Consider the following 56,005-nt stretch of genomic DNA (forward strand, 5'->3'; position numbering starts at 1 on the left):
CTCGGCCTCGGCGCGGATGCGGTCGAGGTTGGCGCGCAGGGCGTCGCCGGCGCGGGCTTCGGCCGCCGGCAGCGGCATGGTGCAGTCGATGACCGCGACGTTCTTCTCACCCAGCAGCTCGCGGATGCGGATGTACATGCCGGTGGTCAGCACGGGGCTTTCCAGCACGTAGACGTCGGCCTGAGCGGCGTCCTGGGCCAGGATGTTGCCCAGGTTCTTGAAGCGGGTCTTCAGGCTCATGACGCCGGTCTCCCGCAGGGGGTCGATCGGCGGGTTGGTCACCTGGCTGAAGTTCTGGCGGAAGTAGTGGCTCAGGGGGCGATACTTCTCCGACAGCACCGCCAGCGGCGTGTCGTCGCCCATCGAGCCGACGGCTTCCTTGCCGTCCTCGACCATCGGGGCGAGGATCATTTCCAGGTCTTCGAGGCTGTAGCCGGCGGCGGCCTGGCGACGGGTCAGCTCCTCGCGGCCGTAGCTGCGCGGCTCCGGACCGGGCGCGATCTCCTTTTCGAGATCGACCATGTTGCCCAGCCACTCGGTGTAGGGGTGGCGGCCGGCCAGCTCGTCGACGATCTCGTCTTCGCCGTAGAGCTTGCCCTCGCCCAGGTCGATGGCGATCATCCGGCCCGGCGCGATGGCCAGCTTGCGGGTGATGCGGCTTTCCTCGACGCCGCACATGCCCGCTTCCGAGCCCATGATGACCAGGCCGTCGTCGGTATAGGCCACGCGCAGCGGGCGCAGGCCCGAACGGTCCTTGCCGGCCACGACCCAGCGGCCGTCGGTGGCGCACAGGGCGGCCGGACCGTCCCACGGCTCCATCACGGCGTTGCAGTAGGAATAGAGCGCCTTGTGCTCGTCGCTCATGTTGGGGTTGGAGGCTTCGGGCACCAGCAGGGCCTTGGCCATCGGCGCGTCGCGGCCGGCGCGGACCAGCACCTCGAAGGTGTTGTCCAGGCTGGCGCTGTCCGAACCGCCCGGCTGGATCACCGGCTTCACGTCGTCCCCGAACTCACCGAAGGCGTCGGCCGCCATCTTGATCTCGTGGGACTTCATCCAGTTGATGTTGCCCTTGATCGTGTTGATCTCGCCGTTGTGGGCGAGCATCCGGAAGGGCTGGGCCAGGCGCCACTGCGGGAAGGTGTTGGTCGAGTAGCGCTGGTGGAAGATCGCCACGGCGGCGGCGAAGCGCTCGTCCTTCAGGTCCGGATAGAACTCGTCGATCGACTCGGCCAGGAACATGCCCTTGTAGATCAGCGAGCGGGCCGAGAACGAGCAGATGTAGAAGTCGCTGATGTTCTGGGCGTGCACGCGCTTTTCGATGCGCTTGCGGCACAGGAACAGGGCGCGTTCCAGCGCCTCGCCCTCCAGGCCGGCCGGCGGGGCCAGCATGATCTGCTCGATTTCCGGACGCGTGGCGTTGGCCTTCTCGCCGATCACCGAGGTGTCGACGGGCACCTGGCGCCAGCCGTAGATGTAGAAGCCAAAGCGCAGGGCCTCGGCCTCGACGATCGTGCGGCAGGCTTCCTGGGCGCCCAGGTCGGTGCGCGGCAGGAACACCTGGCCGACGGCGATGGGGCCGGGACGCAGGGCGTGGCCGGTGCGGCGCACCTGGTCGATGAAGAAGTCCTGCGGGACCGAGACCAGCACGCCGGCGCCGTCGCCGGTCTTGCCGTCGGCGTCCACCGCGCCGCGGTGCCACAGGGCCTTCAGAGCCTTGATCGCCAGTTCGACGACTTCGCGGCGCGGCTGGCCGTCGATGGCGCAGACCAGGCCCACGCCACAGGCGTCGCGCTCGGTGGTCGGGTCGTAGGCGTGGCCGTCGATGAGGGCCTGGCGGTTCTTCAGATAGAGGTCGATCTGGCTCATGGTCTGATCTCTCTTTCCTTATTCCGCCGCGATCAGCGCGGGAGCGCCGGCCTTGGCCTTCAGGTAGCGGTGGATGGCGTCGGCGGCGTCGCGGCCGTCCTTGATCGCCCAAACCACCAGCGAGGCGCCGCGGACGATGTCGCCGGCGGCGAAGACGCCGTCGAGATTGGTCATCTGGTTGCGGACGTCGGCCTTCACCGTGCCCCAGCGCGTGGTCTTCAGGTCGGGCGCCGACCAGGCCTGCGGCAGGTTCTCGGGCTCGAAGCCCAGCGCCTTGACCACCAGCTGGGCCGGACGGTCGAAGTCGCCGCCGGGGATCTCTTCGGGGCTGCGGCGGCCCGAGGCGTCCGGAGCGCCCAGGCGCATGCGGATGGCCTTCACGCCGGTGACGGCCTCGGCGTCGCCCGACAGGGCGCGCGGGGCGGCCAGCCATTCGAAGGTGACGCCTTCTTCCTCGGCGTTGGCCACTTCGCGCAGCGAGCCGGGCATGTTGGCCTTGTCGCGGCGATAGAGGCAGGTGACCGAGGTCGCGCCCTGGCGGATGGCCGTGCGCACGCAGTCCATGGCGGTGTCGCCGCCGCCGACCACGACAACGTCCTTGCCCTCGGCATTGAGTTCGCCGCTGTCGTAGGCCGGGACGTCGTCGCCGAGGGTCTTCTTGTTGGAGGCGATCAGGTAGTCGAGCGCGGGCACCACGCCCTTGTCGCCGCCGCCGGGCACGGCCAGGTCGCGGGCGGCGTAGACGCCGACGGCGATCAGCACCGCGTCGTGCTTGGCGCGCAGGTCTTCCAGGGTGGCGTCCTTGCCGACCTCGAAGCCGAGCTTGAACTCGACGCCGCCGTCGGCCAGGCGCTGGGTGCGGCGCTCGACGACGTCCTTCTCCAGCTTGAAGCCGKGGATGCCGTAGATCAGCAGGCCGCCGGCGCGGTCGTGGCGGTCATAGACGGTGACGGCGTAGCCCTGCTCGCGCAGCTTCTCGGCGGCGGCCAGGCCCGCGGGGCCCGCGCCGACGACGCCGATCGACTGGCCGCGGTCGGCGGCGGCGACGAGCGGCTTCACCCAGCCCATCTCCCAGGCCTTGTCGGTCAGGTAGCGTTCGACCGAGCCGATCGTCACGGTGCCGTGACCCGACTGCTCTATGACGCAGTTGCCTTCGCAGAGACGGTCCTGCGGGCAGATGCGGCCGCAGACTTCCGGCATCGAGTTGGTGGCCTGCGACAGGGCGTAGGCTTCCTCCAGCCGGCCTTCGGCGGTCATCCGCAGCCAGTCGGGGATGTTGTTGTGCAGCGGGCAGTGGGTTTGGCAGTAGGGCACGCCGCACTGCGAGCAGCGCGAGGCCTGCTCGTTGGCCTTGGCGTCGATGAAGTCGGCGTAGATCTCGTGAAAGTCGCCGTTACGCTCTTCGGCCGCCCGCTTTTCAGGCGTGCGACGCGCGACGGTCGTGAATTTCAACATGCGCTCGGCCATGCGCCTTCCCTCGCCCCCGTTGCCGGGGAAAAATTTGCTTGCGAGGGCCTCATACGGACTCTTCAGGGCAATAAGAATGCGGTGGTAAAAATATTGGACGAATATATCCGCGATGACGCCAGGGTCATTGCGAGCGACTCGCAGTTATGCCCTAAATTGGTCCACTTTTTGGATAAACCCTTTCTTTACCGTGTCGGGCGCACGCCCGCTTCCACCCTCAAGCGCTTGTTTCACAAGGGGATGACATGCCGGATTGGCTGATCGCGATCGTGTTGGGCCTGATCGAGGGCCTGACCGAGTTCATTCCCGTCTCGTCGACCGGGCACTTGCTGCTGGTCGGCCACTTCCTGGGCTTCCACAGCCCGGGCAACACCTTCCAGGTGCTGATCCAGCTGGGCGCCATCCTGGCGATCACCAGCGTCTACTTCGGGCGTCTGTGGGGGCTTCTGACCACCCTGCCGACCAATCCGGGTTCGCGCCGGTTCGTCATCGGCATCCTGCTGGCCTTCCTGCCGGCGGTGTTCGTCGGCGTCCTGGCCCACGACTTCATCAAGGCCGTGCTCTACGAGAGCCCGGCCCTGGTGTGCACGACCCTGATCATCGGCGGCTTCATCCTGCTGGGCCTGGACCGCATGAAGTTCGAGCCCAAGCACACCGACGTCGCCGACTATCCGCTGAAGACGGCCTTCATCATCGGCCTCTTCCAGTGTCTGGCCCTGGTGCCCGGCGTCTCGCGCTCGGGGGCGACCATCGCCGGCGCCCTGCTGCTGAAGTGCGACAAGCGCTCGGCCGCGGAGTTCAGCTTCTTCCTGGCGATGCCGACCATGGCCGGCGCCTTCGCCTACGACCTCTACAAGAACATCGACCAGCTCAGCACCAAGGACATGGGCATGATCGGCCTGGGCTTCGTCGCCGCGCTGATCTCGGGCGTGTTCGTGGTCAAGACGGTGCTGAACTTCATCACCCGCCACGGCTTTGCGCCGTTCGCCTACTGGCGGATCGCCGTCGGCGTGGTCGGCCTGGCGCTGCTGTACATCCCGCGCTGATGGCCGGCCTTTTCGAAAGCTCCGGCGGCGGCGACTGGGACGAGGAGCTGGCCGGCGACCTGGTCGGCTCGACCCTGCTGGTCGGGCTGACCTATCTCGACGGCGAGCAGAGGCTGCTGGGGCGTCGCCAGGTGTTCGGCCGGGTGGTGTCGTGCGATCCCGAGGACGGCATCGTCATCGACGCGCCGGGCCTGGACGAGGCCTTCGTCATGGCCCCGATGCTGGAGGCCGTCGAGGTCGGCGAGCCTGGCGAGTACCAGCTGGCCGAAGAGGAGGCGGTGGTCGTCGATCCCGACTTCGTGGCGCTGCTGACCGTGACCCGGCCGTCGATGGCCTGAGGCCCGGCCAGAAGCCGGCCCGAGAAAGAAAAACCCCGCGCCGGGCGACCGGCGCGGGGTTTGTCGTTTCGGTCCTGGCTGGACGCCTAGAAGGCGCCGGCCGGGGTCGGGGCGTACTGGCCGCCCTTGCGGTAGCGGTAGAGGTAGGACGGCACGACGGCTTCGACGGCGGTCGGGACGATGCCGAGGTCGGCCAGGCCCTTGGCGCCCGGCGCGACGACGTTGTCGCCGGCCTTCAGCAGGGCGACCTGGTCGGTGGTCAGCGGCGGGGCCAGCGGCAGGATCGAAGCCTGGATGTCGCCCAGCTTGCCCACCAGGCCGGCGATCGGCCAGGGCAGGGGCGCCAGGACGCGGGCGCGGCCGGTCTCGGTCAGGACGAGCTCGAGCAGTTCCTTGAACGTGTAGACGGCCGGGCCGCCCAGTTCGAAGGTCTGGCCCTGCGCGCCCGGCGTGGCGATGATCTTGGCGATCGCGGCGGCGACGTCGCCGACGAACACCGGCTGGAACTTGGTGGCGCCGCCGCCGACCAGCGGCAGGGCCGGGGCGCTGGCGGCCAGCTGGCCGAACTTGTTGAAGAACTTGTCTTCCTGGCCGAACACGACCGACGGGCGCACGATGGTGGCGGTCGGGAAGGCGGCGCGGACGGCCGCTTCGCCCTCGGCCTTGGTGCGGGCGTACTTGGCGGCCGAATCGGCGTCGGCGCCGATGGCCGAGACCTGCACCAGGCGCTTCACGCCGGCGGCGGTCGCCTGTTCGGCCACGGTCTTGGCGCCCATGGCGTGCAGGCTCTGGAACTGCTGGCGGCCGCTTTCCCACAGCACGCCCACCAGGTTGACGGCCGCTTCGGCGCCTTCGAGCGCGCGGGCCACCGAGGCGGCGTTGCGGACGTTGGCCTGGATCACCTCGATCTGGCCGACATCGCCCAGCATGCGCATGCGATAGGCGAGATTGGGCTGACGCACGGCCACGCGCACGCGATAGCCCGACTTGGCGAGGGCGCGCACCACCTGGCTTCCTACGAAGCCCGAGCCGCCGAACACCGTGACCAGACCCTGCATCTTCATTCCTCGTCGCTGCGATGAAGGGGGATTAGACGAGCCTGGGGATGTTCGCAAGAAAAGTGAGAAATGCGATTGACGCCGCCGGAACCATTGCATAAACGTCCGGCCCTCGCAGCGGCCCAACGGGTTGCGCCGCGGGCCCAGGTGGCGGAATTGGTAGACGCGCTGGCTTCAGGTGCCAGTGACCGAAAGGTCGTGGAGGTTCGAGTCCTCTCCTGGGCACCACCCCTCTCGCAAGCATGCGGAGAGCGGGTGGCGCCAAGCTTTCCTTACAATAGATACTCCGTTCATCTGGCGTGCATCGCCGACGCTCCACTATAAGACGTCGGAGCGGCGCCGGTCGCGACGACGCCGACGCGTGGAGACGAGAGACACTTGGCCAGCTTTGTTCATGAAGGCGATCTGCCCGACGGCGTGTTCGCCGGGGCGACCGCGATCGCCATCGATTCGGAAACCATGGGCCTGCGCCTCGGGCGCGATCCGCTGTGCGTCGTGCAGCTGTCGTCCGGCGACGGCGACGCCCACGTGGTTCGCCTGGACCGCTCGACCTATCACGCGCCGAACCTGAAGAAGCTGCTGGCCGATCCGGCCGTGCTGAAGCTTTTCCACTTCGGCCGCTTCGACATCGCCATGTTCCTGCTGCATCTGGGCGTCATGACGGCCCCCGTGTACTGCACGAAGATCGCCTCCAAGCTCGCCCGCACCTATACCGACCGCCACGGCCTCAAGGACGTGACGCGCGAGCTGATGGGCGTGGAGCTGTCCAAGGCCCAGCAGAGCTCGGACTGGGGCGCTGATTCGCTGAGCCCCGAGCAGGTGGCCTACGCCGCCTCGGACGTCCTGCATCTGCATGGCCTGCGCGAGCGTTTGAACGCCATGCTGGTGCGCGAGGGCCGCATGGCCCTGGCCCAGGCCGCCTTCGACTATCTGCCCCACCGCGCCGCGCTCGACCTGGCCGGCTGGGAAGACGTCGATATCTTCGCGCACGCTTAAGGGAGAAGACCGGTGGCGGACGTGGCGATGAGGGGCGGCTTCAAGCGCGATCTGCGGCGCTGGCGCCGTCGTTCGCGCGTGGTCCGCAGCGCGCGCCTGCTGCTGCCGGTGGCCATCGTCGGCCTGCTGGGGGCGGCGACCGGCCAGGTGATCTGGCGCACCGTGACCGCCGCCGAGCGTGGTCCCGAACGGCCCCAGGCCCAGATCCGCATGCTCAATCCGCGCTTCTACGGCCAGTCCAGCGAAGGCCGCGCCTTCCTGATCACCGCCCGTTCGGCGATCCGCGACGACGCCGACCTCAAGCGCGTGCTGCTGGACGACCCGACCTTGACCCTGGGCACCGACGAGCCCAAGCCCACGCGGGTCACCGCCAAGAACGGCGTCTATCGCGAGGACAATCTCAAGCTGGTGCTGCGCGGCGACGTGCGCATGGACGACGGCGGCGGCTATCGCTTCGCGTCGGACGAGGCTTTCGTCGACACCAAGACCGGCGTGATCACCGGTGAAACCCTGCTGCAGGGCGAAGGCCCCACAGGACAGGTGAAATCCAACGCTTATTCCGTATATGACAAGGGCGACCGCATCGTTTTCCGGGGCGGCGTGAAAACGCGCCTGGACCGCGTCGACGGCGACGGGAACTAGAGGACGATGCGACAGATGAGGGCGAGGTCGATGAAACGAGCAATGGCGGTCGCTATCGCCGCGAGCCTCCTGGGCGGCCTGACGGCCGCTCCGGCCCTGGCGCAGAACAGCTCCAGCGCCCCGGTCGACATCTCGGCCGACGAGCAAGAGACCATCTCCAGCCAGTGCAAGACGATCTTCCGCGGCGCCGTCGAGGTGCTGCAGGAGACCTCGCGCCTGCGCGCCGCCAAGATGACCCTCTACAATCAGAAGAAGGCCAAGACCGGCGACGGCAGCGGCTGCGGCAACGTCGACCGGGTCGAGGCCGAGGGCGAGGTGTTCTACGTCACGCCCAAGCAGACCGTGCGCGGCGACCGGGCGACCTACGACTACGCCTCCAACACCATCGTGGTGACCGGCAACGTCATCGCCATCCAAGGCCAGGACGTGGCCCGCGGCGATCGCATGGTGGTCAACACCAAGACCAACGACGTGCGGATGGAATCCACCACCAAGGGCGCGGGCAAGAAGAACCGCGTGCGCGCCGTGGTCTATCCGAGCACCTCGGACGACGCCAACAAGCCCAAGCCCTGAGAGCCCTGATGCAGTTCAACACTCTGGGCGGCGGCGCGACCGAGGACGGTCTCTATGTCGACGGCGTCGGCAAGACCTTCGGCGACCGGCCGGTGGTCAAGAACGTCTCGCTGCGCCTCAAGCGCGGCGAGGTGGTCGGCCTGCTGGGCCCCAACGGCGCGGGCAAGACCACGACCTTCTACATGGTCACCGGCCTGATCGCCGCCGACTACGGCGCGATCTATCTCGACGGCGAGGACATCACGGCCCAGCCGATGTTCCAGCGCGCCCGCCTCGGCGTCGGCTACCTGCCGCAGGAAGCCTCGATCTTCCGCGGCATGACGGTCGAGCAGAACGTCATGGCCGTGGTCGAGATGCGCCAGAAAAACCAGCGCGTGGCCCGCGAGACGGTGACCAACATCCTCGAGGAGCTGCGGATCACCCACATCCGCAAGTCGCCGGCCGTGGCCCTGTCGGGCGGCGAGCGTCGCCGCGTCGAAATCGCCCGCGCCCTGGCCAGTGAGCCGTCGTTCATGCTGCTGGACGAGCCGTTCGCCGGCATCGACCCGCTGGCGATCTCCGACATCCGCGAGGTCGTGAACTACCTCAAGAACCGCGGCATCGGCATCCTGATCACCGACCACAACGTCCGCGAGACGCTGGACATGGTGGACCGGGCCTCGATCATCGCCGCCGGCGAGGTGCTGTTCGAAGGCTCTCCCAAGGAGATCGTCGACAACCCCGAAGTGCGCCGGGTTTACCTGGGCGACAGCTTCGCCGACCGGTCTTAAACGGTTCGGACAGGATTGCGGCGCCGTCCAGGCGCGCGCCGACCTTGAGAAAGGCCTTGCCCAGCAAGGCCTTTTTCTTTTTTCGCGGACGGATGGTCGCACCGGCCCGATATTTGCAGGCGTTCGCGCCCCGTTAACCAGACCGGCCTTTCAATGGCGATCGTAACTTCCGTTCGATTTGCCAGGAGGGCGCGTTGGCGCTCAGCCCCAGACTCGATATCCGGCAGGGCCAGGGCCTTGTCATCACTCCGCAACTGCAGCAGGCGATCAAGCTTCTGCAGCTGTCGAACATCGAGCTGGAAGCCTTCGTCGAGGCCGAGCTCGAACGCAATCCGCTGCTGCAGCGCGACGACAGCGACCGCGAGGTCGAGCGCGACGGCGAGCCCGACCGCGCCGTCGAGAACCTGGGCATGGAGAGCGTCTCGGACGCCTCGGCCAATCGCGAGATGGATGCGCCCGGCGACGACGTCTCGCCCGGCGAGCGCGCCACGGGCGATGGCGAGGGCTTTGGCGCCGAGCACGCCGGCGGCCAGATCGACTGGTCGCGCGCCGGCGGCGGCGGCAGCTTCGAGGGCGACGACAATTTCGAAGGCGCCCTGAACCGTTCCGAGACCCTGGCCGAGCACCTGAACGGCCAACTGCTGCTGGCCGGCCTGTCGCCCGCCGACGAGGCCATCGCCGCCATCCTGATCGACGCCGTCGACGCCGCCGGCTACCTGCGCGCCGATCTGTGGGAGATCGCCGAGCGCCTGGGCTGCGGGTTCGACCGCGTCGAGGCCGTGCTCAAGGTCGTCCAGGGCTTCGAGCCCTGCGGCGTGGCCGCCCGCGACGTGCGCGAGTGCCTGGAGCTGCAGCTGCGCGACGCCAACCGCTACGATCCGGCCATCGCCGCCCTGCTCGACAATCTCGACCTGCTGGCGCGCCGCGACCTTGCCGCCTTGCGCAAGATCTGCGGCGTCGACGACGAGGACCTGCGCGAGATGATCGCCGAGGTCCGCGGCCTGACGCCCCGTCCGGGCGCGGCCTTCCACAGCGATCCGCCCCAGACCCTGGTGCCCGACGTCCATGTGCGCGAGGGCCTGGGCGGCATGTGGCATGTCGAGCTGAACACCGACACCCTGCCGCGCGTGCTGGTCGACCAGCGCTATCACGCCCGCGTCTCCAAGGGCGCGCGCAGCGACCAGGAAAAGACCTTCGTTTCCGACAGCTTCGCCAGCGCCAACTGGCTGGTCAAAAGCCTCGACCAGCGGGCCAAGACCATCCTCAAGGTGGCCAGCGAGATCGTGCGCCAGCAGGACGGCTTCCTGGCCTATGGCGTCGAGCACCTGCGGCCGCTGAACCTGAAGACCGTCGCCGACGCCATCGGCATGCACGAGAGCACGGTCAGCCGGGTCACCTCCAACAAGTACGTGTCCACCCCGCGCGGGGTGTTCGAGCTGAAGTTCTTCTTCACCTCGGCCATCCAGTCGTCGGAGGGCGGCGAGGCTCACTCGGCCGCCAGCGTGCGCCACAAGATTAAGGGCCTGGTCGACGCCGAGAAGACCGAAGGCGACGTCCATTCCGACGACCGCATCGTCGAGATCCTCAAGGCCGCGGGCGTCGACATCGCCCGCCGCACGGTCGCCAAGTACCGCGAGGCCATGCGCATCCCCTCGTCGGTCGAGCGCCGCCGCCTGATCAAGGAAACCGCCTAGCCGGCGCGCGCCCCGTCGAACAGCGACGTTTTCGCGCAAGCGGATTCGTCTCGTCCTGCGTTATACCTCCCTGTCGAAACAGGGCCGGGAATGAGCGACGAGAAGCTGTCAGACGTGATCGAGGGGTTCGGCGAGGACCCGCGCCCGGTGCTGACCGTCCGCCAGATGCTGGACGCCTTCGACAGCCGCGCCTTCGGGGCCACGCTGCTGGTGTTCGGCCTGCTCAACTGCCTGCCGCTGCCGCCGGGCTCGTCGACGCTCCTGTCGCTGCCGATTCTGCTGCTGGCCCCGCAGATCGCCTGGGGCGCCAATGCGCCGTGGCTGCCGCGCGGCGTGCTGGAAAAACCCCTTAAGCGCGACGACCTAAGGGGGCTTTTCAGGCGCATCACGCCGGTTCTGCGCCGCCTGGAGGTGGTGACGCGGCCAAGGCTGGGCTTTCTGTTCGCGGCGGGCGGCGAGCGCTTCATCGGCGTGGTCTGCACCCTGCTGGCGCTGGTGCTGGTGCTGCCGATTCCCCTTGGAAATCTGGCCCCTGGCGCGACCGTGGCGGTTCTGGCCCTGGCCCTGCTGCAGCGCGACGGCCTGCTGGCCCTGCTCGGCTACCTGATGGCGACCGCCAGCGCCGCGCTGCTGTTCCTCAGCGCCGGTGTCGTGACCGCCGCCGTCAAGAGGCTGATCGGGGTCTTTTCGGGACTCTTCTGAGGCCCTTTTGCTCCCGCTTGACACCGCCCCCAGACCGGCGCGTTGATAGGGCATGCAAGTCCAAATCTCCGGCAAGCATGTCGACGTTGGTGAGGCTCTGCGAGCGCGAGTCGCCGACGAAATCGCCCTGAGCATCGGCAAGTATTTCGACCGAGGCGGTGACGCCGACGTCGTGATCAGCAAGGAGGGCTACGCCTTCCGTGTCGATTGTTCGGTAAAGCTGGCTTCGGGCCAGCAGCTTCTGAGCCACGGCTCCGGCGGCGACGCCCACATGGCGTTCGACCAGGCCCTGGCCAAGATCGAGACGCGCATAAGGCGCTACAAGCGACGCCTGAAGAGCCATACCGAGGCGGCGACCGCCAAGCAGGCCGAGAACGCCGCCTTCTACGTGCTGCGCGCGCCCGAGGACGACCACGAGGACGAGGACTGGTCGATCGAGGAGAACCACCCCGCCGGCGCCCCGTCGGCCATGGTGATCGCCGAAACCCAGGCCTCGCTGAAGACGATGACCGTTTCCATGGCTGTCATGGAACTGGACTTGACCGAGTCCCAGGCAATCGTGTTTAGGAACGCCGCCCACGGCGGATTGTCGGTGGTCTACCGCCGGCCGGACGGAAATATCGGCTGGATCGACCCCGAGCGCACCAAGTCGCTGAACGGAAACGGCTCGACCTTGAGCTAGCTGGAGCCTAAGCGGTCCCGGCGCGTTTCGGGACCGCGGCGGCCGAGCTTTCGGCGGCCGGTATAGAGCGAGCTAGTTGAAGTCCATGACTATCGGCGATCTTCTGGACCACGGGGCGGTGACGCTGCGCGTCAGCGCCAAGGACAAGCGCCAGGTTCTCGGCGTCATCGCCGACTTCGCCGGCCGTGTGCTCGGCATCGATTCCGACATCGCCCTCGACGGGCTGATCGAGCGTGAGGCGGCCGGTTCGACCGGCGTCGGCCAGGGCGTGGCCCTGCCGCATGCCCGCGTGCCGGGCCTGGACCGGGTGCGCGCCGTTTTCGTGCGCCTGGAGACCCCCGTGGCCTTCGACGCGCTGGACGACAAGCCGGTCGACCTGTTCCTGGCCCTGTTCGCCCCGCCCGAGGCCAACACCCAGCACCTGCGGGCGCTGGCCCGCGTCTCGCGCATGCTGCGCCAGCCCGAACTGCGCGAGCAGCTGCGCCAGGCCCGCTCGGCCGACGCCGTGCACGTGCTGCTGGCCCGCGAGACCGCGACCCCGACGGCGGCTTAAGGCCCCCTCCGGCCCTTCGGTCTACCTCCCCCAGAGGGGGAGGATCCATGCGCCCAGATGCTCCCCCTCTGGGGGAGCTGTCGGCGAAGCCGACTGAGGGGGTCTCGTCAGCGCGCGAAGATGCTCCGCGTCAGGCAGGAGAAGACCAGGCGCCCAGCCTCGTCGAGCAGGTCCTGCTGGGCGATGACGATGCCCTTGCCCTCGCCGACCGGATCCTTGCCCATCACCGTCATGCGTCCGCGCAGCAGTTCGCCGGCCGGCGGGTTGCGCAGCCAGCGCAGGGCGTCGACGCCCACCCGCTTGGTCTGCGGCCAGTCGGCGCTGGCCTCGGCGTCCAGGCGGGTCCAGATCGCGAAGACCATGGCGTCCGGCGCGCCCAGCGACGGGTCCCAGCCGGGCTGGAAGGCGGCGATGAAGACGTCCAGCGCCTTCTCGTCCACCACCGTCGCGCCCAGCGTCACCACCTGGCCGATCTGGATCTCGTCGAACGATGCGGGCACGCGTGCTCTCCTGTCGAAGCAGGTGACGACCTGACCACGGCGCCTTGAAGGTTGTCGAGAGCGCGCGCACGGGCCATGTGTCATCGCGAAGTTTCTTTGCAAGGTCGCCGATGCTGTTGCGCAGGTTGTTCGCCGCCGTCCTGGCCCCGCTGGCCCTTCTCGCCGCCGCCGCCTCGCCCGCAAGCGCCGAGGTGGTCAAGACCGGCCATATCGAGGTCGAGCTGGTTTCGCAGGAGGCCGCCGCCGTGCCCGGCTCGACGGTGTTCGTGGCCCTGCGCCAGAAGATCCAGCCCCACTGGCACACCTACTGGCGCAATCCCGGCGACGCGGGCGACGCCACCAAGATCGTCTGGACCCTGCCCGCGGGCTGGACCGCCGGCGACATCGTCTGGCCGACGCCCGAGCGCGTGCGGGTCGGGCCGCTGCAGGACTACGCCTATAGCGGCGAGGTGCTGCTGCCCGTGCCGATCACCGTGCCGGCCTCGGCCAAGCCGGGCCAGACCGTGACCCTGCAGGCGGCCGCCGCCTTCCTGGTCTGCGAAGAGATCTGCGTGCCCGAGGACGCGGTGGTGACCCTGTCGCTGCCGGTTGTCGCCGGTCCGGCCAAGCCCGATCCCAAGTGGGGCGAGACGGTCGGCAAGGTGCTGGCCGCCGCCCCCAAGCCCGCCGGCCTGAAGGCCACGTGGAAGAAGGACGGCGAGACTCTGAAGCTGTCGGTGACCGGCGCGGCCCTGAAGGGCGCCGATTTCGCCGAGGCCTACTTCTTTCCCTATTCGGGCAAGGCCATCGACCACGCCGCGCCCCAGACGATCGAACGCGGGCCCGAAGGCCTGACCCTGTCGCTGACCGCCGGCTTCGATTTCGGCCCCGAGGCCACCGAGGCGCCGACCGAGCTGTCGGGCGTGCTGGCCCTCAAGGGCGGCTCCTACGAGATCACCGCCACGCCCGGCGAGACGCCAGCAGGCTCTGTAGGGCTAGGCTCGCTTCCCGCGGCCGGCGCCGGTTCGACCGGCGGCTCGCAGGCCTCCAGCGGCGCTGCGGCCGATGCTTCGGGCGTCGGCGGCCTGCCGGTCGCCCTGCTGTTCGCCTTTCTCGGCGGCCTGATCCTCAATCTGATGCCGTGCGTCTTCCCGGTGCTGTCGATGAAGGCCGCCAGCCTGGCCGCCCACGCCCACGACGCCGGCAAGACCCGCGCCCAGGGCCTGGCGTTCCTCTTCGGCGTCGTGGCCACGTTCCTGGCCCTGGCCGGCCTGCTGATCGCGGTGCGCGCCGGCGGCGAGGCCGTGGGCTGGGGCTTCCAGCTGCAGTCGCCGGCGGTGGTCGCCGTGCTGTCGCTGCTGATGCTGCTGGTGGCGCTGAACCTGTCGGGCGTGTTCGAGGTCGGCGCGGCCGTGCAGGGCGCGGCCGGCGGCGTCTCGGCCGGCTCGGGCCTGGCCGGGGCCTTCCTGACCGGCGCCCTGGCGGTGATCGTCGCCGCCCCCTGCACCGCGCCGTTCATGGCCGGCGCCCTCGGCTTCGCCCTGACCCAGCCGCCGGCCTTCGCCCTGCTGGTGTTCCTGGCCCTGGCGATCGGCTTCGCCGCGCCCTTCGTGATCCTGGCCTTCGCGCCGGGCCTCTTGAAGAAGCTGCCCAGGCCCGGCGCCTGGATGGACGTGCTCAAGCACGCCCTGGCCTTTCCGATGTACGGCGCGGCCGCGTGGCTGGTCTGGGTGTTCAGCCAGCAGGCCGGCGGCATCGCCCTGGCCCTGCTGCTGGCGGCCGCCGTGCTGGTCGCCTTCGCCGCCTGGGCCTATGGCCTGGGCGAGGCCCGCAGGTTCGCCGGCAAGGCCCCGCTGGTCGCCTTCGGCTTCGCGCTTGCGGGTCTCGCCGGCGGCGTCGCCCTGACGGTCGGCGCCTTGAAGGCGCCCGTTCCCGCCGCCGGTCCGCAGGCCGCCGAAGTTGCCGGTCCCGGCCTTGCCGCCGAGCCCTGGAGCCCCGAGCGCGTCGCCACGCTGCAGGCCGAAGGCAAGGTGGTGATGGTCGACTTCACCGCCGACTGGTGCGTGACCTGCAAGGTCAACGAGAAGACCGCCCTGGCCGGCCCGCGCCTGGCCGACGCCTTCAAGGCCCAGAACGCCGTGCTGCTGAAGGCCGACTGGACCAAGCGCGACGCGACCATCGCCGCGGCGCTTGCCGAGCATGGCCGCGCGGGCGTGCCGCTGTATCTCGTCTATCCCAAGGGCGCCGGCGCGCCGGTCATCCTGCCCCAACTCCTGACCGAAGGCCTGGTGATCGAAGCGGTGGAAAAGGCGGCCAAGGGCTGAGCGGTCGACGCTCGCCCGGCGGCGCCGTGCGATCTTCGGTTGCAATGCGAGGCGGGTAGGCGATCGTGAGGGCATGAGCCCGCACGCCTACCTGCTGTTCGTGGCCGCCAGCATCGTCCTGGTGCTCGTGCCCGGACCCGACATGGCCTACATGCTGACCCGCACCCTGGCCCAGGGCGGCGTGCGGGCGTCATGGCCGCGCTGGGGATCAACGCCGGCGCCTATGTGCACCTGGCCGCGGCGGTGGCGGGACTGTCGGCGCTGCTGCTGGCCTCGGCCACGGCGTTCCTGGTCGTCAAATGGGCCGGCGCCGCCTATCTCGTCTATCTCGGCGTGCGCGCCCTGTTCAGCCGGACGGCGACGAGCGAGCTGGCCGGCGGCGAGCTGCGCGGGCGCAGCCTGCGGGCCGTTTTCTGGCAAGGGTTCTGGAGCGACGTGCTCAATCCCAAGGTGGCGGTGTTCTACGTCGCCCTGCTGCCGCAGTTCGTCGAGCCGGCCGCCGGCCATCCGACCGCGCAGCTGATCCTGCTGGGCGTGACCAGCAACGTGCTGGCGATCCTCATCAACCTCGTCCTGGTCGTGCTGGCCGCGCGGCTGACGGCGGGCCTGCGCCGCAACGCCAGAGTGGCGCTGTGGCTGCAGCGGGCCATGGGCGCGCTGTTCGTGGGTCTGGGCCTGCGGCTGGCGGCGGCCAAGGCGGTCGGCTGAGCAAGAGCAGCCGGCGCCCTAGCGCCGGCCGACGGCGTCGCGGATCACCCGGCCGGCCCGAACCCAGGCGACCAGATAGTTCACGGCGTAGAACAGCGCAAACAGCCAGGCGCCGTTGTAGGCGACGTCGCCTTGCGCCGATCCGGCGACCAGGGTGAGCGCGGCAAGGCCGACCGCGAACATCACGCAGGCGGCGAAAAGGTGCAGGCAGTTCAGCCTGTAGCGCAGCACGCGCCCGTCTAGGCCGTGCTCGGTCCAGAAGCGGCCGTGGTTGAAGATGAGCAGGGCTTGCCAGCCTTGCTTGCGCTCCCAGAAGGGCATGTCGAAGGTGACGAGGTCGTGGCCGCGTCGCGCGGGCTGCTTTCTCTGCCGCTCGAGCAGGGTGACGACCCGGTCGAGCGTCGCCGCGTAGGAGACGTTCGGGTTCAGCGGGATCGAGCCCCGCACGGTCCACAGGAAGTCGAGCATGACCCAGGCGTACGACCTGTGGTCAAGCTCGGCAATGGCCGCCGACGGCGCTGGGCGTCACTTCTTCTTGCCGCCCCAGGGCAGGCGTTCCTTCACGCCGTCCATCGGCGTGCGGGTGGTGGTCACCGGCGGCGGGGCGGCGACGACCGGCTTGGGCAGGGGATAGGCTCGCCAGCCGGTCTGGATCAGGGCCTCGAAGCCCTGGCAGCGCGGCATGACCTTGACCGCGCCGGTCCTGGGCTTGGCGAAGGGCGGGGGCTGGTTGACGGCCTGGCGGCGCGGATCGATGAACCGCCAGTCGCCCGGCAGGCCGTAGCCCTTCTCGCCGCCGGTCTTCACCGCCTGGTAGGCCAGGTTGGCCTGGAACGGCTTGACCCCGTAGCGCAGCATGGCGCGCAGGAAGATGGCGTCGGCCTCGGCCCGCTTGCCCGGCTCGCCCACCGCATAGAGCCAGTCGTGGACGATGGCGGCGCGCGCCGTCGGGCCCTGCGGGTCGATGAAGCCCTGGCCGTACCACGGCACGCTTGCGAAGTCGGTGACGTACCAGCGCGGCACGACGATCACCTTGCCCGTCTCGACGTCGCAGTAGGGGAACTCGGCCTCCAGGGTGAAGAGCTTGCGGCCCTCCTTGGACTGGTTGAACAGCATCACCGGCTGCGGCGTCAGCGAGCTGGGCGGGGTCGGGGCGACCACCGGTACGAAGACGGTCGTCTCCTTGGTCGTCGTGCACCCGGCCAGGATCATGCCCAGGGCGAGGGCGGCGGCGAGCGAAAGCTTGGAGGCGAGCGTCATGATCGTGCGGGGCGGGAGGAAAGCGGCGAAGCGATGCCGTCTTCTGGCGGCCGAAATGCGGCGGATCAAGCCTTCAAGGCCAAGCTTGCGGTCGTAAGACAAAGGATTGCGCGTCCGCTGCGCTGTTCCACCGCAGGGCGATCCGTGAGAGCATCTCGCAACACCGGCCATCCCGCTTCCGGAGGTTCCCATGATCACCCGTCGCCTGATCGTCGCCAGCGCCCCGCTGGTCGTGCTCGCTCCCAGCCTGGCGTTCGCCGCGCCCGCGCCGGCTTTCACCGCCAGGGACATCGACGGCAAGACCCGGTCGCTGGCCGAGTTCAAGGGCAAGACCGTCGTGCTCGAATGGGTCAACGAGGGCTGCCCCTATGTGAAGAAGCACTACTCGGGCAACATGCAGGGCCTGCAGCAGGCCGCCACAGCCGACGGCGTGGTCTGGCTCAGCGTCGCCTCCTCGGCCCCCGGCAAGCAGGGCTATTTCGCCGACGGCGCCCAGGCCAAGACCTGGATGAGCGCCAAGGGCGCCAAGCCGACCACCCTGCTGCTCGACCCCGAGGGCGTGGTGGCCACCGCCTACAAGGCCAAGACCACCCCGCACATGTACGTCATCGATCCGGCCGGCCAGCTGGTCTACCAGGGCGCCATCGACGACAAGCCGTCCAGCAAGCCCGAGGACATCGCCACGGCCAAGAACTACGTCGCCGCGGCGCTGTCGGACCTCAAGGCCGGCCGCAAGGTCGCCGTGCCGGCCAGCCAGCCCTACGGCTGCGCGGTGAAGTACAAGGACGCCTGAGGCGCCTTGCGTCCTTCGAGGCCCGCTCTCGCGGGCGCCTCAGGATGAGGAATTCATTGCACTGACATCCTCATCCTGAGGTGCGAGCCGCAGGCGAACCTCGAAGGACGCACTACGCCGCCGGCTGCGGCGGGGCCGTGATCACCTCGACGTTGTCGTTCAGCAGGTAGACCATGTCGCGTAGGGCCTGGTCTTGGGTCTTGACGGTCTTGGCGTCGGCCATGGCCGTCAGTTTCTCGGGCAGGTCCTGGCTGATGCCGCGCAGGATGCACTTCAGGTCGTCGACCGCGCCGCGCTCCTTGAGGGTGACGTGGCCCTTCATGTCCAGCGCCGACAGGGCCTCGATCTCGGCCTTGAAGGCGGCAAAGCCCGGCAGGGCCACGGCCGGGGCGGCGGGATCCTTGGGCAGGGCCTCGCGATAGCCCTCGACGCGGGCCTTCAGGGCGCCGGCGCGCTTGACGATGTCGATGAACAGCGGCTCGCCGGCCACCGACGGCGGGGCCTGGCCGGGCTGCACGACCGCCGGGGCCTGGTTCACCGGCGCCGCCGAACCGGTCGAGGCCAGCCACAGCATGGCGGAAAAGGCGACCGCGTCGCAGGACATCGCAAACTCCTCGCGAAAAACGTCATTGGTATTCATGACGCCGAGACTGACCTTTGGTAATCCCGGGGCCGTAAACGCCGTTTTACTACAAGCGCGGCAGCCGAAAGTGGACGCCGGTTTCGGCGGCCGCCACGCGCCACACAAGACATGGAGACGCTAGTGTCCGATCTCGACGCCGCCTGGACCCGCCTGGAAACCGCCGCCAAGGCCGCCGGGGAGAAGCGCATCGTCGAGTTCTTCGACACCGAGCCCCAGCGCCTGGAAACCCTGACGCTCGACGTCGCCGGCCTGCATCTGGACCTTTCCAAGCAGGCCTGGGACGAGGCCGGCCTGGAGGCCGCGCTCGACCTGGCCCACGCCGCCGGCGTCGAGGCCGCCCGCGCCCGCATGCTGGGCGGCGAGGCGATCAACAGCTCCGAAGGCCGCGCCGTGCTGCACGTGGCCCTGCGGGCCAGGAGCAACGCCGACATCAAGGCCCAGGGCGTTCCGGTGATGGCCGATGTCGAGGTCGTCCGCAGCCGGATGAAGGCCTTCGCCGACGCCGTCCGCTCGGGCGAGATCAAGGGCGCCACGGGCAAGCCCTTCAAGGCGATCCTGCACATCGGCATCGGCGGCAGCGACCTTGGCCCGCGCCTGCTGTGGGACGCCCTGCGTCCGGTGAAGCCCGAAATCGACCTGCGCTTCGTGGCCAATGTGGACGGCGCCGAGTTCCTGCTGACCACGGCCGATCTCGATCCGGAAGAGACCCTGGTGGTGGTGGTCTCCAAGACCTTCACCACCCAGGAGACCATGTCCAACGCCGCCGCCGCCCGCGCCTGGCTGGTCGCGGCGCTCGGTGAAGAGGGGGCCAACGCCCACCTGGCCGCCGTGTCGACCGCGCTCGACAAGACCTCGGCTTTCGGGGTGGCCGACGAGCGGGTGTTCGGCTTCTGGGACTGGGTCGGCGGCCGCTATTCGCTGTGGTCGGCGGTCAGCCTGTCGGTGGCCGTCGCCGCCGGCTGGGACGTGTTCCAGGGCTTCCTCGACGGGGCGGCCGAGATGGACGCCCACTTCGCTTCGGCTCCGCTGGAGAAGAACGCCCCGGTGCTGGTGGCCCTGGCCCAGATCTTCAACCGCAACGGGCTGGACCGTCGGGCCCGCTCGGTCGTTCCGTACTCGCACCGCCTGCGCCGCCTGGCCTCGTTCCTCCAGCAGTTGGAGATGGAGAGCAACGGCAAGTCGGTCGGCCCGGACGGCAAACCCGCCCAGCGCGGCACCGCCACGGTCGTGTTCGGCGACGAAGGCACCAACGTCCAGCACGCCTACTTCCAGTGCATGCACCAGGGGACCGACATCACCCCGATGGAGCTGATCGGCCTGGCCAAGTCGGATGAAGGCCCGGCCGGCATGCATGAGAAGCTGCTGTCGAACCTGCTCGCGCAGGCCGAGGCCTTCATGGTGGGCCGCACCACCGAGGACGTCGTGGCCGAGCTGACCGCCAAGGGTGTCTCGCAAGACGAGATCGCCACCCTGGCCCCGCAACGCACCTTCGCCGGCAACCGCCCCTCGACGCTGGTGCTGCTCGACCGCCTGACGCCCCAGACCTTCGGCGCCCTGATCGCCCTCTACGAGCACAAGACCTTCGTCGAAGGCGTGATCTGGGGGATCAACAGCTTCGACCAGTGGGGCGTGGAGCTGGGCAAGGTGATGGCGAACCGCATCCTGCCGGAACTGGAAGCCGGCGCGGTCGGCCAGCATGATCCGTCGACGGCCGCGCTGATCGAGCGGTTGAAGAAGTAGCCGCCAGCCGGCGGCCCCCTCCGGCCCTCCGGGCCACCTCCCCCAGAGGGGAGGATCTATCGCCGCAGATGCTCCCCCTCTGGGGGAGCTGTCGCGGAGCGACTGAGGGGGCGCCGCGCAGCGGCCGTCAGAACGTCTTGCGCACCCGCAGGCTGACGAAGGTCCTGGGATCGATGTCGCGGACTTCCTGGTAGCGCACCGGACGGGTGACGCGGTCGGCATAGACCGTGCGGGTGACGACGAAGTCGTCCCAGACGTTCAGCTGGGCGCGGATGGCCAGGGTGTTGGTCGGCTTGTACTCGGCGAAGGCCTCGTAATAGGCCGCGCCGCGCCACTTGTTGGTCTGGTCGGGGTCGTAGGTGCCCTGGCCCAGCAGCGGCAGCCAGTTGATCCCCCACTGCACCTGGCCGCGCATCAGGTCCTGCTGGAAGCCGATGTTGGCCTGGGTCGGGCGCACCTGCGAGATCGGGCGGTCCTTGTGGTCGGTCGGGTCGGTGACGTGGGTCTCGTTCCAGTCGTTCTTGAAGGTCAGGCGGCCGCCCTTCACGCCCAGCTTGTCGGTGGGCACGACGATGTTGAGCGACAGTTTGTCGAGCGTGCCGTCGCCGATGTTGCCGGTCGCCGACAGGCCGCCGGGCAGGGGCAGGCGGTCGATGACGCCGATGATCTCGTCGTGGCGCCAGCCGATCGACACCACGCCCTCGCCCCAGAAGCGGCGCTCGTAGGTCAGCTCCGAGATCCAGCGCTGCTCGGGCTCCAGGTCGACATTGCCGCCATAGACCGTGCCGTCGCCGAATTCGGCCGAGGCGGCGAAGTCGCCGAAGTCCAGCTGGCCCAGTTCGCGCTCGAGGCGGAAGCGCAGCTGGTGGTCGGCCTTGGGCGTCCAGGTCGCCTGGAAGCGGGGCTTGGCGTAGAAGAAGCTCTTCTCCTGGTCGGCGTCGCCGGCCTGGCTGATCGTCGAGGTCTCCAGCCGCAGGCCGCCCTCCAGGGTCAGCTTGGGGTTCACCCGCCAGGTGGTCTTCAGGAACGCCTCGCCGCGCGTCTCCTCGACCTTGACCGAGGCCGAGGGCAGGGGGACCGCCGCGCCGCCCACCGAATAGGCCTGCTTCACGTCGAGCATGTTGTAGGCGACCTCACCGCCGAACTCGAAGGTCAGGCCGGGCCGGCGCTCGTGGCGGAGGGTGGCGCGCAGGATGGACTCCGAGGAGTCGCCCTCGGCCCCGAACAGCTCCTGCGGGCTGACCGCGCCGCTGAGCGTGGCGTCGCTGGTGGCCTCGCTGTCGAACTTCTCGAACTCGTGCATCACCCGGGTTTCGAGGTTCCAGCGCGGGGCCAGGGGGCGGCTGTAGGTCAGGCCCAGCTCCCCCGAGCGGGTGTCTTCTTCATAGGCGGTGCGGCGCTTGGAGGTCGGCGAGGTCAGTTCCTGCCAGTCTTGCCAGTCGTTGACGCCGTAGCGGGCGGTGGCGTCGATCTTGCCGCCGGCCAGCGGGCCGGCGTAGTTGCCGCGGATCGAGCGGCCGCCGCCGTAGCCGTCGTTCAGGAAGGCCTCGTCGCGCAGCACCGCGCCGCTGCCGTCGCGGCGCACCGAGCGGCCCGCGCCGTTGGAGTCGCTGCTGCTGGTGCCGTCCGACAGGGTGACGCCCCAGCTCTTGTCGCCGTCGCGGGCGGTGAACTGGTAGGAGCCGCCCCACACGTCGTGGCCGCCGTCGAAGATCTGGCTGTTGAGGGTCAGGATCGACTGGCGGACCGCGCCCTTCTTGAGGATCACGTTGGCCACCACGCCATAGCCCTGCATGTCGATGCCGGGCGCGCCGCCGCGGATCAGCTCGATGCGCTCGACCTGGCTGGCGGGCGTGCGTTGCAGGACGTTGGAGCCGGTCTCGGCCTTGGAGGCGGGGCGGTTGTTGTTGACCAGCACGTTGCCGACCGCGCCCTCGAAGCCGCGCGTGCCGGCGCCGTCGTTGAGCACGAAGCCGGGCAGGCGGTTGACCATGTCCAGCGCGGTGTTGGGGCGCAGGCTGGCGAAGAAGTCCGGCACGAAGATCAGCACACCCTTCTGGGTCGCGTCGTCCAGCGGCGCTTCGCTGGTCGGGCCGGTCGGAACCGGCGTCTGGGCGGCTTGCGCGCTGTCGGCGGCCTGGGCCGCGCCGGCGGCGAGCAACATGAAGGCGGCGGTGGCGAACAACACGGACTTGGACATGAACTTTCCCCTCAATCCCGGGGAAGGTCTTGCCGCTGGTCGCTCGCGACCTCAAATTAAACGCCTGAAAGGTGGATTAAATATACGAAATCATTACGGGAAATTTATGTTCCTGGGTGATCTCGCGGGGGCGCTTCGCGGCGATATATTCGATCTTCGCTGACGAGTACTTTGGGGAATGGGTTTGGCGATCTTGCGTAATGTCCTGGCCGTGTTGCTCGCGATCATCGGCGGGTTCTTCGCCTTCCTCGGCTAGGCGATCCGGCCCTCCCCGCTTTCGCGGGGAGGCTCGGTGGATTCCGACAGGCGGCCGCTCCCATCACCGCTTGCGATAGATCTCCGCCTCGATGATCCCCAGCGCGCCGCCGGCCTTGACCTTCTCGGCCCCGGTGTCGAAGCCGGCCTTGGCGCCGGTGATCTCGACGATCTTGCCGAAGCCGTCGCGGTCGGCGGTGGCGCCGGTCAGGGCGATGCGCAGGCGCGAGCCCTTGGCGGCCTTCAGCGGCAGGGTCACGTAGCCCAGGCTCTTGGGCGCCTCGCCCTCGTAGACGACCTTGCCGTCAAGGGTGATGCGCAGCGGATAGGAGCGCAGGCGCCAGCCGATCAGCTTCAGCGTGACCTCGTCGACCGTCTGGGCCTTGGCCAGGCGGTACTCGATCCAGGCGTTCTCCAGCTTGCCGTCGCTGGCCCAGTGGGTGGCCTCGTCGTCGTCGACGGTGGCGCCGGCCTTGTCGGCGTTCGAGCCCGCGGTGATCTCCACGGCCTTCAGCGTATCGCGACGGACCTTGAAGGCCGGGGTCGAGGGCGTGGGGCCGCGCGCCAGGCTAACGGGCAGGAGCGGCGCCTCGCCGGAAGCGGCCACGGCGTCGAGGGTCAGCGTGGCGGGCTTCAGGCCCTCGGCCTTGGCGGTGACGACCACCTGGCCGGCCGCCAGGGTCGAGCGCAGGGCCACGCGATTGATCCCGCCCTCCACCGGCAGGGCCTTGGCCAGGATGTAGTTGTCGTCCTTGCGGTTGGAGCCGGCGTACTGGGTCACCGCATCGACGCCGGCCGGGCCCTTGGTCACCGGCTCGCCCGAGGCCGAGACCGGCGTGTCGGTCGGCTTGGCGCTGCTCCTGGAGTCGCCCTGGGCGATGCCGCCGCGCCATTCGGCCGGCCCGGCCACGTCGAAGCTGACCATGTCCAGCGCCGTCGGCACGCGCCGGCCCTGCGCGTCGACGGCTTCGACGTCCACGAGCGCGATGTCGGCCGCGTCGGCCTTCCAGCCGCCCGGACCGGTGCGCGGGGTCAGGCGCAGGGCGACCGCCGGACCGGTGGTGACCCGCTCGTCGCGGGCCGTTTCCTTGCCCTTGGCGTCGCGGGCGATGGCGACCAGCGTCCCGGGGGCGTAGGCCACGCCCTTGAAGGTGAAGAGGAAGCCGTCCGACTTCTCGCCCTTGCCCAGCGACCTGCCGTTCAGCACCAGCTCGACGCTGTCGGCGCTGGAGACCACCTGCACGTCCTTCACCACGCCCGGCGCATAGTTCCAGTGGCCGACGATGTGGGCGCGCGGCTTCTCGACGTCGACCCAGCCGTCCCACATCACCTGGTGGGCGAAGAAGCCCTCCTTCCTGATGCGCATGGCGTCCACCTCGCCGCTGCGGCGATAGTTGTTGTCGCCGCGGAAGTGGGTGTTGCTGTCGGAGAAGATGATGTTGACCCCGCCGGCGCTGACCCGATCGCCGCCGCCGGGGCGCTCGCGCCAGTAGTCGAACCAGCGGCGCACGGTCTCGGCGACCATGCTGTCCTGGTTGCGGTTGTAGTCGGGGCTGTCGGCGTGGAACGGCGGGGTGAAGGCGTCCTGGAACTTCCGCGCGGACTCGTCGCGCGAATACTCCATGGCCCACATCGGCTTGCCGGCGCTCTTGTTGATGTAGAGCATCTCGCCGCCGTACTCGGCGACCTTGCTGTCGAGCATCTCGCGCGAGCCGATGGCGCGGCCGCCGTGCGGGTCCAGCCGGTCGCGCACGGCCTTCAGCTGGGCCATGTGGTCCTCGCTGATGTTCTCGTTGCCGCCCTCGTAGAAGATGATCGACGGGTTGTTGCGGAAGGCGACGATGGCGTCGGCCATGGCCTCGACCCGCTGGTCCCAGCGGCGCCCGGAAACATCGCTTTCGGCGTCGCCGGCCGGCATGGCCTGCATCAGGCCGACGCGGTCGGCGCTTTCCACGTCCTGGCGGGCCGGGGCGATGTGCATCCAGCGCACCAAGTTGCCGCCGCTTTCCACCATCAGGCCGTTGGAGAAGTCGCTGATCCACGGCGGGATGTTGGTTCCCAGGGCCGGCCACTCGTTGCTGGTGCGTTGGGCGTAGCCGTGCACCTGGATGGCCCGGTCGTTGAGGAAGACGGTTCCGTTCTTGAACTCGGTCTTGCGGAAGCCGGTGCGGGTCAGGGCGCTGTCGACGACCTTGCCGTCCTCCACCAGCTCGGTGGTCACCGCGTAGAGATAGCCGTAGCCCCAGCTCCAGAAATGCAGGTCCGAAAGGCGCTGGCTGGCGGAGACCGTTTTCGTCTCGCCCGGCGCGATGGTCACCGCCGGGGCGGTGAACTGACCGGCCGGCTTGCCGTCGACGTCCTTGAGCGTCACCCGATAGGCGAAGGTGCGGGGGCGGGCGGCGTCGTTGCGCACCTGGCTTTCGGCGTGGATGGTGGCCGCCCGGCCCTTGATGTCGAACTGGTCGGCCCAGACATAGACGCCGGTGGTGCCCAGGCTCGTGTACAGCGGCAGGGTCTGGTGCAGGTCGCCGGTCAGGCGCAGCCGCACCGCGCGGTGGATGCCGCCGTAGTTCACATTGAAGTTGTTGTTGTTCCACTGGAAGCCGCTGCCGGTGGCGCGCTCCTTGTACTTCCAGTCGTTGTCGACCCGCACGGCGATGACGTTCACGAACGGGGCCGGCTTCAGCAGCTTCGTCGCGTCCACCCCGAAGGCGGTGGCGCCGTTCTCGTGGCCGCCGGCCCGCACGCCGTTGACGAAGACCTCGCCGGCCTGGCGCACGCCCTCGAAGTCGAGGATGGCGCGGCCGCCCACCGCCGGGCCCTGGTCGGCCGGCAGCACGAAGCGCTTGCGGTACCAGGTGATCCCGGTCGAGTGCTCGTGGATGTCACGCGAGAACGCCTCGTCCTCGTTGAAGGCGCGGGGCAGGGTGACCGGCTTCCAGGCCGCGTCGTCGAACGCCGCGTCCGATGCGCCCGCAAGGTCGCCCGTGGCCATGCGCCAGCCGTCGTTGAACGGCGTCTCGCCCGCCAGGGACGGGCCGGCGGCCAGGGCCAGCAGGCTGGCGGCCCCCAAAAGCGTCAGCGAACGGGTCAGCGGGCGTCGCATGGACCTCTCCCTATATTGGTCAGGCCAATTTATCGTTGGGTGGAGATGTGGCTTGACCGATGCGTGCTGTCAAGTCGATGCGCGTTGTGGGTGGCGTCACCGCCGCGCCTGCGCTATACGCCGCCGCGATGACCCGCACGCCGCACCACCACGGCCACCACCACCATCCGACCTCGCCTCGCGGGATCGGCCGGGTCCGCACGCTCTAAAGCCGAGCGACCCAGCCAGAGCCCCGCCTAGCGGATGGGGCTTAAGTGCAAGCGCCATCCGTCGAAGCCTAGAGATCTCTAAGGACCGACGATGACCGACGCTTCCGACGACACCAAGAACCAGGACTTCCGCCCCGAGGCCCGCGCCCCGCGCGGCTTCGCCGACAAGCGCGCCCGCGACCTGCGCGCCGAAAAGTCGATCCTCGAGGCCGTCTCGGCCGTCTACGAGCGCTACGGCTTCGAGGCGCTCGACACCGGGGCCTTCGAATATGCCGACGCGCTGGGCAAGTTCCTGCCCGACAGCGATCGCCCGAACGAAGGCGTCTTCGCCCTGCAGGACGACGACGACCAGTGGATGGCGCTGCGCTACGACCTGACCGCGCCGTTGGCCCGGTTCGCCGCCCAGAACTGGGAAACCCTGCCCAAGCCCTTCCGCCGCTACGCCTTCGGTCCGGTGTGGCGCAACGAGAAGCCCGGCCCGGGCCGCTTCCGCCAGTTCATCCAGTGCGACGCCGACACCGTCGGCTCGGCCCGCCCGGAAGCCGACGCCGAGATCATCGCCATGGCCGTCGAGGGCCTGGAGGCCGCCGGCCTGCCGCGCGGCGCGGCGGTGCTGAAGATCAACAACCGCAAGCTCCTCAACGGCCTGCTCACCCAGGCCGGCGCCGCCAGCGAAGGCCAGAAGCTGGCCGTGCTGCGCGCGGTCGACAAGCTCGACCGCCTGGGCGTCGACGGCGTGCGGCTGCTGCTGGGTGAGGGCCGCCTGGACGACAGCGGCGACTTCACCAAGGGCGCGGGCCTGGCCGGCAAGGCCATCGACTCGGTGCTCGACTTCGTCCAGGCGGGTGTGGGCGGTCGTTCGGCCACCCTCAACAACATCGCCAAGGTCGTGGCCGGTTCGGCCGAGGGCGACGAGGGCCTGGAAGAGCTGGCCAAGATCGACGCGGCCCTGACCAGCCTGGGCGTCGCCGACGACCAGGCGATCATCGATCCGTCGATCGTGCGCGGCCTGGAATACTACACCGGCGCGGTGTTCGAGGCCGAACTCCTGCTCAGCACCACCGACGAGAAGGGTAACAAGGTCACCTTCGGCTCGATCGGCGGCGGTGGTCGCTATGACGACCTGGTGGCCCGCTTCACCGGCCAGCCGGTGCCGGCCACGGGCTTCTCGTTCGGCGTCTCGCGCCTGGCGGCGGCCCTGCGGGCGGCCGGCCGCGAGCCGGCTTCGGCCGCGCGCGGTCCTGTCGTGATCATCAATTTCGACCAGGCCCACATGGGCGAGTACTTCGCCGTCGCCGGCCAGCTGCGCGCGGCGGGCATCCCGGCCGAGGTCTATCTGGGAACCTCGGGCATGCGCCCGCAGATGAAGTACGCCGACCGCCGCCTGTCGCCGGCCGCCATCATGCTGGGCGGCGACGAGATCGCCGCCGGCACGGTGACGATCAAGGACCTGGACCTGGGCCGCGAGCTGGCCTCGGGCGTCGCCGACAACGCCGCCTGGAAGGCCGAGCGTCCCGGCCAGCAGACCATCCCGCGCGGCGATCTGGTCGCCGCCGTCAAGAAGATCATCGGGGGCTGATCCGTTGAGGCTAGAGCGTTCCATCCCGGCGGAGGCGCTCGACGCCATCCGCGCTCCGTTCCTTCTCGCGGGGGCCGTCCCGACCGACGCCCCGGTGCTGCAGCCGCTGGGCCTGCTGCTGGACCTGGCCGGCGAGGCCATGCGCTCGCGGCTGTTCGTCGTCTCCGGCGACGGCGGCGACGAGGCCTGCCTGCGTCCCGACTTCACCGTCGCCGTGGCCCGCCAGCACCTGTCCTCGGGCGCGGCGGCCGGTCGCTATCTCTATGAAGGCAAGGCCTTCCGCGTGGCCCCGCGCGGCAGCGACCGGGCCGAGGAATTCCTGCAGATCGGCGTCGAGGCCTTCGAGGCCGCCGATCCGGTGGCCGCCGACGCCGAGATCGCCGCCCTAGCCTGGGCCGGCGCCGCGGCCGGCGGTCGCGACGACCTGACCCTGCTGCTCGGCGACGTTGGTTTGTTCGCCGCCTTCGTCGACAGCCTTGATTTGACCCCGCCATTGGGCGCGCGGCTGAAGCGCACCTTCTCGCGTCCGCGTCAGCTGAAGGCCGAGCTCGAGGGCGAGGCCGCTCCGTTGGTCTCCAGCGAGCGCAGCCGCATCGCCGCCCTGCTGGCCGGCCTGCCCGAAGCCGAGGCCGCCGCGGTGCTGCAGGAGCTGTGGTCCCTGGCCGGCATCGAGCCGGTCGGCGGTCGTCGTCCGGCCGAGATCGCCCATCGCCTGGTCGAGAAGGCCGAGGTGGTGAAGGCCGGCCGCCTGTCGGCGCAGCAGGCCGACAAGGTTCGCGCCTTCCTGGCCGTCGGCGACGCGCCGGACGCCGCGCTTGACGCCATCGCCGCCCTGGCCGGTCCCAATCGCGCCCCGCTTGACGCCGCCATCGAGGGCTGGCGCAAGCGCTTGGCCGGCATGGTCGCGCGCGGCGTGCCGATCGAGCGCATCCGCCTGAACGCCGCCTTCGGGCGCGCCTTCGGCTATTACGACGGCTATCTCTTCGAGGTGCGCAGCGCCGCCCTCGGCGAGGAACGCCCGGTCGCCGCCGGCGGCCGCTACGACGGTTTGCCCGCCCGCCTGGGCAGCGAGACCAAGACCGGGGCCGTGGGCTGCATGGTGCGCCCGGCCCGCGCCTATGCCGGAGGCGGCGAATGACCGCGCAGACCCCCATGATCTTCGCTATCCCCTCCAAGGGCCGCCTGAAGGAACAGGTCGAGGCCTGGCTGGCCGAATGCGGCTTCCGCGTCGAGATGACCGGCGGCGCGCGCGGCTATTCGGCCGAGCTTTCGGGCCTGCCCGGCGTGTCGGTGCGGCTGCTGTCGGCGGGCGACATCGCCGCCGGTCTCGACAGCGGCGACCTGCACCTAGGGGTCACCGGCGAGGACCTGCTGCGCGAGCGCGGCGACGACATGGACAGCCGGGTGATGCTGCTGCGCGCCCTGGGCTTTGGCCGCGCCGACCTGGTGGTGACCGCGCCCAAGAGCTGGCTCGACGTCGACACCATGGCCGACATCGACGAGGTCGGGCACCTGCACCTGGCCAAGACCGGCCGTCGCCTGCGTGTGGCCACCAAGTACGTCACCCAGACGCGGGCCTTCTTCGCCCGTCATGGCGTCGCCGACTATCGCATCGTCGAGAGCAGCGGCGCCACCGAGGGCGCGCCGGCCGCGGGCGCAGCCGAGCTGGTGGTCGACATCACCACCACCGGCGCCACCCTGGCCGCCAACGGCCTGAAGGTGCTGTCCGACGGCGTCATCCTGAAGAGCCAGGCCCAGCTGACCGCGTCGCTGGTCACGCCGTGGACGGAGGGGCAGCTGGATTGCCTGGCCCGCCTGCTGTCGGTGGTCGAGGCCAAGGGCCGGGCGCGGACGCTCGCCACCCTGGTCTGGCCGGCCGAACAGGACGCCGCCGGCCAGGCCGCGGTCGCGCCGTTCGTCGAGGCCGGCGGCTCGCGCCGGGCCAACGGCGCCCTGCTGGCGACCAGCGACCTGTTCGCCGCCGCCGCGGCCCTGGCGCAAGCGGGAGTCGAGCCGGTCACGGTCTCGCGTCCCGACTACGTGTTCGAATCCCGCTCGGCGGTGCTGGAGGCTCTCAAGGGGCGTCTGAAGGGCTGATATTTGACAAGTATGTCAAAAATTACCGAACCAAACGGTGATTAGTTTGACTTAGGCGTCCAAACTACGGGTTTGATGTCAAAAAAACGTCGAACCCCTTATGGAATCTAGATCGTTGCCGTTGACACGATCTCGGTTTTGCCGTTTTCTGACTGGGCAAGAGAGAAACGGGTCCACAGAGAACCCCCTCTCTTCGGCGTTTCGGGGAGGAAACGCCCGCCTAGATCGAATGATCGAGAAATAGCCAGACCCGCTGCGTTTATCCCCCGCAGCGGGTCTTGGTGTATCTGGGCCCTGGTTTTCATTTTCGACAAAAGAGTCAAAAATGACGAACGCGCGTTTGAGCGCGACCGTTGTTGGTTCGCGCGTGCTTGCGTCTCATTCGTCATCCCGGGAGGAGGGCCGCGTAGCGGACCGTAGACGCAGGACCCAGGGGACTGGGCGCGACGCTTGAACCATCCTTCCAAGCCGTGGCCGACGCCCCTGGGTCCCGGCTCTTCGCTGCGCTCCGGTCGGGATGACGCGCGTTGGGGCGACTACGCCGTCAGGTTCAACGACCAGATCTGGTCGACCAGGTCCTGGCCGAACCGCCGGCAGGGCGTCTCCTCGATCACCTGGAAGCCGGCCTGCTGATAGAGCCTGCGGGCCGCGCTCAGGGTCGTGACGGTCCACAGGTCCAGCCGCTGGTAGCCGAGCGTCCGGGCGCGGGCGACGCAGGCCTCTACCAGCATCCGGCCCACGCCCATGCCGCGGGCGTCAGGCTCCACATAGAGCAGCCGCAGCTTGGCGGCGCCGGGCGTCTCGCCGCGCACGAGGAAGATCGAGCCGACCATCGCGCCGTCGGCCTGGGCGATCCAGGCGTCGTCCTTGGCCGGATCGAAGCTCTGGTGGAACCTGGCGACGATCTCGGCGATCAGGGCCTCGTGGTCGCGGCCCCAACCGTATTCACCGGCATAGAGCAGCCCCTGGCGGGCGACGACCATGCCCAGGTCGCCGGGCTCCAGCCCGCGCAGCCTCGCCACCGGCGGGGCGTCGTCCTCGAACACCGCGGTGATGTCGCGCGCCGCCGCCAGCAGGCGGGCGCGGCGCAGCGGATGCAGCCCGTCGATCAGGCCGCCGACGCTGGCCTTGGTGTTGGCCTCCAGGGTCGCGAAGGCCGAGCGGCCCTCGTCGGTCAGCGACAGCAGCTGGTGGCGGCCGTGGGCGGGGTTCTCGCGCGTGGTGACCAGGCCGCGTTCGGCGAAGCGCTTGAGGGTGCGGCTGACCTGGGCGGGATCCAGGCCCAGAGCCCGGACGATCTCGGCCGCCACCGGATCGGTGCGCGCGGCCAGCTCGTACAGCACGCGGGCCTCGCTCAGCGTGAAGGGGCTGCCGTCATAGTTGGCGTCCAGCAGGCCCAGCCGGCGGGTGTAGGTGCGGTTGAAGGCCCGCAGGGCGGCGACGTCCTGGTCGTGCTGGCTGGTCATGGCGACTCCGATGTTGACGGAGTCAATATTCTTTCATGTTGACTGAGTCAATAACACGGGCAGCTACAGCCCCAGACCCTCGACCGACCGTTCCGCCAGCTTCGCGGTCGCCGCCGGGCTGATGGCCACGGCCTTGCGGGCGTCGAGGTCGAAGGTGATGGCGCTGACGGTCGAGGTTCCGAAGGGTTGGCCGGTGTCGGGGTTCAGCAGCCAGTGGGCGCAGCGCATGACCCGGCCTTCGCTGCCGATCAGGCCCGAGCGCACTTCCAGCCGATCGCCCAGTCGCGGCCAGGCCAGATAGACGATGCGGTACTCCAGCACGGCCCCGCCCACCCGACCGGGCGGCGGCTCGGCCGTCTCGGCGACGATGTCGCGCAAGGGGGCGATGAAGGCGCCGATGCCGTCGGACACCCGGCCGATGAACTGTTCGGCCCGCATCCGTCCGAAGGCGTCGCACTCGCCGGTCGACAGCGCGCCCAGGCTGATGCGGGTCAGGCCAAGATCGTCTGCCCGGGCGAGCGAGGCCTGGGGTATGGCGGGCGAAAGGTCGACGCTGCGGGCCTGGGCGCGCTCGGGAACCTCGACCTTCAGCGTCTCGGCGCGTTCACGGACGATCGTCGGCCAGGGGAAGGCCTCGCCCTCGCGCGGGGTCACGTGGGCCACGGTGGTCTGGAAGGTCGCCGCCAGTTCGCCGGTGGCCGAATGGACCAGCAGCTGCAGCAGCCTGGCCTCGGTCTCGCCGATCTCGATCACCCCGCCCAGCATGTGCAGCGGCGCGCCGGCGTGGGCTTCCTTCAGGAACCGGATGTGGTGTTCGCGGACCACCAGGGTGGCGTTGGCGTGCGGGGTGAAGGCGTGGGGCAGGCCCATCTCGGCGGCCAGCCCGACCAGCCCCTCCATCGCCCGGACGACGTAGAAGCGCACGTTCATGTGCCCCATCTCGTCGCAGTCCCAGGTGTTGACCCCGCCGCGCCAGATCTCGACGCCGGGCAGTTCCGGTATGGGGGTCATGTGGGCTTCCTCGTTTCGAGGTCAGCCTAGACGGCTTTTCCGCGCCGCCGCAATCGCGGGGCGCCGGCGCTTATTCCTTGCAGTCGGCGCAGCGGCCGTGGGCCTCGATGGTCACGCCGGTCAGGGCGTAGCCGGCCGCCTGGCCCGCGGCGATGATGTCGGCGGTGGCTTCGGGCTCGAACTCGCGGGTCGCGCCGCAGCAGTCGCAGATCAGGAACGCGGCGGCGTGGCCGTCGGCCTCGCGCCGGCAGGCGACATAGGCGTTGAGGCTTTCGATGCGGTGGGCGAAGCCCTGCTTCTCGAGGAATTCCAGCGCGCGATAGACGGTCGGCGGCTTGGCCGGCGGGCCGTCGACGGCGAAGGTCGAGATCAGGTCGTAGGCCTTCACCGGCTGGCCGGCTTCCAGCAGCAGTTCCAGCACCCGGCGACGCGGGGCGGTCAGGCGCTGGTCGGCGGCCGAGCAGCGGGCCTCGGCCGCCGCCAGTTCGGCGGCGAGCGCGTCCCCGGCGACGCCGTGGTGGTGATGGTCGTGATCGCACGCAATGTGGGCCATGGGCCACAGGTAGAGGTCGGGAGGGCCCCGCGCAAGCTACAGCAGCGGCCGGGCCACCAGGGCGCTCTCGGCGTCGCACCGCAGCTTGTCCGGCGCCGCCGCGGTCCGGCGCACGGCGGTCATCTCGGCGCGCACGGCCGCCAGGTCGGCCTTGAAGGCGCGCGAGGTCTTCAGCGCCTTGTGCAGGTTGCGGGCGTTGCGGCGGCCGGCCTCGACCGAGCTCATGTTGTGCACCCCGCAGACCACCCGGCTCTCGCCGAACCCCTGGGCCCTGGCCAGGATCGCCGGGGCGCGGTCGGGGGCGGCCTCGGCCAGCAGCAGGCCGACGCTCCAGCCCCAGGTCGAGTGGCCCGACGGATAGTCGGGCGACACGGCCAGGCCCACGGTCTTGGGCAGGCAGATCGGGGCGTCCTCGAACAGGTAGGGGCGGGGGCGCAGGTGCTTCCACTTGGGGCCGGCCACGGCGGCGCGCACGTCGCCGCGCATGCGCTCCATCATCGCCGCCAGCTTCGGGTTGGTCTGCGGCGTGATGCTGGCTCCGAGCGCGCAGGCGTAGCCGTCGAGGATGCGGCTCTTGTCGGCGTCGGCCTGGGCCAGCGACCAGCGGGGGCCGTCCTTCAGCGGGCGGGTGGCGCGGAAGATCTCGCGGTCGCGGCGCTCGGCCGGCGTGCCCTCCTTCGGCGGCGGGGGCAGGTGGTCGCGGGCGTCGAAGGCGCGCGGGTGCAGATAGCGGTCGTCGTCGTCGCCGGGCAGGGCGGCGCAGCTGGCCAGGGCGAGCGCGGCGACGGCGACGGTGGGCAGGCGCATAGAAAAAGGGTCCCGGAAACGGCTTTCCGGGACCCTGCAATCTCAGCCTTGGCCGATCAAGCTTACTTGCCGAACAGCTTGTTCCAACGCGGCTTCTCGCGGCCCTTCCAGGCTTCGCGGTGGTAGGCGTCGCTGGCGATCAGCGGCACCACGGTGGTGGCTTCGGCGAAGACCATCTGTTCGTAGGTGGTCGAGACCTTGCCCCACGAGGCGGCTTCCTTGAGGGTCGAGGACGAGCAGGCGCCGTCGCGCACGTCGGCCACCGTGATCTGGATGGCGTACTTGTGCATGTCGGCTTCGACGCCGAGGATCTCGGCGCAGACGACGGTGTCCTGGGCGAAGTTCTTGGGCACGCCGCCGCCGACCATGAACAGACCGGTGGTGCCGGCCGCGATCTTGACGTCCGTCAGTTCACGGAAGTCGGCCACGGCGTCGATCATCAGGTAGGGCGCCTTCTCGGCGATCTTTTCCTTCTGGTGCTTGACCAGGCCGAAGCCGGCCGAGCTGTCGACGAAGGCCGGGCAGAAGATCGGCACGCCTTCTTCGTAGGCGGTCTGGATCAGGCTGCCTTCCTTCTTGGCGTTGCCTTCCGACAGCCACTTGCCCATCTCCCAGATGAACTCGCGCGAGGAATAGCCGCGCGGCTCCAGGCGGTTGCAGATCTCGAGGATCGTGTGGTCGCAGGCCTGCAGTTCTTCTTCGTCGATGTAGGTGTCGTAGATGCGGTCGATGTAGTTGTCGCGCAGGACGTTGTCGTCGACCGGGCCGGCGGCCTGGTAGTGCTTGAAGCCGAGGGCTTCGAAGAAGTCCATGTCGACGATGCTGGCGCCGGTGGCGACGACGGCGTCGATCATGCCGTTCTTCACCATGTCGCGGTACACGTGCATGCAGCCGCCGGCCGAGGTCGAACCGGCCAGGATCAGCCAGGTCGAGCAGCCCTTGTCGGCCAGGGCCATGTTGAAGATGTCGGCGGCGCGGGCGGTGTCGCGCGAGCTGAACGACATCTTGCGCATGGAGTCGATGATCGGACGGGCGTCGTAGCTCGTGATGTCGACGTGCTCGACGACGTTCTGGAGCAGCTCGGCCTTTTGGTTGTTCGGAACGGGAGCGTTCATCGCTTCGGTTTCCCTGACTTTGGACGCCCGTCGTTGAAACAAGAGCCTTCGCCGGGACGGAGCGACCGACGAAAGCAGCAAATGCGGCAACCCCCGACGTCTGTAACGTCGGAGGCGGCGCGCGGTTTAACTCAAAAACTGTCTACTGACGAACCACGTCGGTTTAGCGACGGCGCTTGCGCTTGCCGGCCGCGCCCTTCGGACGCGAGAAGCGCACGACCTTGCGTTCCTCGGCCTCGGTGCGGACCATCGGGATCGAGCGCTTGGCCAGGCCGTACATCGAGGCCATCGGCGCGTCCTGCACCTCGACGGTGTCGGTTTCGCCAAAGCCGTTGAAGCGGGTCGACATCGCAACGCCATAGGCGCCCAGCATGCCGATCTCGATGTAGTCGCCTTCGTCCACGCTTTCCGGCAGCCAGAAGGGGCCGGGCATGTGGTCGACGCTGTCGCAGGTCGGGCCGTAGAAGCGGAAGGGCTTGAGGCCCTCTTCCACCACTTCGCCGTTCTTGCGGTACAGCTTCACCGGGAAGGGCCACTTCATGTGCGCGGCGTCGAACAGCGAGCCGTACGACCCGTCGTTCAGATAGAGCGCGTCGCCCTTCTTCAGCTCGACCTTGACCAGCAGCGACGAGGCCTCGGCGCACAGGGCGCGGCCCGGCTCGCACCACAGCTCGGTGGTCTCGTGGACCATCATCTCGGCGAAGCCGCGGTCGATGGCGGCCAGGTATTCCGACAGATCCGGCGGGACCATGCCCGGATAGATCGACGGGAAGCCGCCGCCCACGTCGACGACGTCGGCCAGCACGCCGGCGCGAACCAGCGCCCGCGAGGCCTGGGCCATCGCCGCCTGGTAGGCGGTGGGGCGCATGCACTGGCTGCCGACGTGGAAGCTCACGCCCATCAGGTCCTGCGTCGAGCGGCGGGCCGCCAGCAGCAGGGCCGGGGCGTTGTGCAGATCGACGCCGAACTTGCCCGACAGCGAGTAGGCCGCGCCTTCGGCCTGCACGCCCATGCGGACGATCAGGTTCAGGTCCTTGGCCTGGCCGGTGCTGTCGATGATCTTGGCCAGCTCCTCGTGCGTGTCGAACGAGAAGGTGCGCACGCCGTGGTCGAAATAGGCGGCCGAGATGGCGCGCCGGCTCTTGACCGGGTGCATGAAGGCCATGCGCGAGCCGGGAGCGTGCTCGGCCACGAGCTCGATCTCGGCCACGGACGCGACGTCGAACGACCGCACGCCGGCGCTGGCCAGCTCGCGGATCACCCACGGGGAAGGATTGGCCTTCACCGCGTAGAAAACGTCGCCTTTGAATTCAGACTGGAACCAGCGCGCCGCTACCGACACCGCGTCCGGTCGCACGAGTGCGACAGGACGTTCCGGTGACCGCTCACGGACCAGGTCCAGGGGCGTGTGGTACGTGGACAATGCACGTAACCCCCTGTTGGAAGTTAAACCCAGGCCGGCGTTAGCAGCGCTTTAGAGGACTTCGGGTCCGCCGGAGCCGTGCGAAATAGGGGCGATTTCCGGGGATGTAAAGTCCCTTTTKAACGAGACCGCCGAGACGAATTGATCCACCGGGCGTCACAAATCCGTTGCGTGCACGCAGCAAAGCAGGGAACGGATTTGCCCGCGCCGGAAACCACGTTAAGGATTCGTCCCGACCATGACGTCGGACCCTGTTCTCTCGATCCGCGCCGTATCCAAGACCTTCGGGTCGCGGAAGGCCCTCAACGCCGTTTCGCTCGACGTGGCGCGGGGCGAGATGATTGCGCTCATCGGTCCTTCGGGCTCGGGCAAGTCGACCCTGCTGCGCTCGATCGACGGCCTGCAGACGATTGATGAGGGCGAGGGGGCGATCAGCGCCTTCGGCGGCCCCGTCCAGGCCAAGGGGCGCGTTTCGGACCAGGTGCGCAAGGCGCGCATCCGCATCGGCTTCATCGCCCAGCAGTTCAATCTCGTCGGCCGCCTGTCGCTGTTCAGCAACGTGGCGCTGGGATCGCTGGGCCGCATCCCGCTGGTCCGCGGCCTGTTCGGCGCCTGGCCGAAGGAGACCCGCGAGGCGGCCATGGCGGCCCTGCACCGCGTGGGCATCTCCGACTATGCGGGCCAGCGCGCCAACACCCTTTCGGGCGGCCAGCAGCAGCGCGGCGCCATCGCCCGCGCCCTCGTCCAGCGGGCCAAGATCATTCTCGCCGACGAACCGGTCGCCTCGCTCGACCCCGTGTCGGCGCGTAAGGTCATGGAGATCCTGCGCGACCTGAACGCCAGCGACGGCCTGACCGTCATCGTCACCCTGCACCAGGTGGACTACGCCCTGCGCTACTGCGACCGGGTCGTGGCCCTGAAGGCGGGACAGAAGGTCTATGACGGCCCGGCCGACGCGCTGGACCGTGACAAGCTCATCGAAATCTACGGCCCGGAATTCGAGGACGTGTTCTGGGAAGGAGCCCCGCAATGATCCGCCGCAGCCTGATCGCCGGCCTGATGCTGTCCGGCCTGGCCCTCGCCGCCTGCTCGGGCCCGTCCGAGGCGCCCGCGGCCAAGGACACGGTCAGCTTCTCGATCCTGTCGACCGAGTCCGCCCAGAACATGGAGAGCTACTGGAAGCCCATCCTGGAGGACATGGAAAAGCAGACCGGCCTCAAGGTGAAGCCGTTCTTCTCGACCAACTATTCCTCGCTGATCGTGGCCATGGGCGCCAAGCAGACCGACCTGGGCTGGTTCTCCAACCAGTCGGGCCTCGAAGCCGTGCGCCGCTCGAACGGCGAGGTCTTCGCCCGCACCTTCGATCCCTCGGGCGTCGACGGCTACAAGTCGGTGATCATCGTCCCCAAGGACAGCAAGCTGACCCTCGAGCAGCTTCTGAAGTGCGACAAGTCGCTGAACTTCGGCATCGGCGACAAGAAGTCGACCTCGGGCACCTTGGCGCCGATGACCTATGTGTTCATCCCGGCCGGCAAGAAGCCCGAGACCTGCTTCAAGCAGGTGCTGACCGGCAACCACCAGAGCAACCTGTTCGCCGTGGCCAACGGCAAGCTGGACGCGGCCACCAACAATTCCACCAGCCTGCGCCTGAACGCCGAGCGCAAGGACGGTCAGTCCGAGAAGGTCAAGGTGATCTGGGAGTCGCCGACCCTGCCGGAAGACCCGATCATCTGGCGCAAGGACCTCGACCCGGTCGTGAAGGAAAAGCTGCGTCAGTTCTTCCTGACCTATGCCCAGGGCGACACGCCCGAGGCCGCCAAGCAGCGTGAGAACCTCAAGCGCCTGTCGATCGGCGGCTTCAAGCCGGCCGACGATTCCCATCTGCTGACCGTGCGCGAGATGGAGGCGCTGGAGAACTTCGGCCTGGCCAAGGAAGGCGGCGACGCGGCCAAGATCGCCGACGCCCAGAAGAAGCTGGACGGCATCCGCGCCGAACGCCTGGCCGCCGAGGCCAAGGCCGGCCTGCCCGCCAACTGACGATGAGCGACGCTCCGATCCCGGCCCCGCCGAAGCGCTCGACCTCGGCGCTCGCCTTCGACGTCCTGTTGTGGGGCGGCGTGGCGCTGCTGCTGATCATCAGCTTCAAGCCGGCCGAGATCGACAAGTTCCCCGAGCTGTTCGCCGGTTCGGAGCGCATGCGCGAGTTCGCGCGCGGCTTCTTCTCGGCCTTCACCGACCTGGACGCCTTCCTGGCGATGGACTGGTCGCTGTTCGTCGCCAAGATGTGGGAGACGATCCAGATGGCGCTGTGGGGCACGGCGCTGGCCGTGCTCGTCGCCGTGCCGCTGGGCATTCTCGGCGCGCGCAACATCACGCCCTGGTGGATCCAGCAGCCGGTGCGCCGCCTGCTCGACCTGATCCGCTCGATCCCCGACCTGGTGGTGGCGCTGATCTTCATCACCGCCGTGGGCCTGGGTCCGTTCGCCGGCGTCATGGCGATCATGTTCAACACCGGCGGCGTGCTGGCCAAGCTGTTCGCCGAGGCCGTGGAGTCGATCGACAAGGGGCCGGTCGAGGGCGTGCGCGCCACCGGCGCGGTCAAGCTGCAGGAGATCGTCTGGGGGGTGATCCCGCAGGTGGCCCCGCTGTGGACCAGCTACGCCCTCTATCGCTTCGAAAGCAGCGCTCGTTCGGCCACCGTGCTGGGCCTGATCGGGGCCGGCGGCATCGGCCAGATCCTCATCGACTCCATCAACGCCTTCCAGTTCGACCAGACCGGCTGCATCGTCCTGGTCATCGTGGTGGCGGTGTCGATGATCGACCTACTCTCGCAGGCGATCCGTTCGCGCCTGCTGTAGGCGTCGCGCCCAGCTTCGCCTTTGAATTTCCAGCGACGGTTTTGTGTCACCCGCCAAGCCCGCGCGCCGTCCGGCGGCTTTGGCGGGGGCGGAGCGCTCGCGCCCGTCTCGCGGCGAAGATCTCGCGAGCATGATCATCCGCGCTCTCAAGTATATCGCCGCGCTATCCGGAGCTTTTAAGTCGGAGAATCCACCAGGGGCTGCGGGTGAAGGTCTCTAGGGCGAACCGGCGGTTTCAAATCTAATATCGCCTGCCAAAAAGCGAACGTTGTTATCTACAATTTATGCATGAGTGCGGTGGCCTGTATCGGCTGTGGCGCAAATTTATCACGTCTTGAAACATACATATTGGTGTCGCCGAAGCGTCATCGCTGGCGTTTTATCCCCCGCCCCACCAAGAAGGGGTACACATTCATGCGTAAGTATTTCGAAGGCGCGGCCATCGCCGTCCTCATGCTCGCCACGGCGCAAGTTGCGTACGCCGCCGATGTCGCGCCCGCCGCGCCCGCCGATGACGCCACCGCGCTGGACAACGTCGTCGTCACCGCCACCAAGCGCGAAACCAATCTCCAGAACACGCCGATCGCCATCTCGGTGCTGAGCGCCACGGCCATGGCCGACCGCCACGCCGAAAGCCTGATCAGCCTGCAGGACGGCGCCATCCCGTCGCTGCGCGTCGCCACCTTCGAGGCCCGCCAGTCGGCCCTGACCATCGGCATCCGCGGCATCGTGCCGTTCGACGCCAACCAGACCGCCCGCGACCAGGGCGTCGGCGTCTATATCGACGGCGTCTATCTGGGCCGCCAGCAGGGCCTGAACGCCGCCCTGCTCGACCTGGAGCGCATCGAGGTGCTGCGCGGCCCGCAAGGCACGCTGTTCGGCCGCAACACCGAGGGCGGCGCCCTCAGCATCGTCACCAAGGCCCCGACGGGCGAGTTCGGCGGCCGCGTCGTCGCCGGCTTCGGCAACTACGGCTCCTACACCGGTGAACTGCACCAGGACTTCCAGGAGTTCGCCAACCTGTCGGTGAAGGTCGACGCGCTGCTCCAGCACCAGGACCCGACCACCAAGAACCCGCTGGAAGGCCAGGCCGGCTGGAACCAATACGACCGCAAGGGCGGCCGCATCAGCGGTCTGTACCGTCCGAACGACAAGTTCAGCGCCCTGGTCGCCTTCGACTACGCCAAGGACGAGAACACGCCGTTCTTCAGCCAGCTGGTCAGCTACAACCCCTACGGCAAGCGCGTCCGCACCCAGGCCGAGATGCTGGCCGCCGCCAGCGCTCCGGCCGGCACGATCAACCCGCTGTCGCCGCTGGTGAAGGTCCACACCGACCGCCAGTCGGTCTCGGACATCGGCACGATCCAGCAGCCCAGCGTCGACGAGACGGGCGGCCTGATGGCCAACCTGAAGTACCGCTTCGCGCCGAACCTCGAACTGCGCTCGATCACCGCCGCCCGCGCCGTCGCCACCAACCAGTGGGACAACTCGGGCATCGAGTCGCGCAACGTCTTCGCGCCGAACGCCAACTTCGGCCGCTACAGCCTGTCGGACCTTTATCAGCGCCAGTTCAGCCAGGAGTTCCAGCTGGTCGGCGACTTCGGTGACAACTTCACCTATGTCGGCGGTCTCTACTACTTCAAGGAACACGTGAAGGAATCGGCCGCCACGCCGTTCACCAACCAGTGGAACGCCGACGGCACCGCCTACACGATCCGCTCGGCCTACGGCACCTCGAAGGCCGCGGCGGGCACCGCCGGCTGGCAGCGCGGCACGCGCTTCATCACGCGCGCTTCGGAAGCCGACGCCGAGAGCTACGCGGTCTACGGCCAGGGCACCTACACCCCGCCGTCGATGGACGCCCTGCACCTGACGCTCGGCGGCCGCTACACCAAGGACACCCGCGACGGCACGCTCTACATCGTCAACGGCAAGGCCACGAACTTCAAGTTCGACTACGACAAGGGTCGCTTCGACCCGATGATCAACGTCGCCTACGACGCCGCCGAGAACATCAACCTCTACGCCAAGTTCTCGACCGGCTACCGCGCCGGCGGCGCCAACGCCCGTTCGTCGAACTTCCAGGCCTTCGATCCGGAAACGGTGAAGTCCTATGAAGTCGGCGCCAAGATGGACCTGCTGGACAACCGTCTGCGCGTGAACCTGGCCGCCTACGCCATGGACCGCAAGGACACCCAGATCGACTTCGACAACGTCGACACCACCCCCGGCAGCCCGACCCAGGGCGCGCACACCGAGGAAACCCGCAATGCGCCGGGCACCTCGAAGATCCGCGGTTTCGAGGCCGACATCACGGCCAAGCTGACCGACGACATCCTGGTCGGCTTCTCGTACGCCTACACCGACGTGAAGGTGCCGGACGCGCCGTTCCCCTTTACCGGCAACTCGGTGGTTCCGCAGGGCACGCCGTTCCCGGTCAACGTGGTCTACACGCCGCCGAACGCCGCCTCGGCCTATATCGACTACAAGAAGCCGGTCGGTTCGATGACCTTCCGCGCCCACCTGGACGCCAACTACGCCGACGCCCAGTACTCGTTCCAGACCGAGTTCGCCGACACCTCGGCGACCGCTTCGCGGACCGAATACGTGGCGGTGAAGACCGACAGCAGCTTCATCGTCAACGGCAACCTGACCCTGGCCGACATCAGCATGGCTGACGGCGCCGCCTCGGCCAGCCTGTCGCTGTGGTCGCGCAACCTGCTCAACGAAGAGCACATCTACCGCATCTCGGCCGCCAACCGCGGCACGATCGGCGACTACGCCAACTTCAACCCGCCCCGCACCTACGGGCTGGAACTGCGCGTGAAGTACTAGGACTGGATGGTCCGCCCCCGGGTCTTCCGGGGGCGGAACTCAAGGTTTCGAGACAAGGCGAGGGCGGCCCGGCGACGGGCCGCCCTTCTGCTTTTCCGGCGCCCGGCCAGCGCCTCCAGGAGAGACCTGTTCGTCTGTGACCGGAGGTTTCACCGGGCCGCCGGCGCCCTGTTCGTGTCGGCGATATCACAGTTCATCGAACCAAAATCAGTTGTCGCCGACTTGTCTTAAATCGGTGTCCGAACCGTCACGAGCCCCCGTTAAAGCCCCAGAACGTCGTTATCCCGCCTGCGATGGGCTCGGGAAAACAGGCGCAAAACCTAGAGGGGGGTGTCTCGTAATGAGTGTCAGTGCCTCTTTGCTTTCCCGCTCGGCGCTGGGCTTTTCGCTCGCCCTGGGCCTCGCCGCCGCCGCCCAGGCCCAGGACCTGGGCGTCAAGTGGAGCGGATCTCCGCAATTTTCCAATGACGACGTGGCCTTCAAGGTCCGTGGTCGGATCCTGCTGGACGCCGTGTTCCAGGACGTCGAGCGCGATGGTCCGGGCGGCGACTTCGACACCCGCAACGTGCGCGGCCGCCAGGTCTTCCTCGGCGTCGAGGGCAAGCTGAACAACTACTTCGCCTACAAGGCCGAGGGCGGCGCCGTGAACGGCGGCGCCTGGGCCTGGGACGACGTCGTCATCGAGTACAAGCCCAGCGAGCCGGTCTCGCTGCTGTTCGGCAACATCAAGGCCGCCGGCCTCGAGAACCTGACCTCGACCCGCTTCATCACCTTCATGGACCGCGGTCCCTACGGCGACTTCGGCGTCGATTCCTACCTGCTGGGCGTGGTGGCCAAGTACCAGGGCCTGAACTACAGCCTGACGGGCGCGGTGCAGGGCGCGCCGATCAACACCGTCGACCTGGCCAACGCCAACGCCGACTCCAAGGAACGCCTGACCCTGACCACCCGCGCCCACTGGGCGCCGGTCAACGGCGACCTCGACAAGCTGCACCTGGCGCTGTCCTACCGCTACCGCAATCGCGGCGACGAAGGGGCCTTCGTCTACAGCGGCCGGACCAACACCGCCTACAGCAACGCCACCTTCTACACCTCGGGCGGCATCGGCAATCGCGACAACACCCTGGCCTTCGAGGGCGCCTATGTGCACGGGCCGTTCTCGGTGCAGGGCGAATACGCCTCGATCGACGTCACCCGCCTGGGCGGCGCGGCCGTCGGCGGCGATCCGAAGATCAAGGTCGGCTACGCCTACGTGACCTTCTGGCCGACCGGCGAGATGCGCAACTACGACGCCATGGCCGGCGAGTTCAAGCGCCCCAAGATCCTCAACCCGGTCACCGCCGGCGGCTGGGGCGGCGTCGAACTGGCTCTGCGCTACGACATCGCCGACACCACCGAGGCTTACGAGACCCTGAAGACCAAGCCCGCCACCTCGCAGGCCGGCGAGTACAAGGGCGTCACCTTCGGCCTGAACTACTATCCGACCTCGTACGTGCGCTTCCAGGCCAACTACACCGACGGCGACGTCGACAACTTCGGCGCCAACCAGGACTACAGCATCAAGCAGTTCCAGCTGCGCGCGCAGCTGGACTTCTAGGACCGCGTCTCGCCGGGCGAGCCAGACGCGCACGCCCGGCTCCATCCTTTCCCTGTCAGGAAATCCAAGATGAAGAAGCTCCTGTCCTGCGCGGCCGCCGCCGTCGCCCTGTCGGGCCTGGCCGCCGTTCCCGCCCACGCCGCCCGCGACTATGTCTGGGCCGCCGGCTCCTCGACCGTGTTCCCGTTCGCCACCCGCACCGCCGAGAACTTCGCCAAGAAGTCCGGCAAGAAGGCCCCCAAGGTCGAGAGCCTGGGCACCGGCGGCGGCATCAAGCTGTTCTGCGGCGGCGCGGGGGAGGGCTTCCCAGACATCGCCAACGCCTCGCGGCCGATGAAGAAGAGCGAGTTCGACGCCTGCGCCGCCAAGGGCGTCAAGGACATCATCCAGATCAAGATCGGCTTCGACGGCATCGTGGTCGCCACCGACAAGGACGGCGCCGACTACAACTTCAAGACCGAGCAGCTGTTCCTGGGTCTGGCGGCCAACGTCTACAAGGGCGGCCAGTGGGTGAAGAACACCACCAACAGCTGGGACGACGTCGGCGGCGGCCTGCCGGGCAACAAGATCCTGGTCTACGGCCCGCCCCCGACCTCGGGCACCCGCGACGCCTTCGTCGAGCTGGCCATCGAGGCCGGCGCCCGCAAGTTCCCGTCGATCGACGCCATCCGCTCGGACAACGAGAAGCTGTTCAAGGCCAAGGTCGACCCGCTGCGGGGCGACGGCTGGATCGACGCCGGCGAGAACGACAACGCCCTGGTCGGCACCCTGACCAAGACCCCCGGCGCGCTGGGCGTCTTCGGCTGGTCCTACCTCGAAGAGAACATGGACAAGATCAAGGGCGCCTCGATCAACGGCGTGCGCCCCTCGGCCCAGACCATCGCCGACGGCTCCTATCCGCTGTCGCGCTCGCTGTTCATCTACGTCAAGAAGTCCAACATCGGCGTCACGCCGGGCCTGGAGGACTTCCTCAAGGAGTTCACCTCCGACGCCGCCACCGGCCGCGGCGGCTATCTGCAGGGCCGCGGCCTGATCCCGCTGCCCCCCGGCCAGCACCAGGCCCAGAAGGACGTGGTGGCCAAGAAGACCGCGATGGCCCGTCCGGCCTCGTGAAATCGGCCTCTTCGCGCGGCGGTTTTCGCCGCGCGACCGAAGATTGCGCCGCGGTCTATGGGCCGCGGCGTTTTCTTTTGTATAGTGTCCACCGGTCCGCCCGCGCCGCGTCATGAAAGTCTGGGCCGTGGCCGCCGTCCGGCGCCGCGTCACTTGCCCCTAGGGACAATGATACTCCTCGCGCTCGCCGTCGTTCTGTTCCTCGTTCTGCTGAACGGGGTCTTCGCCATGTCCGAACTCGCGGTGGTCTCCGCGCGCCGGGCCAGACTACAGAGCCAGGCCGACAGAGGGGACCGCGGGGCCAAAATCGCCCTGTCCCTGGCCGAGCACCCGACCCGCTTCCTCTCGGCCGTTCAGGTGGGCATCACCCTGATCGGCATCCTGGCCGGCGCCTACGGCCAGGCCACCATCGCCGGCGCGCTGGACAAGTGGCTGGAGCCGCAGCCGGTGATCGGCCCGCATTCGGAGATCATCGCCACCACCATCGTCGTCGTGGGCCTGACCTACGTCTCGGTGATCCTGGGCGAGCTGGTGCCCAAGCGCCTGGCCCTGATCTTCCCCGACACCATCGCCCGCGCCATGGCCCCGTTCCTGGCCCTGGTGGCCACCGTGCTGCGCCCGTTCGTGACCCTGCTGACGGTGTCGACCGCCGCCATCCTCAAGCTGATGGGCGTGCGCGACGAGCGCAACAGCGGCATCACCTCCGAAGAGGTCGAGACCGTGCTGGCCGAAGGCGCCGACGCCGGCCTGATCGAGCCGGAAGAGCGCTCGATGATCCAGGAAGTGCTGCGCCTGGGCGACCGGCCGGTGCGCGTGGCCATGACCCCGCGCCGCGACCTCTACTGGATCTCGCTGTCCGACGAGCCCGAGGCCGTCCTGGCCGAGGTGCGCGAGTGCCCCTATTCGCGCATCGTCGTGGCCCTGGAAGGCGACCTCGACGGCGAGATCGGCGTGGTGCTGAAGAAGGACCTGCTGGACGCCTGCCTCGGCGGCGAGCCGCTGGACCTGCGCGCCCACATCCAGCAGCCGATCGCCATCCCCGAGACCATGTCGCTGCTGCGCGCCATGGCCGTCTTCAAGCAGACCTCGCTGCACGTGGCCCTGGTGGTCGACGAGTTCGGCTCGGTGCAGGGCGTCATCACCCCGATCGACCTCCTGGAGATGATCGCCGGCGACTTCCCCGAGGATCACGACGAGGGCGAGCGCCGGATCCTGCGCCGCGAGGACGGCAGCTGGCTGGTCGACGCCCGCCTCGACATCCAGGAGCTCAACGACGCCCTGGGCGAGAACTTCGAGGCCGAGGGCGGCTATCACACGGTGGCCGGCCTGATCCTCGACCGCCTGGGCCGCATCCCGGCCGAGGGCGAGATCCTGCACCTGGGCGCCTTCGACGTGGAGATCGTCGACATGGACGGCTCGCGCATCGACAAGGTCATCCTCAAGGCCGGCAAGGGCCGCGAGGGCGACGACGACTGACGGCGTCGCGAGGGTAGGGCGTTGAGCCATCCGGGGCCCTGGGGCGGCGAGCCGCCGCCCGAACCGCAATCGCCGCCGCCCGCGCGCGCCTCGTGGCGTCGCTGGCTGGTCTGGCTGGTCGTGGTCGGAGCGGGGCTGGCCCTGCTGCTGGTCCTGCTGCGCGCTTCGCCCTGGTCGGTCAGCCGGGGCGACGACCGCTTCTACCTGGTGTGGGGCGTCGTCCTGGCGCTGGCGCTGTCCACCGGCCTGATGAGGGCCACCCGCCGCCAGGCGCTGCATGGCCTGGGCTATGCGGCGCTGTGGGCGGCGATCGTCGTCGTGCTGGCCACGGGCTATCTCTATCGCGCCGAGCTGGCCCAGGCGCCCCAGCGCCTGCGCCTGGCCCTGGCGCCCGGTTCGGCCGTGGCCACGGGCGAGCGCGAGCTGCGCGTGGCCCAGGACGCCAGCGGCGCCTTCGTCGTGGTCGGCCTGGTCAACGGCCAGCGGGTGCTGTTCCTGGTCGACACCGGCGCCACCAACACCGTGCTCAGCCCCGCCGACGCCCAGCGGGTGGGGATCGACATGGCCGGACTGCGCTACGACCAGACCAGCGAAACCGCCAACGGCCTGGGCTACGGCGCGTCCTGGACCGCCGACCGGCTGGAGATCGGCCCGATCCGCCGCGACCGCTTCCCCATGGACGTCAACCAGGCCCYGATGAGCGCCTCGCTGCTGGGCATGAGCTTCCTCAACACCCTGGACTCCTACGAGGTCCGCGGCGGGCAGCTGATCCTGCGGTGGAAGGAGTAGGGACTCTGGACCCTCTCCCCGAAGGGGAAGGTGGCCCGGAGGGCCGGAGGGGGAAGTTCCCGCTGACGACGAGGGGGCGCTGGCTCACAGGCCACATCCCCCTCCGTCGGCTTCGCCGACACCTCCCCCTTCAGGGGGAGGATTGGGGTCAGGCCGCCGTCTTGCGCCGGATCCGCGCCAGGCGGCGCAGGCGCCGCCAGAAGCGGGTCTTTTCCGGTTCGGGGTAGGGCTGCAGGTTCTTGAAGAACTCCTCGGCGCAGGCGCGCCAAGAGAAGCCCTCGGCGAACTTGCGCACCGCGGCGTGGTCGATGTCCAAGCACGCCAGGCACGCCTCGCGCAGGCCGTCGGTCTGGCCGGGGGCCAGCACGCCGGCGCCGGAGCCGGGGATGATGTCGATCGGGCCGGGGGCCGAGAACGCAGCCACCGGCACGCCCGCGGCCATGGCCTCCAGGATCACCAGGCCGAAGGTGTCGGTCAGGGACGGGAAGCAGAAGACGTCGGCGCAGGCGAAGTGGCGGGCCAGCTCGTCGCCGAACTTGGCGCCCAGGAACTTCACCTCGGGATACTTCTCGGCCAGTTCCTCGCGCTGGGGACCATCGCCGATGACGACCTTGGTGCCCGGCAGGTCGAGGCTGGCGAAGGCCTCGATGTTCTTCTCGACGGCCACGCGGCCGACATTGAGGAAGATCGGTCGGGCCAGGCCCTCGAACAGGTCCGGCTCGCCTTCGGCGCGCGGCTTGAAGACGTCGGTGTCGACGCCGCGCGACCAGGGCGAGATGTTGCGGAAGCCGTGGCGCACCAGCTCGTCGCGCATGGTGGGCGTGGCCACCATCAGGCGGCCCGACGGCTTGTGGAACCAGCGCATGTAGGTGTAGCCGGCCGCCAGCGGCAGCGGCAGGCGGGCCGAGACGTACTCGGGAAAGCGCGTGTGGTAGCTGGTCGTGAACGGCAGCTTCCATTCCAGGCAGATGCGGCGCGCGGCCAGGCCGATCGGACCTTCGGTGGCGATGTGGATCGCCTCGGGCTCGAACGACTTGAAGCGCTCCTGCACCGGCTCGTAGGCGCCGATCGCGAGCTTGATCTCGGGATAGGTGGGCAGCGGGAAGGTCGGGAACTGGTCAGGGCTGACCACGTCCACCTCATGGCCCATGGCGCGAAGCTCGGCCATCACCTTGGTGAGGGTCCGAACCACGCCGTTGACCTGCGGTTCCCATGCGTCGGTGGCGAGAAGTATCCGCATCAGGCGGCGGCAGGCTCCGGCAACGGGGGCTCGACGGCGAGCGCCCGGGCCCGGTCGATCACCGACCAGGACCTCATCTTGGACCATTCGAGGATTTCGAGCTGGCCGTCCATATGCTCCACCAGAGCGGTGCAGCTTTCAACCCAGTCACCGTCGTTGACGTAAAGAATACCGTCGATCTCTCGCATCTCGGCCTTGTGGATATGGCCGCAGATGACGCCGTCGACGCCGCGGCGACGGGCTTCGTCGGCGACGGCGGCTTCGAAGTTCTCGATGAACTGCAACGCGTTCTTCACCTTGACCTTCAGGTAGGCCGAGAGGCTCCAGTAGCCGAACCCCATCCTCCGCCGCGCGCGGTTGAGCAAGGTGTTCAGCATGAGGATGGTTCTATAGGACCAATCCCCGAGGAAGGCGAGCCACTTGGCGTGCTGCACGACGCCGTCGAACTCGTCGCCGTGGACCACCAGGTAGCGCTTGCCGTCGGCGGCCTCGTGGATCACGTCGCGGGCCACCACCACGCCGCCGAAATGGGTGCCGCAGAAGTCGCGCACGCGGTCGTCGTGGTTGCCGGGGACGTAGATCACCTCGACGCCCTTGCGGGCCAGGCGCAGGATCTTCTGCACCACGTCGTTGTGGCTCTGGGGCCAGTACCAGCCGCTGCGCAGCTTCCAGCCGTCGACGATGTCGCCGACCAGGTACAGCTTGTCGCATTCCACGTGGCGGATGAAGTCCAGCAGCAGCTCGGCCTGGCAGCCGCGCGTGCCCAGGTGGATGTCGCTGATGAAGATGCTGCGATAGCGGCGGATCTCGGTGTCGGCGGCCATGACGGCTCCCCAGCGCTGTGACGGGCCGCCCCCGCGACGACCGTCTTTCCCCAAGCGAGAACAGCCAGCCGGATAAGCTGATTGCATGTCGCTTTGATGAAACCGTCCGGGTTCGGCGCCGGACGCGGCAGGGTGTCGCGGCCAGTGGCGGGTCGATCGGCGGGTTGGTGGGCGGGGCGCCGTCGGGTAAGCTCGACTTTCGATCACTCGGCGCCGTTGCGGCGGGCGCTCAGGCGACGACTTGAAACCGCCGCGATCCCTTGCATTGATTGGGAAAACGACTGTTGCAGCGCAGCATCGTCCGCACTAGATGACCCCGATGGACGCCGCCCGCCTCGCCAAGGACACACCCAAGTCGCTGAAGACGCGCGCGCGCATCCTCGACTGCGCCATGCGGCTGTTCGCCGAGATCGGCTACCACGCGGCCACCAACCCGGTGATCGCCGACGCCGCGGGCCTGACGCGCGGGGCGATGCTCTATCATTTCCCGACCCGCGAAGCCCTGGTCGAGGCCGGGGTGGCCCACGTCCAGGCCGCCCGCTCGGCCCTGTTCCGCGCCGCCGCCGACAGCATCCCGGCCGGCGCCGACGTCACCGAGCACGCCATCGACAGCTACTGGGACCTCCTGCAGAGCGAGCCGTTCCTGGCCTTCGCCGAGCTGGAGGCCGCCGGCCGCACCGATCCGGCCATCCAGGCCCTGCTGGCGCCGGCCCAGGCCGAGTTCGATCGCGCCCAGGCCGGCGACCACTTCCTGAAGATCCTGCACGCCGGCGCCGGCCCGCGCTTCCAKGCCAGCCGCGACCTCGCCCGCTTCATGCTCGAGGGCCTGGCCCGCACGACGCTCACCTATGACGGCGAGGGCCGCCGCGAGCGCCTGCTGATGCTGATCAAGCGCGCCACCCACATGCTCAACCGCAAGGGCGACATCCAGGACCTCTGGCCGGACTGACCCCCCTCAGTCGGCTGCGCCGACAGCTCCCCCTCTGGGGGAGGTGGCCCGGAGGGCCGGAGGGGGACGTTATCAGCTTCCGAGGGGACGGCCGATTTCGCACTCGCTCCCCCCACCGATCGCTGCGCGATCGCCTCCCCCAGAGGGGGAGGTTCCAACGAAAAAGGGCGCCGGCTTTCGCCGACGCCCCTTCCCGCCGCCTCCCCCCGAAGGCGGGGCGCTTCCTAAGTCCGGATCAGAACTTGTAGCGCAGGCCCAGCAGGATCTCGCGACCCGTGTGGTGGTAGACCACCGGCATGTTCTGGGTGCCGGTGAACTGGTCCTGGTATTCGTCGGTCAGGTTCACCCCTTCCAGGGTGATCTTGAACTGGTCGTTCAGGGTGTACTGCACCGAGGCGTCGACGTTGAAGGTCTCGTTGGTGCCGTCATAGGGGATCGGCGCGGCCGTGGTGTTCTCCTGGCCCAGCACGCGGGTCAGGTAGCGGTCGCGGTACGAGGCCGAGACGCGGGCGCTCCACTTGGCGTCTTCGTAGTAGAGCGTGGCGTTGTAGCCGTTGCGCGACAGGCCGGTCAGGTCGGTCGAGGCCACGACGGCGCCGGCCGAGTTCACGTACTTCACGTCCGACTTCACGTAGGTGTAGTTCAGCAGCACGCCGGTGTTGGCCAGGAAGCTGGGCAGGAACTTGAACGGCTGCTGGTAGTTGACCTCGAAGCCCTTGACCTTGCCGCCGTCGGTGTTGACCGGGGTCGAGAAGTTCCATTGCGCCGAGGGGCTGCAGCCCACCGTCGTGCCGCAGGCGGCGATGGCGACGCTGTCGGGGATGCCGAACGGGTTGCCGGTGAAGGTGGTCGAGGTGGTGACCGTCTGCACCAGGCTGTCGATGTTCTTCTGGAACAGGGCGACCGACAGCAGGGCCTGGCTCTGGAAGTACCATTCGAAGGCCAGGTCGAAGGTCTTGGCGCGGAACGGATCCAGGTTCGGGTTGCCGGCGGTGACGCTGCGGGCGGTGCCCGAGACGCTGACCGTCGAGCCCGGGGTCAGGCTGCCCAGGTCCGGACGCGACATCACCTTGGCCGCGCCGAAGCGGATCAGGAAGTTCTCGCTGGGCTCCAGCACCAGGTTCATCGACGGCAGGGTGTCGTCGTACTCACGGCCCGACGAGATGGCGACGGGCGCGCCGCCGACATAGGTGTAGCCGGTGGCGTACTGCTTGGTCTTCACGTAGCGGACGCCGAAGTTGCCGCGCAGGCCCCAGTCGCCCACTTCCGTGCGGAAGTCGGCCTGGGCGTAACCGCCGCGGTTCTCTTCGGCGACGCTGCGGTTGTTGCCCAGCGAGGGCTCCGAGCCCAGGCGGAAGGCGCCGCCGTAGGCGGTCTGGTCGTAGAGGCTGAGCGCCGAGACGGCCTTGGCGATGCTCGGGATGATGGTCTGGGTGCCGCCCAGGGTGGCCAGGGTCGAGAAGTTGGCCAGCGACATGGCCGCGATGGCCGCCGGGATCACCGTTTCCTGGTTGGTGGTCGTGCCCACCGTCCGGCGCATCTCGGTGGTCTCGAAGTCGTACTGCTTGAAGTTCAGGCCGGCGTTGATCGTCCAGGTGTCGTTCAGCTTGTAGACGCCCCAGGCCTGGGCGGCGTCATAGGTGTTCAGGGCCGTCTGCGGGCGCAGGCGGATCTGGGTCAGGCGCCACTTGGTCGGGTCGGTCAGCGAGGCGTTTCCGTAGTTGAACTTCGGATTGCGGCTGTCGGTGTAGTCGTAGCCGTAGCCGTCGACGTTGAAGTAGTCGAAGCGCAGCGTCGTCTGGATCGGGTTGGTGTGGTCCGACTCCGAGTGGCCGACGAAGCCGTTGATCGTGAAGTTGTCGCTGATCTGGTGTTCGCCGGTCAGCGAGAACTGCGTGAACTTGGTGCGCAGCTTGTCGAAGCGGTTCTCGACGGCCAGGTCGACGTCGTCGAACACGCCCTTGACCATCACGCCGTCCTGGATGGTCGAGGAGACCACGTTGGTGTCGGCGATGCCGCAGCTGGTGGCGGCGTTGGCGGCCGTGCAGGCGCCGCCGGTGCTGAAGGACGGGGCCTCCAGGTAGGATTCCTCGCGCGTGCCCTTCAGGTCGGCGTAGAGGGCGTCGAACGAGATCGTCGTGCCCTCGAACGGCTGGAACTGCAGGGCCAGGGTGGCGCCCAGGCGTTCCTGGTCGTTCTGGAAGCGGTCGACGCGCGGGAAGCGCGGGTGCAGGGCGGCGTTGTTGGCGGCGGCGGCCGGATTGACCAGGCCCGGCGTGCCGGCGTTGGCGCCGCTGGTCTGGGGCAGGGCGTCGAAGCCCGGCGAGAAGGCGTTGCCGGTGGCCCAGCGCACGGTGCTGTGGCCTTCCTCGACGGTCTTGCGCTTGGTGTAGGCGATCGAGAACAGCGCCCCGAGCTTACCGTCGGCCCAGGTGTTGGAGATCATGAAGGCGCCGCGGGGCGTCGTCTTCTCCGACAGGTCGTTGAAGCCGGCCTGGGCCGAGGCCGACATCGCAAAGCCGTTGTAGTCGAACGGGCGGGCGGTGCGCAGGTCGACCGTGGCGCCCAGCGAGCCTTCTTCCGTCGTGGCTTCGGCGGTCTTGCGCACCGTGATCGAGTTGAACAGGTCCGAGGCGAAGATGTTGAAGTCGAACGCGCGGCCGCGGTTGGTGCCGCCCGACGAGTCGGCGCTGCCCGCCGTGGTCAGGGCTTCCATGCCGTTGATGCGCACGCGGGTGAACTGGGGGCCAAGGCCGCGCACCGAGATCTGGCGGCCTTCGCCGCCGTCGCGGGCCAGGGCGACGCCCGGGATGCGCTGGATGGATTCCGACAGGTTGAGGTCGGGGAACTTGCCGATGTCCTCGGCCAGGATCGAGTCGACGGCCCCGGCTTCCTCGCGCTTGACGTTGAGGGCCTTGGCCAGGCTGTTGCGGAAGCCGGTGACCACGACCGCCTCGACGGCGTCGCTTTCGGTGGTGGCTTGGGCTTCCTGGGCCATGGCCGAGCCCGCGGCCGCCAGGGCCATGGCGACGGCGCCGGCCGAGACGCTGATCTTCAGAGCGCGCAGGCGCGCTTGATGTCCGTAAGACATTTGTCCTCCTCCCGTTCGTTTCGTTGCGGCGCGGCCTTGGAGAGACCCCGCCGTGGCTTCGAAACAGTCCCGCGTCCTTCCCACGCGACCGTTCTCGGCCGTCATTCTGGAAACCGGTGTCACTCCTTGTTGGAGTTCTCTGACACCGGTAGCAACGAACGCGTAACAAACACCGGAGGACGCATCAAGTGATGGGACCGGTAACAGTTGTAACGACCGGCGCGAGCGTGGCGCCGGCGCTACGAAAGCGTGGATTTCAGCGCTGAACGACCTTGTGCAGGCCGTCGAGCATGCCCCGACGATGCTCCGCCGGCAGGCTGGCGCCGACGTTGCGCAGCAGGCGCAGGGCCGACAGGTGGACATCGACGGCGTCCCAGCGCCAGGCCTGCGCTTCCGCGCAGGCGTCGACCAGGGCGCACAGCGAGACGGCCGCCTCGTCGACCCCGGCGTCGGCCGCGAAGCCGGACACGTCCACGACCTTCAGGGTCATGGTGTAGAGGGTCTCGAACTCCTCGCTTCCGCGATCGGGGGCGCCGGGACCGAAACGGGCCTCGATCGCCTCCAGCGCCGCGTCCAGGGCCGCCAGCGAGCTCTCGCGCAGGGTCTCGACATTGGCCTCTGCGGCCGCCAGGGCGTCCTTGGCCAGGATGCCGCCGCGGTCCTTGATCATCGAGGCCAGGCGGTTGGGGGGACGGAACTTGCGAACGGTCATATCTGCACCTTCGCGACCTTCATCAGATTGTTGATTTCCTCTTGGGACATGTTGGGCTCCTGGGCATCCCCAACCTCCCCCTGAAGGTCGTCCTTGCGTCGGCCGTCCGTCCCCGGCGGCGGCCCCTCGTGTTTGAACCGTCGATCGGGCCCGATGTACGTATCGCACTCGATGAAGGCTCGCTCCTCGCGCGCCACCCAGAAGATCCGCTCCAACAGGATCTTGGGCGTGATCGGCTTGGCGACGGTGAAGTTGGATCCCGCGTCGCGGTTCTTGAAGACCTGCGAGATGCGGGTGTGGCCGGTGACCAGGATCACCGGGACGTAGCGGTTCTGCTCGGGCGCCTCGCGCCGCAGCCACTGGATGAACTCGTAGCCGTCGACCTCGGGCATCTGCACGTCGCTGATGATCAGGTCGAAGGTGTGGATCTTCACCAGCGCCTGGGCGTCCCTGACCGACTCCGCGCGGTGCAGGGTGCGCACGCCGAAGCCGGAGACGACGCCCGACAGGATGTCGAGGGACGCGCCGTTGTCGTCGAGCACCAGCACGGTGGCGCGCTCGAGATTTATCCGCGTCGATGGATTGAGCGGCTCGGGCATCGAGGCCTCAGAAGAAGTCGAGTTCGCCGGCCTCGGCGCCCCAGCCGGAATGCTCCTGGTCCGAACGCAGGCGCACGACGAGGTCGGCCAGGCCCAGGCCTTCGAGCAGCGGGTCGACCGACAGGCTCCATTCGCCCGAAGCGTGCTGGCTGATGCGGGCCAGCACGTCCGACAGGCCGTGCAGCCGTTGGCTCAGCTCGTCCAGGGCCTGCAGGCGGGTGATGTTCTCCAGCGCCGCGCCGCCCGTGGCCAGCTCGCCCGCCACGTGCTCGCACTCGCGGCAGATCGTCGCCGCGGCCGCCAGTTCGGCCGCCAGCCGGCGCGACAGCTCGCCCACCGGAAGCTGGTGATCCGGCGAGACGAGGATATCGGCGGCGGCGGTCGACGGGGCGGTCATGAGGACTAGAACAGCTCCAGGTCGCCGGCGTTGGACGCGGGCTGGGGAATGGGGGCGGGACGACGCACTTCCTGCGGCGCGTTGTCGACGGCCACGAGGCGCTGGCGCACCCGGCCGGTGACCGGCCAGAACTCGACCCGGCGGGCCGAGACGCCGCCGACGCTGGACGAGACGATCGGGATGCCTTCGTCGCGCAGGAAGCGCTCGGCGAAGGCCGCGTTGCTGGCGCCGACGTCCGACAGGCTGTCGAACAGCTTGCCGCCGCCGAAGATCTTGGCTTCCAGCCGCTCGCGGCGGGCGCCCTTCTTCAAGAGGCCGTTGATCAGCAGTTCCATGGCGTAGGCGCCGTAGCGCACCGCGTCGCCGCCGCTGCCGCCCCGGCCGTCGCCGGCGTCGGGCAGCAGGAAGTGGTTCATGCCGCCGACGCCCGCCTGGGGGTCGCGGATGCAGGCGGCGATGCACGAGCCCAGCACCGTGGTCATCACCACGTTGGGGTCGGTCGAGACATGGCTCTCGCCCTGGGTCACGTGGACCTTGGTCGCGCGCAGCTCGTCGTCGTGAGAATAATCCCTGCCGATCATGTCAGCTGTCCGAACACTTGCTCGATCTTGTCGCGCAGGCCCTGCACGGTGAACGGCTTGACGCAGTAGTTGTTCACGCCGAACTGCACGGCGCGCTGCACCAGTTCGCGGTCGGCGCGGCCGGTCAGCATGACGAAGGCGGTCTGGCGGATCGGCGGGTGCGAGCGCACGGCGCGCAGCAGGGCCAGGCCGTCCATCTTCGGCATGTTGAAGTCCGAGATCACCAGGTTGGCCGGCTTGGCCAGGAGGTTCTTCAGGGCCTCCTCGCCGTCGGGCGCCTCGCGGATGTCCTTGAAGCCTATCTGCTGCAGCGCGTTGCGGATCAGCGCGCGCATGGTCAGCTGATCGTCGACGACGAGAACGGAAATGGAGCTTGCTTGGGGCATGGGACTATCGCCTCGCGGAGGCCAGATCGAGGATGGATTGGCCGATGGAGGACAGGGAAACCTGCTTCTCCACGGCCCCGATTTCTTGGGCGGCGCGCGGCATGCCGTAGACGACGCAGCTGGCTTCGTCCTGGCCCACCGTGCGGGCGCCGGCCTGGCGCATCTGCAGCAGGCCCTGCGCGCCGTCGCGGCCCATGCCGGTCAGGATCGCGCCGACGGCCTTGTCGCCGACGGCCTGGGCCACCGAGCGGAACAGCACGTCGACCGAGGGGCGGTGGCCGCTGACCGGGTCGCCGGCCACGAGGCGGCAGCGCAGGCCGGCCGAGCGGACGACTTCCAGGTGCGTGGCGCCGCCGGGGGCGACATAGACCTTGCCGACTTCCAGCAGCGCGCCGTCGGTGGC

Annotated in this window: 50 protein-coding genes, 1 tRNA gene and 2 pseudogenes (2 of these 53 only partly in view); 29 read left to right on the forward strand and 24 right to left on the reverse strand. The window is 68.8% G+C overall.

Features of this window, described 5'->3' with window-relative positions:
• Both gltB and AC1DCG_RS04175 read right to left on the reverse strand, forming a co-directional pair.
• A protein-coding gene (gltB, locus tag AC1DCG_RS04170) for a glutamate synthase large subunit (protein WP_477030279.1) crosses the window boundary here: on the reverse strand, window positions 1-1,866 show its beginning. It extends 2,658 nt beyond the left edge of the window; only the first 1,866 of its 4,524 coding nucleotides appear in the window; it begins with the start codon at window positions 1,864-1,866; its stop codon lies beyond the left edge, outside the window.
• Window positions 1,867-1,884: 18 nt separating this feature from the next.
• Complete coding sequence (locus AC1DCG_RS04175; protein WP_477041387.1) at window positions 1,885-3,333, reverse strand: NAD(P)-dependent oxidoreductase; 1,449 nt, start codon at window positions 3,331-3,333, stop codon at window positions 1,885-1,887.
• Window positions 3,334-3,578: 245 nt separating this feature from the next.
• Between AC1DCG_RS04175 and AC1DCG_RS04180 the strand changes: the two genes are divergently transcribed.
• Both AC1DCG_RS04180 and AC1DCG_RS04185 read left to right on the forward strand, forming a co-directional pair.
• Window positions 3,579-4,379, forward strand: coding sequence for an undecaprenyl-diphosphate phosphatase (locus AC1DCG_RS04180; protein ID WP_477030280.1), 801 nt, complete (start codon window positions 3,579-3,581; stop codon window positions 4,377-4,379).
• Complete coding sequence (locus AC1DCG_RS04185) at window positions 4,379-4,717, forward strand: hypothetical protein (RefSeq protein WP_477030281.1); 339 nt, start codon at window positions 4,379-4,381, stop codon at window positions 4,715-4,717. The genes AC1DCG_RS04180 and AC1DCG_RS04185 overlap by 1 nt, the downstream gene beginning before the upstream one ends.
• An 86-nt stretch (window positions 4,718-4,803) precedes the next feature.
• Here the strand turns inward: AC1DCG_RS04185 and AC1DCG_RS04190 are convergent, their stop codons facing one another.
• Entirely contained in the window at window positions 4,804-5,775 is a 972-nt protein-coding gene (locus AC1DCG_RS04190; protein WP_477030282.1) for a complex I NDUFA9 subunit family protein, read from the reverse strand.
• A gap of 141 nt (window positions 5,776-5,916) precedes the next feature.
• Between AC1DCG_RS04190 and AC1DCG_RS04195 the strand changes: the two genes are divergently transcribed.
• From AC1DCG_RS04195 to ptsN, 9 genes are all read left to right on the forward strand, one after another.
• Window positions 5,917-6,003, forward strand: a tRNA-Leu gene (locus AC1DCG_RS04195).
• Window positions 6,004-6,153: 150 nt separating this feature from the next.
• Complete coding sequence (locus AC1DCG_RS04200) at window positions 6,154-6,771, forward strand: ribonuclease D (RefSeq protein ID WP_101720588.1); 618 nt, start codon at window positions 6,154-6,156, stop codon at window positions 6,769-6,771.
• Window positions 6,772-6,783: 12 nt separating this feature from the next.
• The gene (gene lptC, locus AC1DCG_RS04205) at window positions 6,784-7,413 is read left to right on the forward strand and encodes an LPS export ABC transporter periplasmic protein LptC (RefSeq protein ID WP_477030283.1); all 630 of its coding nucleotides are present in this window, start codon (window positions 6,784-6,786) and stop codon (window positions 7,411-7,413) included.
• A gap of 42 nt (window positions 7,414-7,455) precedes the next feature.
• A complete protein-coding gene (locus tag AC1DCG_RS04210; RefSeq protein WP_240903439.1) occupies window positions 7,456-7,986 on the forward strand; it encodes an LptA/OstA family protein in 531 nt (176 codons plus the stop codon).
• Between the two features lie 8 nt (window positions 7,987-7,994).
• Window positions 7,995-8,756: an LPS export ABC transporter ATP-binding protein gene (gene lptB, locus AC1DCG_RS04215; RefSeq protein ID WP_165258867.1), complete on the forward strand. Its 762-nt coding sequence runs from the start codon at window positions 7,995-7,997 to the stop codon at window positions 8,754-8,756.
• 194 nt (window positions 8,757-8,950) lie between these two features.
• Window positions 8,951-10,450: an RNA polymerase factor sigma-54 gene (gene rpoN, locus AC1DCG_RS04220; RefSeq protein WP_477030284.1), complete on the forward strand. Its 1,500-nt coding sequence runs from the start codon at window positions 8,951-8,953 to the stop codon at window positions 10,448-10,450.
• 90 nt (window positions 10,451-10,540) lie between these two features.
• Window positions 10,541-11,152, forward strand: coding sequence for an exopolysaccharide biosynthesis protein (locus tag AC1DCG_RS04225; protein ID WP_165258870.1), 612 nt, complete (start codon window positions 10,541-10,543; stop codon window positions 11,150-11,152).
• Window positions 11,153-11,204: 52 nt separating this feature from the next.
• On the forward strand, window positions 11,205-11,834 hold the full coding sequence (gene hpf, locus AC1DCG_RS04230) for a ribosome hibernation-promoting factor, HPF/YfiA family (protein WP_165258871.1): 630 nt from the start codon (window positions 11,205-11,207) through the stop codon (window positions 11,832-11,834).
• 85 nt (window positions 11,835-11,919) lie between these two features.
• Complete coding sequence (ptsN, locus tag AC1DCG_RS04235; protein WP_165258971.1) at window positions 11,920-12,387, forward strand: PTS IIA-like nitrogen regulatory protein PtsN; 468 nt, start codon at window positions 11,920-11,922, stop codon at window positions 12,385-12,387.
• Window positions 12,388-12,494: 107 nt separating this feature from the next.
• On the opposite strand, the gene AC1DCG_RS04240 is transcribed toward ptsN, so the two are convergent.
• Window positions 12,495-12,887, reverse strand: a complete 393-nt coding sequence (locus AC1DCG_RS04240) for an acyl dehydratase (protein ID WP_165258872.1) — start codon at window positions 12,885-12,887, stop codon at window positions 12,495-12,497.
• A 110-nt stretch (window positions 12,888-12,997) separates the two neighbouring features.
• Here AC1DCG_RS04240 and AC1DCG_RS04245 point away from each other — a divergent pair, with 110 nt between their 5' ends.
• Both AC1DCG_RS04245 and AC1DCG_RS04250 read left to right on the forward strand, forming a co-directional pair.
• On the forward strand, window positions 12,998-15,190 hold the full coding sequence (locus tag AC1DCG_RS04245) for a protein-disulfide reductase DsbD family protein (RefSeq protein ID WP_477030285.1): 2,193 nt from the start codon (window positions 12,998-13,000) through the stop codon (window positions 15,188-15,190).
• 186 nt (window positions 15,191-15,376) lie between these two features.
• Window positions 15,377-15,898 (forward strand): annotated as a pseudogene (locus AC1DCG_RS04250) (LysE family translocator); the annotation flags it as partial.
• An 18-nt stretch (window positions 15,899-15,916) separates the two neighbouring features.
• Here AC1DCG_RS04250 and AC1DCG_RS04255 read toward each other — a convergent pair.
• Window positions 15,917-16,366 (reverse strand): hypothetical protein, encoded by a 450-nt coding sequence (locus tag AC1DCG_RS04255; RefSeq protein ID WP_477030286.1) that lies wholly within the window; start codon window positions 16,364-16,366, stop codon window positions 15,917-15,919.
• A 57-nt stretch (window positions 16,367-16,423) separates the two neighbouring features.
• Window positions 16,424-17,110: a DUF1353 domain-containing protein gene (locus AC1DCG_RS04260; RefSeq protein WP_477030290.1), complete on the reverse strand. Its 687-nt coding sequence runs from the start codon at window positions 17,108-17,110 to the stop codon at window positions 16,424-16,426.
• Between the two features lie 238 nt (window positions 17,111-17,348).
• Between AC1DCG_RS04260 and AC1DCG_RS04265 the strand changes: the two genes are divergently transcribed.
• On the forward strand, window positions 17,349-17,951 hold the full coding sequence (locus tag AC1DCG_RS04265; protein WP_477030287.1) for a redoxin domain-containing protein: 603 nt from the start codon (window positions 17,349-17,351) through the stop codon (window positions 17,949-17,951).
• A gap of 112 nt (window positions 17,952-18,063) precedes the next feature.
• On the opposite strand, the gene AC1DCG_RS04270 is transcribed toward AC1DCG_RS04265, so the two are convergent.
• Window positions 18,064-18,555, reverse strand: coding sequence for a hypothetical protein (locus AC1DCG_RS04270; protein WP_477030288.1), 492 nt, complete (start codon window positions 18,553-18,555; stop codon window positions 18,064-18,066).
• 159 nt (window positions 18,556-18,714) lie between these two features.
• On the opposite strand from AC1DCG_RS04270, the gene pgi reads away from it, so the two are divergent.
• Window positions 18,715-20,334, forward strand: coding sequence for a glucose-6-phosphate isomerase (gene pgi / locus AC1DCG_RS04275; protein ID WP_477030289.1), 1,620 nt, complete (start codon window positions 18,715-18,717; stop codon window positions 20,332-20,334).
• A gap of 127 nt (window positions 20,335-20,461) precedes the next feature.
• On the opposite strand, the gene AC1DCG_RS04280 is transcribed toward pgi, so the two are convergent.
• The gene (locus tag AC1DCG_RS04280) at window positions 20,462-22,534 is read right to left on the reverse strand and encodes a TonB-dependent receptor plug domain-containing protein (protein ID WP_477030926.1); all 2,073 of its coding nucleotides are present in this window, start codon (window positions 22,532-22,534) and stop codon (window positions 20,462-20,464) included.
• Between the two features lie 319 nt (window positions 22,535-22,853).
• A complete protein-coding gene (locus tag AC1DCG_RS04285) occupies window positions 22,854-25,895 on the reverse strand; it encodes a DUF4982 domain-containing protein (protein WP_477030925.1) in 3,042 nt (1,013 codons plus the stop codon).
• 59 nt (window positions 25,896-25,954) lie between these two features.
• On the opposite strand from AC1DCG_RS04285, the gene AC1DCG_RS04290 reads away from it, so the two are divergent.
• The 4 genes from AC1DCG_RS04290 to hisG all read left to right on the forward strand — a co-directional run bounded on the left by AC1DCG_RS04290 (window position 25,955) and on the right by hisG (window position 29,780).
• Window positions 25,955-26,104 carry a hypothetical protein gene (locus AC1DCG_RS04290; RefSeq protein ID WP_165258885.1) on the forward strand — a complete coding sequence of 50 codons (150 nt, stop codon included), beginning with the start codon at window positions 25,955-25,957 and terminating at the stop codon, window positions 26,102-26,104.
• Window positions 26,105-26,195: 91 nt separating this feature from the next.
• Window positions 26,196-27,683: a histidine--tRNA ligase gene (gene hisS / locus AC1DCG_RS04295; RefSeq protein ID WP_477036862.1), complete on the forward strand. Its 1,488-nt coding sequence runs from the start codon at window positions 26,196-26,198 to the stop codon at window positions 27,681-27,683.
• Complete coding sequence (locus AC1DCG_RS04300) at window positions 27,646-28,821, forward strand: ATP phosphoribosyltransferase regulatory subunit (protein ID WP_477036863.1); 1,176 nt, start codon at window positions 27,646-27,648, stop codon at window positions 28,819-28,821. Before hisS ends, AC1DCG_RS04300 begins: the two co-directional genes overlap by 38 nt.
• Window positions 28,818-29,780: an ATP phosphoribosyltransferase gene (hisG, locus tag AC1DCG_RS04305; protein WP_477030923.1), complete on the forward strand. Its 963-nt coding sequence runs from the start codon at window positions 28,818-28,820 to the stop codon at window positions 29,778-29,780. The genes AC1DCG_RS04300 and hisG overlap by 4 nt, the downstream gene beginning before the upstream one ends.
• A gap of 536 nt (window positions 29,781-30,316) precedes the next feature.
• Here hisG and AC1DCG_RS04310 read toward each other — a convergent pair.
• From AC1DCG_RS04310 to AC1DCG_RS04335, 6 genes are all read right to left on the reverse strand, one after another.
• On the reverse strand, window positions 30,317-31,246 hold the full coding sequence (locus AC1DCG_RS04310; protein ID WP_477030922.1) for a bifunctional helix-turn-helix transcriptional regulator/GNAT family N-acetyltransferase: 930 nt from the start codon (window positions 31,244-31,246) through the stop codon (window positions 30,317-30,319).
• Window positions 31,247-31,309: 63 nt separating this feature from the next.
• A complete protein-coding gene (locus tag AC1DCG_RS04315; protein WP_477030921.1) occupies window positions 31,310-32,257 on the reverse strand; it encodes a thioesterase family protein in 948 nt (315 codons plus the stop codon).
• Window positions 32,258-32,327: 70 nt separating this feature from the next.
• A complete protein-coding gene (locus AC1DCG_RS04320; protein WP_165258894.1) occupies window positions 32,328-32,810 on the reverse strand; it encodes a Fur family transcriptional regulator in 483 nt (160 codons plus the stop codon).
• A 36-nt stretch (window positions 32,811-32,846) separates the two neighbouring features.
• Complete coding sequence (locus AC1DCG_RS04325; protein WP_165258895.1) at window positions 32,847-33,617, reverse strand: acid phosphatase; 771 nt, start codon at window positions 33,615-33,617, stop codon at window positions 32,847-32,849.
• A gap of 62 nt (window positions 33,618-33,679) precedes the next feature.
• Window positions 33,680-34,732, reverse strand: a complete 1,053-nt coding sequence (locus AC1DCG_RS04330; protein ID WP_116489252.1) for a 1,9-bis(guanidino)-5-aza-nonane synthase — start codon at window positions 34,730-34,732, stop codon at window positions 33,680-33,682.
• A 163-nt stretch (window positions 34,733-34,895) separates the two neighbouring features.
• Window positions 34,896-36,155 (reverse strand): type III PLP-dependent enzyme, encoded by a 1,260-nt coding sequence (locus tag AC1DCG_RS04335; protein WP_477030920.1) that lies wholly within the window; start codon window positions 36,153-36,155, stop codon window positions 34,896-34,898.
• A 238-nt stretch (window positions 36,156-36,393) separates the two neighbouring features.
• Here AC1DCG_RS04335 and phnC point away from each other — a divergent pair, with 238 nt between their 5' ends.
• The 9 genes and pseudogenes from phnC to AC1DCG_RS04380 form a co-directional block, all read left to right on the forward strand.
• Window positions 36,394-37,188, forward strand: coding sequence for a phosphonate ABC transporter ATP-binding protein (gene phnC / locus AC1DCG_RS04340; RefSeq protein WP_477030919.1), 795 nt, complete (start codon window positions 36,394-36,396; stop codon window positions 37,186-37,188).
• Window positions 37,185-38,192, forward strand: a complete 1,008-nt coding sequence (gene phnD, locus AC1DCG_RS04345) for a phosphate/phosphite/phosphonate ABC transporter substrate-binding protein (protein ID WP_165258899.1) — start codon at window positions 37,185-37,187, stop codon at window positions 38,190-38,192. The genes phnC and phnD overlap by 4 nt, the downstream gene beginning before the upstream one ends.
• Window positions 38,193-38,194: 2 nt before the next feature.
• Window positions 38,195-39,013, forward strand: coding sequence for a phosphonate ABC transporter, permease protein PhnE (phnE, locus tag AC1DCG_RS04350; protein ID WP_165258900.1), 819 nt, complete (start codon window positions 38,195-38,197; stop codon window positions 39,011-39,013).
• A 414-nt stretch (window positions 39,014-39,427) separates the two neighbouring features.
• Window positions 39,428-41,848: a TonB-dependent receptor gene (locus tag AC1DCG_RS04355; RefSeq protein WP_477030918.1), complete on the forward strand. Its 2,421-nt coding sequence runs from the start codon at window positions 39,428-39,430 to the stop codon at window positions 41,846-41,848.
• 340 nt (window positions 41,849-42,188) lie between these two features.
• A complete protein-coding gene (locus tag AC1DCG_RS04360) occupies window positions 42,189-43,445 on the forward strand; it encodes an OprO/OprP family phosphate-selective porin (RefSeq protein WP_165258904.1) in 1,257 nt (418 codons plus the stop codon).
• Window positions 43,446-43,514: 69 nt separating this feature from the next.
• Window positions 43,515-44,558 (forward strand): substrate-binding domain-containing protein, encoded by a 1,044-nt coding sequence (locus tag AC1DCG_RS04365; protein ID WP_477030917.1) that lies wholly within the window; start codon window positions 43,515-43,517, stop codon window positions 44,556-44,558.
• 168 nt (window positions 44,559-44,726) lie between these two features.
• Window positions 44,727-46,034, forward strand: coding sequence for a hemolysin family protein (locus tag AC1DCG_RS04370; RefSeq protein ID WP_165258906.1), 1,308 nt, complete (start codon window positions 44,727-44,729; stop codon window positions 46,032-46,034).
• A gap of 21 nt (window positions 46,035-46,055) precedes the next feature.
• On the forward strand, window positions 46,056-46,823 hold the full coding sequence (locus tag AC1DCG_RS04375) for a retropepsin-like aspartic protease family protein (RefSeq protein WP_477041388.1): 768 nt from the start codon (window positions 46,056-46,058) through the stop codon (window positions 46,821-46,823).
• A gap of 87 nt (window positions 46,824-46,910) precedes the next feature.
• A pseudogene (locus AC1DCG_RS04380) lies at window positions 46,911-46,985 on the forward strand (hypothetical protein); the annotation flags it as partial.
• On the opposite strand, the gene AC1DCG_RS04385 reads toward AC1DCG_RS04380, so the two are convergent.
• Both AC1DCG_RS04385 and AC1DCG_RS04390 read right to left on the reverse strand, forming a co-directional pair.
• Window positions 46,972-48,063, reverse strand: a complete 1,092-nt coding sequence (locus AC1DCG_RS04385; RefSeq protein WP_165258909.1) for a glycosyltransferase family 4 protein — start codon at window positions 48,061-48,063, stop codon at window positions 46,972-46,974. The pseudogene AC1DCG_RS04380 and the gene AC1DCG_RS04385 overlap by 14 nt on opposite strands.
• Window positions 48,063-48,887, reverse strand: a complete 825-nt coding sequence (locus AC1DCG_RS04390; RefSeq protein WP_101720624.1) for a UDP-2,3-diacylglucosamine diphosphatase — start codon at window positions 48,885-48,887, stop codon at window positions 48,063-48,065. Before AC1DCG_RS04390 ends, AC1DCG_RS04385 begins: the two co-directional genes overlap by 1 nt.
• 319 nt (window positions 48,888-49,206) lie before the next feature.
• On the opposite strand from AC1DCG_RS04390, the gene AC1DCG_RS04395 reads away from it, so the two are divergent.
• Window positions 49,207-49,836: a TetR/AcrR family transcriptional regulator gene (locus AC1DCG_RS04395; protein WP_477041389.1), complete on the forward strand. Its 630-nt coding sequence runs from the start codon at window positions 49,207-49,209 to the stop codon at window positions 49,834-49,836.
• Between the two features lie 235 nt (window positions 49,837-50,071).
• Here AC1DCG_RS04395 and AC1DCG_RS04400 read toward each other — a convergent pair whose 3' ends face one another.
• The 7 genes from AC1DCG_RS04400 to AC1DCG_RS04430 form a co-directional block, all read right to left on the reverse strand.
• Complete coding sequence (locus tag AC1DCG_RS04400) at window positions 50,072-52,927, reverse strand: TonB-dependent receptor (RefSeq protein ID WP_477030915.1); 2,856 nt, start codon at window positions 52,925-52,927, stop codon at window positions 50,072-50,074.
• A 256-nt stretch (window positions 52,928-53,183) separates the two neighbouring features.
• On the reverse strand, window positions 53,184-53,639 hold the full coding sequence (locus AC1DCG_RS04405) for a chemotaxis protein CheE (protein WP_477030914.1): 456 nt from the start codon (window positions 53,637-53,639) through the stop codon (window positions 53,184-53,186).
• A complete protein-coding gene (locus AC1DCG_RS04410) occupies window positions 53,636-54,238 on the reverse strand; it encodes a response regulator (RefSeq protein ID WP_165258914.1) in 603 nt (200 codons plus the stop codon). The genes AC1DCG_RS04405 and AC1DCG_RS04410 overlap by 4 nt, the downstream gene beginning before the upstream one ends.
• A 7-nt stretch (window positions 54,239-54,245) precedes the next feature.
• Entirely contained in the window at window positions 54,246-54,635 is a 390-nt protein-coding gene (locus AC1DCG_RS04415) for a chemotaxis protein CheU (RefSeq protein ID WP_165258916.1), read from the reverse strand.
• 5 nt (window positions 54,636-54,640) lie between these two features.
• A complete protein-coding gene (locus tag AC1DCG_RS04420; RefSeq protein ID WP_058347349.1) occupies window positions 54,641-55,216 on the reverse strand; it encodes a chemotaxis protein CheD in 576 nt (191 codons plus the stop codon).
• The gene (locus AC1DCG_RS04425; protein ID WP_058347350.1) at window positions 55,213-55,602 is read right to left on the reverse strand and encodes a response regulator; all 390 of its coding nucleotides are present in this window, start codon (window positions 55,600-55,602) and stop codon (window positions 55,213-55,215) included. The genes AC1DCG_RS04420 and AC1DCG_RS04425 overlap by 4 nt, the downstream gene beginning before the upstream one ends.
• Before the next feature lie 4 nt (window positions 55,603-55,606).
• Window positions 55,607-56,005, reverse strand: partial view of a protein-glutamate methylesterase/protein-glutamine glutaminase gene (locus AC1DCG_RS04430; protein WP_116569535.1) — the final stretch only. It continues 630 nt past the right edge of the window; the window shows 399 of its 1,029 coding nt (coding positions 631-1,029); its start codon lies off the right edge, out of view — the gene reads right to left on this strand; its stop codon occupies window positions 55,607-55,609.

The organism is Caulobacter sp. 10L414, from assembly GCF_056395525.1.

What these genes read in the sequence shown, in the direction of transcription:
- AC1DCG_RS04180 (WP_477030280.1), top strand. Translation starts at nt 3,579, where the DNA reads ATGCCGGATTGGCTGATCGCGATCGTGTTGGGCCTGATCGAGGGCCTG.
- AC1DCG_RS04185 (WP_477030281.1), top strand. Translation starts at nt 4,379, where the DNA reads ATGGCCGGCCTTTTCGAAAGCTCCGGCGGCGGCGACTGGGACGAGGAG.
- AC1DCG_RS04190 (WP_477030282.1), bottom strand. Translation starts at nt 5,775, where the DNA reads ATGCAGGGTCTGGTCACGGTGTTCGGCGGCTCGGGCTTCGTAGGAAGC.
- AC1DCG_RS04210 (WP_240903439.1), top strand. Translation starts at nt 7,456, where the DNA reads ATGGCGGTCGCTATCGCCGCGAGCCTCCTGGGCGGCCTGACGGCCGCT.
- lptB (WP_165258867.1), top strand. Translation starts at nt 7,995, where the DNA reads ATGCAGTTCAACACTCTGGGCGGCGGCGCGACCGAGGACGGTCTCTAT.
- AC1DCG_RS04225 (WP_165258870.1), top strand. Translation starts at nt 10,541, where the DNA reads ATGAGCGACGAGAAGCTGTCAGACGTGATCGAGGGGTTCGGCGAGGAC.
- hpf (WP_165258871.1), top strand. Translation starts at nt 11,205, where the DNA reads ATGCAAGTCCAAATCTCCGGCAAGCATGTCGACGTTGGTGAGGCTCTG.
- ptsN (WP_165258971.1), top strand. Translation starts at nt 11,920, where the DNA reads ATGACTATCGGCGATCTTCTGGACCACGGGGCGGTGACGCTGCGCGTC.
- AC1DCG_RS04245 (WP_477030285.1), top strand. Translation starts at nt 12,998, where the DNA reads ATGCTGTTGCGCAGGTTGTTCGCCGCCGTCCTGGCCCCGCTGGCCCTT.
- AC1DCG_RS04255 (WP_477030286.1), bottom strand. Translation starts at nt 16,366, where the DNA reads ATGCTCGACTTCCTGTGGACCGTGCGGGGCTCGATCCCGCTGAACCCG.
- AC1DCG_RS04260 (WP_477030290.1), bottom strand. Translation starts at nt 17,110, where the DNA reads ATGATCCTGGCCGGGTGCACGACGACCAAGGAGACGACCGTCTTCGTA.
- AC1DCG_RS04265 (WP_477030287.1), top strand. Translation starts at nt 17,349, where the DNA reads ATGATCACCCGTCGCCTGATCGTCGCCAGCGCCCCGCTGGTCGTGCTC.
- AC1DCG_RS04270 (WP_477030288.1), bottom strand. Translation starts at nt 18,555, where the DNA reads ATGTCCTGCGACGCGGTCGCCTTTTCCGCCATGCTGTGGCTGGCCTCG.
- AC1DCG_RS04280 (WP_477030926.1), bottom strand. Translation starts at nt 22,534, where the DNA reads ATGTCCAAGTCCGTGTTGTTCGCCACCGCCGCCTTCATGTTGCTCGCC.
- AC1DCG_RS04285 (WP_477030925.1), bottom strand. Translation starts at nt 25,895, where the DNA reads ATGCGACGCCCGCTGACCCGTTCGCTGACGCTTTTGGGGGCCGCCAGC.
- AC1DCG_RS04290 (WP_165258885.1), top strand. Translation starts at nt 25,955, where the DNA reads ATGCGTGCTGTCAAGTCGATGCGCGTTGTGGGTGGCGTCACCGCCGCG.
- hisS (WP_477036862.1), top strand. Translation starts at nt 26,196, where the DNA reads ATGACCGACGCTTCCGACGACACCAAGAACCAGGACTTCCGCCCCGAG.
- hisG (WP_477030923.1), top strand. Translation starts at nt 28,818, where the DNA reads ATGACCGCGCAGACCCCCATGATCTTCGCTATCCCCTCCAAGGGCCGC.
- AC1DCG_RS04310 (WP_477030922.1), bottom strand. Translation starts at nt 31,246, where the DNA reads ATGACCAGCCAGCACGACCAGGACGTCGCCGCCCTGCGGGCCTTCAAC.
- AC1DCG_RS04315 (WP_477030921.1), bottom strand. Translation starts at nt 32,257, where the DNA reads ATGACCCCCATACCGGAACTGCCCGGCGTCGAGATCTGGCGCGGCGGG.
- AC1DCG_RS04320 (WP_165258894.1), bottom strand. Translation starts at nt 32,810, where the DNA reads ATGGCCCACATTGCGTGCGATCACGACCATCACCACCACGGCGTCGCC.
- AC1DCG_RS04325 (WP_165258895.1), bottom strand. Translation starts at nt 33,617, where the DNA reads ATGCGCCTGCCCACCGTCGCCGTCGCCGCGCTCGCCCTGGCCAGCTGC.
- AC1DCG_RS04330 (WP_116489252.1), bottom strand. Translation starts at nt 34,732, where the DNA reads ATGAACGCTCCCGTTCCGAACAACCAAAAGGCCGAGCTGCTCCAGAAC.
- phnC (WP_477030919.1), top strand. Translation starts at nt 36,394, where the DNA reads ATGACGTCGGACCCTGTTCTCTCGATCCGCGCCGTATCCAAGACCTTC.
- phnD (WP_165258899.1), top strand. Translation starts at nt 37,185, where the DNA reads ATGATCCGCCGCAGCCTGATCGCCGGCCTGATGCTGTCCGGCCTGGCC.
- phnE (WP_165258900.1), top strand. Translation starts at nt 38,195, where the DNA reads ATGAGCGACGCTCCGATCCCGGCCCCGCCGAAGCGCTCGACCTCGGCG.
- AC1DCG_RS04355 (WP_477030918.1), top strand. Translation starts at nt 39,428, where the DNA reads ATGCGTAAGTATTTCGAAGGCGCGGCCATCGCCGTCCTCATGCTCGCC.
- AC1DCG_RS04360 (WP_165258904.1), top strand. Translation starts at nt 42,189, where the DNA reads ATGAGTGTCAGTGCCTCTTTGCTTTCCCGCTCGGCGCTGGGCTTTTCG.
- AC1DCG_RS04365 (WP_477030917.1), top strand. Translation starts at nt 43,515, where the DNA reads ATGAAGAAGCTCCTGTCCTGCGCGGCCGCCGCCGTCGCCCTGTCGGGC.
- AC1DCG_RS04370 (WP_165258906.1), top strand. Translation starts at nt 44,727, where the DNA reads ATGATACTCCTCGCGCTCGCCGTCGTTCTGTTCCTCGTTCTGCTGAAC.
- AC1DCG_RS04385 (WP_165258909.1), bottom strand. Translation starts at nt 48,063, where the DNA reads ATGCGGATACTTCTCGCCACCGACGCATGGGAACCGCAGGTCAACGGC.
- AC1DCG_RS04390 (WP_101720624.1), bottom strand. Translation starts at nt 48,887, where the DNA reads ATGGCCGCCGACACCGAGATCCGCCGCTATCGCAGCATCTTCATCAGC.
- AC1DCG_RS04400 (WP_477030915.1), bottom strand. Translation starts at nt 52,927, where the DNA reads ATGTCTTACGGACATCAAGCGCGCCTGCGCGCTCTGAAGATCAGCGTC.
- AC1DCG_RS04405 (WP_477030914.1), bottom strand. Translation starts at nt 53,639, where the DNA reads ATGACCGTTCGCAAGTTCCGTCCCCCCAACCGCCTGGCCTCGATGATC.
- AC1DCG_RS04410 (WP_165258914.1), bottom strand. Translation starts at nt 54,238, where the DNA reads ATGCCCGAGCCGCTCAATCCATCGACGCGGATAAATCTCGAGCGCGCC.
- AC1DCG_RS04415 (WP_165258916.1), bottom strand. Translation starts at nt 54,635, where the DNA reads ATGACCGCCCCGTCGACCGCCGCCGCCGATATCCTCGTCTCGCCGGAT.
- AC1DCG_RS04420 (WP_058347349.1), bottom strand. Translation starts at nt 55,216, where the DNA reads ATGATCGGCAGGGATTATTCTCACGACGACGAGCTGCGCGCGACCAAG.
- AC1DCG_RS04425 (WP_058347350.1), bottom strand. Translation starts at nt 55,602, where the DNA reads ATGCCCCAAGCAAGCTCCATTTCCGTTCTCGTCGTCGACGATCAGCTG.